The following is a 57671-nucleotide window of genomic DNA, read 5'->3' as shown; positions in this document are numbered from 1 at the left end:
TCTTATTAATGAAGGAAATTTCGGTCTTATTAAAGCTGCTCAGCGTTTTGATGAAACACGAGGCTTTAAGTTTATATCATACGCTGTTTGGTGGATACGTCAAAGCATTTTGCAGGCTTTGGCAGAACAATCACGTATTGTACGTTTGCCTTTAAATAAGGTTGGGCTTACCAACAGGATTAATAAAGCATTTCAGCAATTAGAGCAGGAATATGAAAGAGAGCCTTCGGCAGAAGAATTGGCAGAAATGCTTGAAATTGATACGGAAGAAATTGCAGCTACATTAGGTGTTGCTGCAAGACATGTGAGTATGGATACACCGTTGTCTGAAGGTGAAGATGGAACATTGGTTGATATAATGGCAAATCCCAATGCAGACAGTGTTGATGAAAGAATAGCGCATCATGAATCATTAAAAAAGGAAATAGAAAGATCACTACATACATTAACGGACCGCCAGCAGGATGTGCTCAGGTTTTTCTTTGGGATTGGTTTAGATAACCCGATGAGCCTTGAGGATATTGGGGAACGTTTTAACCTTACCCGCGAAAGAGTAAGGCAGATTAAAGACAAAGCAATAACCAAATTAAGAACAGCGTCAAGATCTAAGTTGCTTAAAACCTATTTAGGAACATAAACGCTGCGCTTCTTTTCCTTACATAATTTCCTGACGATTTTAAAAGTGAACAATTTACCTTTGTTCACTTTTTTATTTTAAATACGGATAAACAAACAAGTCTATGTTTGAATCATTGTCAGAGCGGTTAGATTCGGCCTTTAAGCAGATAAAAGGCGAAGGCAGGATCAATGAACTGAATATTGCGAATACGGTAAAGGATATCAGGCGTGCCCTGGTAGATGCGGACGTAAACTACAAAATAGCCAAAGATTTTACAGATACGGTTAAGTCCAAAGCTTTGGGCGAAAAGGTGCTGACCGCTGTAAGCCCTGGTCAGTTAATGGTTAAGATAGTGAAGGATGAACTGGCGGAACTGATGGGTGGTACGGAGAGCGAATTTAATATAACAGGCAATCCTGCGGTGATGCTTATTGCAGGACTGCAGGGTAGTGGTAAAACTACCTTCAGCGGCAAGCTGGCTAATTACCTCAAAAACAAGAAAGGAAAATCGCCGCTGCTGGTTGCGGCTGATATTTATCGTCCTGCGGCGATTGATCAGCTAAAAGTTTTGGGCGGGCAGATCAATGTTGATGTATATAGCGAGCCTGACAATAAAAATGCTGTTGAAATAGCACAGAATGCGATTAAAGAAGCAAGGAGCAAAAACAAAAACATTGTTATCATCGATACTGCGGGAAGGTTGGCTATAGATGAGGTGATGATGACAGAAGTAGCTGATATTAAGGCCGCGGTTAAGCCACAGGAAATTCTTTTTGTGGTGGATTCAATGACAGGGCAGGACGCTGTGAATACGGCAAAAGCGTTTAATGAAAGACTGGATTTTAGCGGTGTTGTACTTACCAAGTTAGATGGTGATACGCGTGGCGGGGCAGCATTATCTATTAAATACACGGTTCAAAAGCCTATTAAGTTTATCAGTAGCGGCGAAAAATTAGATACGCTGGATGTGTTTTATCCCGAAAGGATGGCGCAGCGTATTCTGGGTATGGGTGATATTACAACCCTTGTAGAAAAAGCCCAGGCGCAGTTTGATGAGGCGCAGGCTGCCAGGTTGCAGAAGAAAATGCGCAAAAACCAGTTTGATTTCCAGGATTTTCTGGACCAGTTGCAGCAGATAAAGAAAATGGGCAACCTGAAAGACCTGATGGGTATGATACCGGGTATGGGAAAGGCTATAAAGGACGTTGATGTAAGCGATGACTCTTTTAAAGGAATAGAAGCGATGATCAATTCTATGACGCCTTATGAAAGGGCAAACCCGGATGTGATAAACCCAAGCCGCAGAAACAGGATAGCAAAAGGATCGGGCAAAGATTTGACAGATGTTAACCAGTTTATGAAGCAATTCGAGCAGATGAAACAAATGATGAAAATGATGAATAAGATGCCGATGGGAAGAATGGGTTTTGGAAAACGTTGATTTTTTGTACTTTTACTTTGATTTATAGTTTGCAAGGCATATCTTCGCAAACCTTTAGAAAGAATAAAAATTTATCAATCACCCATTTAAAATGTTTATTTTTTATGGCTGTTAAAATCAGACTGCAACGTCACGGGAGTAAGAAGAGACCCTTCTACTTTATAGTGGTAGCCGATGCCCGTGCGCCAAGGGATGGAAAATTCATCCAGAAGATCGGAACCTATAATCCATTAGGCCAACCAACTGCTGTACAGTTAGACAGACAAAAAGCATTGGATTGGTTGCAAAAAGGAGCCCAGCCAACTGATACTGTACGTAAGATTTTATCTTACAAAGGAGTATTATACCTTAAGCATTTATTGCGCGGTGTAAGCCTCGGTTTGTTTGATGAAGCTACTGCAATGTCTAAATTCCAGAAATGGCATGAAGAACATGAAGGCAGCATCAGGAAAAAACAGGAAGAAGCGGCAAGAGCAAGAAGACCGCGTAAGCCTATGGCTCCAAGAAGGACTGAACAAAAAGAAGAAGGTAACTAAACATAGTATTTCTTCAACTGATTTGCCTTGTGAAAGTATTTTCACAAGGCATTTTTGTTGAGCAATCATTCAAGCAGTGGGATCTGAATATTTCAAAATAGGAAAATTTGTTTCTGTTTTCAGCCTTAGCGGAGAACTTATTTTGCAGCACAGCCTTGGTAAAAAAACATCGTTAAAAGGCATAGAAGCGCTTTTTATAGAAGACGCCGGCGATTCCTTCCTTCCTTATTTTGTTTCATCTGCCCGTATAAAAAGCGATGCTGAAACCTATATTCAGCTTGAACAGATTAATACACGTGAATCTGCACGAAAATTTGTTCAAAAGGAAGTATGGTTGAGCAGCGAAGATTTTAAAAAATTCGCAGCAAAATCTGCCCCCATTTCTTTTTTGGGATACCAGATTATTGATGGCGGTAAAAATATTGGAACGATAATAGAGGTAATAGAAATGCCGCACCAGGTATTATGCAAAATAAATATGCAAGGAGAAGAAAAGCTGATACCGCTGCACGAACAAACTTTAGAGCGTATTGATAATAAAACAAAAAAAATTTACGTTACCCTACCGGATGGACTTCTGGAACTTTGATGATTTATTGAAAATACGCCTGGATTGACTTTTTGTTTTAAAGAATAAGATTGTTAAAATAAATTTTATATAAATATCGGGATTGGTATTGCAACAAGTCCGATATTTGCTTTCAGGAACTCACAATCTATACAGGCATGAAGCGTATTTTGACAAAAAATGTGATAACCTTATTGTTGGTAATTTCTGCTATTGCCATACTGCATACTCTGCAAAGTTTTCAAAAAAAGAATAGTGCAAAACCTCCTGTTGAAGCGGCAGTAATTAAGAAAACCTTAGCCAGCTAATTGTTTGCAGATCTGTTTTACAATTCCCGGTCCTTCATAAATAAATCCCGTCCATACCTGTATTAACGAGGCTCCGGCCTGCAGCTTTTCTTCAGCATCTGTCCCGTTAAATATGCCGCCACTTCCTATAACAGGTATTTTATTTCCTGTTTTTTGCACAATGTATTGCACAATTGCTGTAGACATTGCTTTAACAGGCTTTCCACTCAATCCGCCATTTCCTGTTTCCGTAATAATACTTTGAGGTGTTTTTAAATTATCACGGCTAATGGTGGTGTTTGTTGCTACCAGACCATCTAATTGAATTTCTATGGCAAGATCAACTACATCATCAATCTGTTCTGTGGTTAAATCAGGCGCTATCTTTAATAAAATAGGTTTGGGTGTATTTTTCGTTTTGTTGATTGATTGCAGGTTTACAAGAATCTTTTTTAATGAATCTTTTTCCTGTAGCTCACGCAATCCGGGTGTGTTGGGAGAGCTCACATTAACCACAAAATAATCTACATAATCAAACAGGGCATAAAAACAGGTTTCATAATCTTTCCATGCATCCTCATTAGGAGTAACTTTATTTTTACCGATATTACCTCCTATAATAAGCGTAGATGAAGATTGTTTTCTTCTCCACTCCGAAAGTCTTTCTGCAATAGCTTCAGCACCATCATTATTAAATCCCATACGATTAATTAAAGCCTTATCCTTGGGCAGCCTGAATAACCGGGGTTTATCATTTCCGGCTTGTGGCTTAGGCGTAACCGTTCCTATCTCCACAAATCCGAAACCAAGCGTTTCCAGCTCTCTTAAATATTTCGCATTTTTGTCAAAGCCTGCTCCCAGCCCAACCGGGTTTAAAAAAGTGATCGTGCTGTTGGCAGAAGAAAAAAACAACTTCTTTTCTAAATTGCCTGCAGGTTTGAAATAACTTTTGATAATTTTTTTGAATATCCCCACGCTGCATACAGCTTTTAATACGTTCATTGAAAAGTAATGCGCACGCTCAGGAGAAAATAAAAAGAGGATTTGTCGTAGTAATTGATACATATGCGGCGCGAAGGTAATAATAGCGCGAATGTTTACCAGATTTTGCTTTGCAAAATGGGATAGTTAACTTTGGGATATAAAGTTGCATAAACAACTAAATTTTTACACATGCAGGAAGCATATATTATTGCCGGTTACAGAACCGCGGTTGGAAAATCCAAGAAAGGTAATTTCAGGTTTACCCGCCCGGATGATCTTGCTATAGAAGTAATCCAGGGATTGTTAGCCTCTGTGCCTCAATTAGAGGCTAAAAGAATAGATGATGTAATAGTGGGGAACGCTGTGCCTGAGGCAGAGCAGGGCTTACAGGTAGGTAGGATTATTGCTGCAAGGGCTCTGGGTTTTGAAGTGCCGGGTATGACAGTAAACAGGTATTGTGCGTCAGGATTAGAGACCATTGCTATTGCCACCGCCAAAATACGAACTGGCCAGGCAGATTGTATAGTTGCAGGAGGTACAGAAAGCATGAGCCTTGTGCCTACAGCAGGGTGGAAAACAGTACCGGCTTATTCTATTGCAAAAGATGACCCTGATTATTATTTGAGCATGGGACTTACCGCCGAGGCGGTAGCCAAAGAATATAATGTGAGTCGAGAAGACCAGGATGTGTTTTCGTATCATTCGCATCAGAAAGCGATTAATGCTATAAAGAATGGATATTTTAAATCCGGTATCTTACCCGTAACCGTAGACGAAGTTTATGTAGATAATAAAGGGAAGAAGCAAACCAAAAGTTTTGTGGTTGATACCGATGAAGGGCCACGTGCTGACACCTCCATTGAAGTATTGGCAAAATTGAAACCTGTATTTGCTGCCGGTGGCAGCGTTACCGCGGGTAATTCTTCCCAAACCAGTGATGGCGCCGCTTTTGTAATTGTGATGGGTGAAAAAATGATGAATGAACTGGGGTTAAAACCTATTGCAAGATTAATCGCCTGTGCATCTGCAGGAGTGCCTCCGCGTGTTATGGGTATAGGTCCTATAGAAGCGGTGCCAAAAGTTTTGAAACAGGCAGGCATGAACCTGGGGCAGATTGATTTGATCGAATTGAATGAAGCTTTCGCATCGCAGTCAATTGCTGTAATAAGAAAGCTTGATTTAGACCCTGGGATAGTAAACATTAATGGCGGAGCTATCGCATTAGGACATCCGCTTGGATGCACCGGCTGCAAGCTCACTATTCAGATAGTAAACGATATGAAAAGGCTCAATAAAAAATATGGCATTGTAACCGCCTGCGTAGGTGGTGGACAGGGGATCGCGGGAATCATCGAAAACATAGGTTAGAAAATACTAAATAAACATATATCAAGTTGTATAACCGGGCCCGCCCGGTTTTTTTTATTGCAGATAACTAATATCAAAATATGATAGTATACAGTTGACAAATGTCAACGATCTGTATTTTATAGAACTACTGGCAGCGTTTTTGTGATTTTGAAACCGGTTAACGCTAAAACTTAAATTCAATACTTATCCTATGGACAGGCGTTCATTTTTAAAGGCGCGTCGTGCAAAAAAAAATATTGTTTCAACTTATACAGTTAGTGGCAGAACTTCAACCGGGCTAAACCAGTATAGCGGGTCATGGACAAAAAACGAAGTTGCGCATCTGCTTAAAAGAACAATGTTTGGCGCCACCTTACCTGATATTGAATATTTCTCTCAAAAAACAATGGAGCAATGTGTTGATGAGTTACTTACCATTACTTCTCCTATGCCTGATCCACCGCTTAAAGATTATGATACGGGTGACGCGCAAAATCCTGATTCGGATGTAGATGCCGGAACAACCTGGATTTATAGTAATAACGAGGATAGCGATGTTGGAGAAAAAAGAAAACAATCACTAAAAAAATGGTGGATAGGGATACTGCTGAATCAACCAAGGAATATAAGGGAGAAAATGACCTTGTTCTGGCACAATCATTTTGCTACGGAGATGGCATCTTCCCAGAATGCGCGTTTTGCATACAAACATCATACTTTGCTCAGGCAAAACTGTCTTGGTAATTTTAAAGCCCTTGCCAGGTCTATAGCTATTGATCCGTTAATGCTGGTATATCAAAATGGAGAACATAACAGTAAGTATGCACCGGATGAAAATTTTGCCAGGGAACTACAGGAATTGTTTACACTCGGAAAAGAAAATAATCCTAACTATACAGAAGATGATGTTAAAGCAGCTGCAAGAGTTTTAACCGGGTGGAGAAATGACGAGCTTTCCAATACTTCATACTTTGACGGAAGCAGCCATGATACAGGTAATAAAACCTTTTCTTCTTTCTATAATAATAAAACGATACAGGGCAAAAGCGGCAGTACAGCGGGAGAGGAAGAGCTGGATGAATTAATCAACATGATCTTCAGTAAAGGTGCTGAAGCATCCGTATACATTGTGAAGGAACTGTATAAATGGTTTGTATATTATGAAATAGACCAGGCTGCTGAAGAAAATGTGATCGCTCCGCTTGCACAAATGCTTCAAAATTATAACTGGGATATTGCACCGGTACTGTCTGCATTACTGAAGAGTGAACATTTTTTTGATGTAATGAACCAGGGGTGTTTTATAAAAAGCCCTGTAGATTTTGTTGTTGGCACCTGCAGGGAAATGAAGGTAGCGCTACCTCCCGGCAGTGACTATACTACTGCCTATGCAGCATGTGGCGAACTTCTCTGGCTTAGCAGTCTTATGCAGCAGGAGTTGGGTGACCCGCCAAGCGTTTCAGGATGGCCGGCATATTACCAGATACCCACATTTCATGAAATGTGGATCAACAATGACACTTATCCCAAGCGAAACCAGTTTACTGATACGCTGATAAATACGGGTTATACTTTAAATAATTTTCTTCTGCAGGTTGACTCAGTTGCCTTCGCCAGGTCTTTAAATAACCCGGGCGATCCAAAAATGCTGGTTGAAGATTCACTGGCAGTGCTTTACAGGATACAATTGTCTGATACTATCAAAGAGCAATTAAAGAAAGAAATTCTTTTAACCGGTCAAACAAATGATTATTACTGGACCAATGCATGGAATACCTATATTGCTAATCCAACAGATATGATGGCGTATCAAACGGTGCATACCCGTTTAAGTGAGCTCTATAAATATTTATTGGCGCTGCCTGAATATCAACTTTCATAAAATCATTGATCTTTCCGATACAAAATCCAATACTATGAAACGCAGAGATTTTTTACGCAATACAATACCAGCAACCATTTTACCTTCGTTCGTAAATGGCCATACGGTTACAGCACTTTCACCAAGCCCGTGGCTTACCTCTTTAACTAATTTTGCTACAGAAACAGATCATGTATTGGTGATTATACAAATGAATGGAGGTAATGACGGGTTGAACATGATTATACCCAGGGACAATTATTCGAATTACTACAAAGCCAGAACCAACATTGCAATCCCGGAAAATAAAATACTTACACTCCAGGGCAATGCAGCTACAGGGTTGCATCCGGCAATGACAGGCATCCAGGAATTATTTAACAATGGTAAGGCTACTATAGTGCAGGCAGCGGGCTATCCTGAGCCCAATTTATCTCACTTCAGATCAACTGATATATGGATGAGTGCTTCAGATAGTGATGAGGTTATTGATAGCGGTTGGGTAGGACGATATCTCAACTATGAATTTCCCAACTTTCCCAGTGGCTATCCTAATGCCACCATGCCTGATCCTTTAGCAATACAAATTGGTTCTGTATCATCGCTTACTTTCCAGGGACCTGGCATGGGTATGGCAATGAGTATTTCTAACCCGACATCATTTTATAATATAGTAGATGATATTAAAGACCCGGCGCCGGCTACAAGAGCAGGTAAGGAATTAACCTATATAAGAGAAATAGCGAGACAAACAGAATTGTTTGCAGGCGCTATAAAAAATGCGGCATCAAAATCTTCGCAGCAATTGCCTTATCCCGACGGAAATATCCTGGCTGCACAACTTAAAATTGTTGCAAGGCTTATAAAAGGGGGATTGAAAACAAGAGTATATATGGTTAGCTATACCGGTTTTGATACACATTCCATGCAGGCAGAAGAAATGGATACCACCACCGGGAAGCATGCATTGTTGCTTAAACAATTATCCGATGCTGTAAAAGCGTTCCAGGATGACCTGGCATTTTTAGGTATTGAAGACCGCGTGATTTCATTTACGTTTTCTGAATTCGGCAGGCGTATTAAATCTAATTACAGCATGGGAACAGACCACGGTGTTGCAGCGCCAATGCTTGTTTTTGGCAGTAAAGTACAGCCCGGAGTGTTAGGCAGTAACCCTTCCATATCAGCTAATGTTTCTGTTAATGATAATATTCCTCATCAATATGATTACAGAAGTATTTATGCCTCTGTTTTAGAAAAATGGTTCTGTGCTGATTCATCGGCATTACAATCAATCCTGCTGAAAAATTTTCAATCACTGCCAATCATACAGGACGGCTCATGTAATGGAATAAATGAACTTAATAAAAAAGCCGGTGTAAATTTAATATCAAACTATCCTAATCCATTTACTTCACAAACATCGGTTAAGTATATTACACAGGGAGGGCATACATTGGTGCAGGTTATAGATTGTATGGGAAGGGTAGTAACTGTGCTGGTAGATAAGGATCAAATCGGGAACACTTATACTTTGCCATTTAACAGTACAGGATTGGCTCCGGGAGTATACTACCTCAGATTGCAAAATGGACCATTGCAGCAGGTGAAGCCAATATTGAAAGTAAAATAAATATACCTGTATCGATCTTATATTTTGTTGCCTTGCATTAAGGTTAATATCGTCATTTCTTTATCTTTATGCAATATGTACACAAATGTTACCGGCATAACAGCAGGCCTGGTTTAAAACTTTCTTATGAAAAGTTCATTTACAGGCTTATTGTTTTTAATATTCTTATGCTCATTTTCCAGGAGTTTTTCCCAGGAAGATACTGCTCATCTTAAAGCTTTGTATGACAGGGTGCTGGATTTTGATGAAGCAAAATCCGATTCCGTATTATTTTATGCCAGGTATATCCAGCAAAGCTCGGGTGAACTGAATTTTAACAAAGGGGCAGTTTTGTCGCTACGCCTTAATGGCATATATAATGAGTTGAAAAATGAATATGATTCTGCCATCAGTTATTATTACAAGTCATTGGAAGAAGCGAGAAAACTTAAAATGCCGGAATATGAAATTTCTGCTTTAGGCGATCTTGCTATAGCATACTATAACATTAATCAATTTGAAAAGACAAAGGAGTTGTATGAATTAGCCCTTGAGCTTGCCATAAACAGGAAAGAGGCTTCCTCTATTTTTACCAACAGTTCAAATCTCGGTTCCATTTATAATAAACTGGGCTATCCTGACAGCGCATTAAAATATTTGCAACAGGCACAGGAAATAGCAGAGCAATTTAAACCCATGTTTGATGTAAGCTCTGTTAACAACAATATTGGTAATGCATGGTTTCATAAAAAACAGTGGAATAAAGCGTTGCAATATTTTACGATCAACTACAAAAAGAATCTTGCCAATAAAGATAAAGAGATGCAATGGTATGATTGTTTGAATATTGCTGATGTTTATATTGAAAAGAAGAATTTTGACTCAGCAGCTATATATCTCCATGCTGCTGAACAGCTGGCAAATGCAATCGATTCAAAACGGAAGAAGGCAGATGTTTATGCTTTATACGCAAAATATTTTTCACACAGGGGAGAATATAAACCTGCATATGAATCCTTTACAAAATGGTATACGCTTGATACCGCACTGGTTTCTCAAAAAAAGATAGATGCCGTGGCGGAATTGCAGGAACGGTTTAATGTAAAGCAGAAGAGCCAGGAAAACAAGTTATTGACATTGGAGTTAGACAGGCAGAAATTTCAGAAACGGAATATGCTACTTATTGCGCTTGCTGTAACATCGCTTGCTGTATTTGCTATAACTATTTTATGGCTGGTGAAGCGAAAAAATGAGCAGTTGCAAAAGCGGAATGCATTGATACAAAAGCAAAATGAAAAACTTTCTCAGTTCAATAGTGAAAAAAATTCGCTGATCAGTGTTGTGTCGCATGATTTGAGTGGGCCTTTCACCAGCATCAAAATGTGGACCCAGATATTGCAATCAAATATTTCTAATTTTACCGAACTGCAAAAAAAAGCGCTTTATCGTATCCAGTCTTCTGCAGATAATGGAGAACTTCTTATCCATAATATCCTGCATATAGAAAAACAGGAAATAAACCGCCCGATGAATCTTGAATTTCTGAATTTAAGTGCGTTCCTGGAAGATATGGTTAGTGCGTATGAGCCACAAGCCCGGCAAAAGGAAATTGAGATCATTTATGAAAATGAAACGGGTGGAACACAGTTTATGTGTGATCGCTATATGCTGCGCAGGATTTGCGAGAACCTGCTTTCTAATGCAATAAAGTTCTCTCCAAGAGGTAAAAAGGTCAGGTTAAATCTTAAAGAAACAGATAATCATGTTATCATCAGCGTTAGTGATGAAGGCGTTGGAATATCTGCAGAGGATATTCCGTACCTGTTTAGCAAATATGGGAAAATTTCTTCCATGCCTACAGAAGGGGAATATTCAACCGGGCTGGGCTTATCAATAGTAAAGCGACTGGTGGACGAATTAAACGGCAAAATTTTCTGTGAAAGCAAGTTGGACACAGGAAGCACATTTACCGTTTCATTGCCTAAATAAGAGTAAGTAAGGCATATCTCAATTACAACAACATTTCGGATGATCGTTCTTGTAGTATAACAACCTTTAAAATAAGGATTGCAGGAGTATGAATATTCTCTTTATATTTAATACTCAATCTCAAATTATTCTTCATGCGCAGAAAAGACTTTATTAAAACCACTTTATTAAGTGCCGCGGCATTTACGATTGTGCCCCGGCATGTATTAGGAGGTAAAGGATATATTGCTCCTAATGATCATATTAATCTCGGATTTATCGGAGTTGGCAAGCAGGCCAGGGGCTTGTTGAAAGGTATGTCGAAACTTGCTGAAACAATAACGGTTGCCGCATGTGATGTAGACAAAAAGAAACTCGAGCTTTTTACCGGACTTGCAAAAACAGAAAATGCTGCAAAGAAGTCTGCTGAAGTAACAGCGTTTGCAGATTACCGTGAGTTGCTGAAGCGAAAAGATATTGATGCGGTTGTAGTGGCTACTCCGGATCATTGGCATGCACAGGTAGCTGTTGACGCTGCCAAAGCAGGGAAAGATATTTATTGCGAAAAGCCGCTTGCTTTAACTATAGCAGAAGGCAGGGCCATGGTAAATGCTACAAGAAAGTATAAGAGAATTCTGCAAACCGGCAGTATGCAGCGTTCGCAATATAATTTCAGGCAGGCAAGCGAATTGGTTCGTAACGGGTATATAGGGGATGTAAGAGAAATTAATGTATCAGTAGGGGAGCCTGTGAAACAATGCGATCTGCCCGCTATGCCTGTTCCGGATTATCTTGATTGGAACATGTGGATTGGCCCATCGATGTACAGGGGATATCATCCAAAATTATCTCCACCAATAGAAGATGAGTCATGGGCTATGTGGCGTAGCTACAGCGGTTTTGGTGGTGGGTATATTACAGATTGGGGAGCACATATGTTTGATATAGTACAATGGGCGCTTGATATGGATGCTTCAGGTCCAGTGGCCTTTATACCGCCACCATTTAGCCCGGGTGCTACAAACGGGCTTTCCTATAAGTATGCTAATGGTGTTATTGTAAATCATAAATCCTGGGGAGAGAATAATGCCATACAATTTATAGGTAGTAAAGGAACGATTGAAGTCTCAAGATCTTTCATCCGATCCACACCTGGTAATATCGCAACAATACAAATAAAACCTACGGAGAAGAAAGTATATTTTAGTGATAACCATCACCAGGATTGGATTAATTGTATTAAAAAAAGAATATTACCTGTTGCTGATGTAGAAATTGGTCATCGTACAGCCACAGTTTGTAATGCGGTAAATATCGCCTATGAATTACAACGACCCCTGAAATGGGATCCCGCAAAAGAGAAGTTCGATGATGAGTTCGCAAATATTATGATCTCGCGGCCCTTCCGGGCTCCCTGGAATTTCAATGATTTTTAAGATATTTTCATTTTGTTGCAGAACTTATCTGCTGAATTCCTTCGTTTTATGGTGCAAGGCAATTACAAAATGCTTTGCACTTTTTGCTTTGTAAAGGCTCCGAACCACCTTATTTGTCAATATTGAATACAAGAAGAAACACTTACTTGCTAAACTTTATTTTCATTAAGTGATTTTTGATAAGCTGTAGTAAAAAAAGTACGAGATTATCGAATGATGGTTTATATCATTAAATGCCGTTTCTGCGTATTATTAATGACAAATTTAATTTCCGTACCCCTGATCTGAAGTATCCAAATCCGTTGAAGACCGATGCGCTTTTAACCTTTATGTAAATAAACGCATTGTGACCAGGCAGCAAATATTATTGCTGCCTGGTATTTTAAGCGTTACTGCATGCTGCCCGGCAACCTGTGATTACCCTGATTAATTTTTTTTCGTAAAGCCGTTGCAATCTGTAAACTCTACTTTTATATCCATCTTGTACATGTATTAAACCAGGATACATAAGTTGATGGATTAAAAAGCAAGGCTGCCATTAAAATACCATAACCAGGAGAGTGCTTTAACAGGCCTTCTCCTGTTTTTTTTAGCAATTTTCCGGCTTTTACAATATCATATATCAACCAATATATAAGAATAACATGAAATAACCGCCATGGCATTGATCTACATCAAAGTATTTCTAGTTGTGAAAAAAAATTGCTGAAACAGGTTACATAAACATCTCCGTGCATTACTAATAATAAACCACCTGTGAAAAACGCGATACTATGAAAAGCCGAAAGTTCTTATGTAAATTCTGTAAAACCGATCAGAGCATATCCTTTGAATAACACCAATAACCTGTGAAGTATAATCCATTAGCATCCTTGAAAACCTGTTTCAATATCTATGAAAACCAGATCAGTCTATATCCTTTCCTTATCCTTTAAATGTATTATGATTAATCCGGTATGCTAAAGAAAAACAATTCAATTCCTTGTGGAGAACCAGTCGATCCTGTGAAAGCCAAACGATGAAAAACACCGTAAAATGTAATGAAGACCACCTGTGAAAAACGCGAGACTGTCCTCTAAAAAAAATTTCGGGAAGCAGAATGCTTCCCGTTTTTTATGTTATTATATGCAGTGCAATATGGTAAAAATATCCCTATACCCTTGCAGCTTTTCTGTAGTCATTTTTTTGCAGCCATTGCAACACTTTATCCCGCTGATCCCCCTGAATGATAATTTCTTCATCCTTTACGGAACCACCGGTGCCACAATAGCCTTTTAGTTTTTTTCCCAGTGCTTCAAGGTCATCATCATTACCTTTAAATCCATATACAATAGTAACAGCCTTGCCTGCACGATGTTTGGTATCAAGTATTACACGCAATGGTTGCTGAGCAGGAGGTAATGTGGCTGTATCTTTTTCTTCCTGTTCAAAAGAGAAAGAAGGATCTGTGCTGTATATATACCCTTGTTTATCTGGCTTATTTTTTTTAGACATAGTGGATGGTTTTGTTGGGCGTTTTAGGTTACAGGGTACAAGTTTCAGGTTGCAAGTTGCGGGTTCTACTGACGGCTGACGGCTGATAGCTGACAGCTAATAGCTAACCGTCCATACGCCTATACAATCATCGCTTTAAGACTAAGATCCGCGCTCACCGCATGATGGATAACCGCGCCTATACTCACATAGTCTACCCCGGTTTCAGCATAAGCTTTTACATTATCAAGATTAATGCCTCCGCTGGCTTCCGTTTCAAACTTACCATCAATAATCTTTAATGCTTCTGTTATTTGCTCCGGTTTAAAATTATCAAGCATAATCCTGTCTGCTTTTCCTGATGCAACCACTTTCTTAACATCTTCAAGCGTTCTTGTTTCTACTTCTATTTTTAACTCAGGTTTTTTTTGCTGCACATAATTGTAAGCTTTATCCAATGCTTTTTCAATACCACCGCTGTAATCAATATGATTATCCTTGAGCATGATCATATCATATAAACCCATGCGGTGATTTAAGCCTCCGCCAATGCGAACAGCTTCTTTTTCAAGCAAACGAAAATTAGGTGTGGTTTTCCGGGTATCCAGTACCCTGGTACGGCAGCCTTTTATCTTATCAACGTATTTCCGGGTAAGAGATGCAATGCCGCTCATACGCTGCATACAATTCAGCACAAGTCTTTCGCATTGCAATATGGTGTATACTTTTGCTTCCACTTCAAAAGCAATCTCGCCAAACTTCATTGTATCACCATCTTTTTTATAAGCTGTGAATGTCACTTCCGGCTCCATGAACCGGAATATTTTTTCCGCTACCTCTACACCTGCAAGAATACCGTCTTCCTTAATTTTCAGAACAGCTTTTCCCTTTGTATCTGGTGATATACAGCTTAGCGTTGAATGATCTCCATCGCCTATATCTTCCTCCAATGCATTTTTGATCAGCTTATGTAATGCCTGTTCGTATGTAGTTATCATTTGGTAAAGCTAATGCATTTACAGGAAGGAGGAATAGCTATGGGCTATCAGCTATCGGCTGTCAGCTGATCGAAAAATTTCATCCAAAAATCTAAGAAAAACTGTAACGTGCCGAATATAGTTTTAAGGGACTGAAATATTGAACATCTTTGTATTGTCAACGTTGATAACACAATCCAGATCCTGAAAAACGAAGCACCTATGAACCCGAAAATCCAAACCTGGGAAAACAAATCACAACCTTGAGAAAGCTGGTCCGCTTTTAATCCGTACCCGATAACTATGAAAACTGAAAATCCTTAATCCCTGAACTACCCTTTTAGTAAAATCCATATCCATGAGAAGAACATCACAACCTTTATTCCAATATTTATGAGAACTCAGTCCAGAACAGGCCAAGCAGTATAGCAATAACAACCCCACTGACCAGAAATGATGCATAGTAAAATAATTAAACCGGTATACCAGTACCGGTTTTTTGTTATTTAACTTCCTGCATTTCTACCAGTTTCCGGTAAATGCCATTCAGCGCAATCAGTGCATCATGTGTACCTCTTTCCGCAATTTCACCCTTCTGCAAAACAATTATTTCGTCTGCATGTCTTACGGTTGAAAGCCGGTGCGCAATCACAATAGAAGTTCTGTCTTCCATCAGATTATTGATAGCATCCTGTACCAAACGTTCGCTTTCGGTATCCAAAGATGAAGTTGCTTCATCTAAAATGAGAATCGGAGGGTTTTTTAAAACAGCTCTTGCTATAGTTAATCGTTGTCTTTCTCCTCCACTCAGTTTTGTTCCACGATCACCGATATTATATTGAAATGCGTCTTCCTTCTTGCTGATGAAATCGTACGCATTAGCAATTTTAGCTGCATGCTCAATATCAGCCATAGCTGCGCCAGGTGCACCTAATGCAATATTGGCTGCGATAGTGTCATTAAACAGGATAGGTTCCTGTGTTACAATGCTTATATGCTGACGCACTGAGGAAAGTGCATAATCTTTAATATTCACACCATCGATCAGTACTTCTCCGGAAGTGGCATCGTGAAATCTTGGAATAAGATCTGCAAGGGTAGATTTGCCAGAGCCGGAAGAGCCAACCAATGCCAGTGTTTTTCCTTTTTCAATAATAAGATTAATGTTTTTAAGAATGGAAATATCATCATAGCTGAAGCTTACATTGCGCAGTTCTATTTTACTGTTAAATGTATCAAGTTGTTTGCCTGAAGGTTTATCTAATACAGTGATCTTTGCATTTAGCACATCTTCCACGCGCTCCAATGCGGCGGCACCCCTTTGTATATTAAAAAACGACGTGGAAATATTTTTAGCCGGGTTAATGATCAATGCAAAAGAGGCGATATATGCCAATAGTTCGCTTGCAGCCAAACCTTTGCCGCCGCTTTCCAATACCAGTCGTCCGCCAAAATATAATATCACGCACAATACAATCACTCCCAGTACCTCAGTTAAAGGACTGGCTAAATCACGCCGCGCAGCCATATTCTTCCTGAGCCTGAAAAGCTCATCGTTTATGGTAAAGAATTTGTTGCGCAATAATTTTTCAGCCATAAAGGCTTTAATCACTCTAAGGCCTCCAAGTGTTTCGTCTAAAATAGATAAGCTTTCTCCCAGCTTTATAGCGGCATCCTGCGACTGACGTTTCAGCTTCCTGCTTATTCTGCCGATTAAGAAACCTGTAACAGGCAATAGAATAAGTAAAAAAAGCGATAACGCCGGAGAGATGATGACCAGGAATATAAGATATCCCAATACCGTAATGGGGTCTTTTATAAGTCCCTCTAATGTGCCTACGATAGAGCCTTCTATTTCACTGATGTCGTTTGTCATTCTCGACATGATATCTCCCTTTCTCTTTTCGGTAAAATAGCCAACCGGCAGCAGGAGTATCTTATCGTACAGATCGGCCCTAAGTTCTGTTATTACAGCGCTGCGGATAGGCGCCGACAGCAGGTTGGATAAATACAGAAATAGATTTTTTAAAACTATGGCAACAATTAAAAAGCCACATATGGCGGTTAATGCTGCCATTCGCCCTGCTATTCCTCCTCTTGTTTCAATAATATGTAAGAGAATTTTGTTGATATAAGCTATTACCTTGTTATCACTCAAAATCTGGTTGCCGGTAGCTTCAGGTCTGAATATCAAATCAAAAAAAGGGGTGAGCATTGCAATGGAAACCACACCAAATACGGTAGCCAGCAGGGTGAAAATAAAATATAGCAACAACTTGTCTGAATACCTGCCTATGTATTTAAAAATCCTCGAAAACTTCTTCATTCGTGTTTAATCGTAAATTAAACGGCAAAGTAACTAAATTTACGGCCACAAAACCTGAATGATATGATGGAAGGAAAACGGCAAAAGCAGGTAGCCGGGCTTTTGTATGAAGAATTTAACGAAATATTTCAACGATTGGGGCTTGGAATGATGGATGGAGGAATGGTATCCATTTCATCCGTAAAAGTAACACCCGACCTGCTGGAAGCAAGAATTTATCTTAGCTTTTTCCAGATCAAAGATGTGGAAGCTGCGCTGAAAAAGATTGAAGACAGGCAGTGGGAAATTAAAAAAGCTTTAACAGAAAGGGTGAAGCACCAACTGCGCCGTATACCCGAACTGAAGTTTTTTGCAGATGATACGCTTGAACATGTTTTTAAAATGGAAGCATTATTTAAAAAGATAAAGGAAGAAGACGAAAAGAAAGAAAGCGGGGAATAAGGTAAATGGCGTAAGGTATAAGGCTTAGGGTAAGAATACCTTCCACCTTCCACCCTACACCACAAACCCCAAACTACAAACCACAAACCTTCCACATAAAATATACACACTTGTATCTCAACTTTGCCTGGCGTTATTTTAAAGCTAAAAAATCAACCAATGCTATAAATATTATTGCATGGGTGAGTGTAGTGGCTATTGCATTTGCCACAACGGCTTTGCTGGTATTATGGAGCGCATTTAATGGCTTTGAAGATCTTGTAAAATCGTTATACACTACTTTTTATACAGATGTAAAAATATCCGCAGCATCAGGAAAAACAATTGAGCTCACTCCCGCACAAATACATTCTCTTAAAAATGTAGAAGGTGTGAAAACAATTTCGCTGACAGCGGAAGAAAAAGCATGGTTACAAAATGAAGATTACAGCACTATTGTAGATCTTAAAGGAGTTGATACCAGCTATACACATGTTACAAGTATTGAGCAGGGAATGGTGAGGGGAAAATATTTTTTGGGAGATACTGAAAATCCCGGCGCGGTGCTTGGCGTGGGTATTGAAAATGCTGTTGCAGTACTAAGCGACAGAAGTGTTGGCAAGCTTGTTATTTACCTGCCGGTTAAAGGCGCAACCATTACCAGCGATCCTTTGTCAGCTTTTAGTGAAGGGCATATCATGCCTTTTGGTGCATTTGCAGTTCAGCAGGAGTTTGACAATAAATATGTGTTGACCAACATCGATTTTGTAAAACAATCTATGCAGTTTAAGCCTGATGAATATTCTTCTGCAGAAATTGCGATTACTAAAGGAGGCGAGGAAAATATTGTGAAGAAAAGGATACAGCAATTGCTGGGCAAGGCATACCAGGTGCAAACAAGGCATGAGCAGAACAGTAGCCTCTATACTGTAATGCGCGTAGAAAAATATGTGATCTACGGCATATTTATCCTGGTGCTTATTATAGCTTCGTTCAATATGGTAGGCGCACTGAGTATGCTTGTTTTGGAAAAGCAGAAGGATATACAGATTCTTCAATCAATGGGTGCAGATAAAAGCTGGATACAGAGCGTTTTTTTGAGTGAGGGCGTATTGCTGGCTTTTATTGGTGCATTTGCGGGAATGTTGCTCGCATTATTGCTAATCTTCTTACAGTTAAATTTTAAAATGATACCATTGGAAGGGGCGTCGTTTATTATTGATTATTATCCTGTTAAGCTGGTTTTCATGGATTTTGTGATTGTAGCTGCAACTGTTTTCCTGATCGCTGCAATTGCTTCGTGGTTTCCTGCCAGGCGTGCCGCCCAACAGCCATTTGAGTTAAGGAACTAAGCAGCCATACTGTCATAAAACCGGAATTTGTACGTAATTTGATTGATGGATTTGTTCCTCTGAAACTTGATCTCTCGTTTATGAAAATATTATTCAGGTATTTAAACCCATTCAAATGGCTGGTGGCGCTTGTGCTGCTGCTATCAGCTATGAACACAGGATTTTCTCTTTTTGATCCTATCATTTTTGGCAAGCTTATCAATCTTGCTAATGCGCAACAGGTATTACCTGCACCGGATAAGCATTATGATTGGCATGACTACCTGTTTCTTAAAGAGAATTTCATTAATAAAAATGGAAAGGCAGACAGCATGTATGGTGTGGTATGGCTTTTACTGGCTTCTATTACAATAGCCATGATCAGCCGTATTGCCAAGAACTTCCAGGATTATTTTTTGAATGTTATCATACAAAAATTTGGCGCTAAGGTTTTTACAGACGGATTGCAGCATGCCATGAAATTGCCTTATCACCAGTTTGAAGATCAGCGTAGCGGTGAAACACTTTCTGTGCTTACCAAAGTGAGGGCAGATGTAGAAAGGTTTATGATAAACTTCATCAACATTCTGTTTGGCGTTATAGTAGGTATTGTGTTTGTATTTTTTTATGCCGCGTTGTATATACACTGGAGTATTCCGATAACCTATGTGGTCGGTATTTTATTATTAACGGTTATCACTAATTTCCTGAGTAAAAAAATAAAACTCATTCAAAAAAATATTGTTGGGCAAACAACAGCGCTTGCCGGCTCTACAACCGAATCACTGCGCAATATTGAGCTGGTAAAAAGCCTTGGGCTTACAACACAGGAAGTAGAACGTTTAAACAAGAATACCTACAAAATACTCGGGCTTGAATTAACCAAAGTAAAGCGAATAAGAAGCATAAGCTTTATACAGGGCACTTTTGTGAACACACTCCGCCAGGTTATATTGTTTATTTTGATGTGGTTGATATACGGACGCCAGATGGATGCAGGACAACTGGTTACCATGCAGATCTTTTCTTTCTTTGTTTTCGGCCCATTGCAGGAAATCGGGAATATCATTCTTTCTTACCGTGAAGCAGAAGCATCATTGAATAATTTTGATGATCTGATGAAGAAAACGCCGGAGCTCGATCCATCAAATCCACAACACCTGGGCGATATTGAAACATTGTCTTTTCAACAGGTTGCCTTTAAACATAAAACCGCCGCGCAAAAAGCCATTAATAATATCAGCTTTAATGTTAAGATAGGGGAAACCATAGCATTTGTTGGGCCAAGCGGAAGCGGTAAATCTACTTTAATGAAATTACTTGTGGGTTTATACCGGCCGGAGCAGGGCAAAATATTATACAACGGGCTTGATGAAACAAAGATCCGTTTTGATGATTTAAGAAAACAAATAGGTTTTGTAACGCAGGATACCAATCTCTTTAGCGGGACTATCAAAGAAAACCTGCTATTCGTAAATCCTTCTGCAACTGTAGAAGATGTGATGGACGCGCTGCAAAAAGCATCCTGCCAGAATTTACTGGCAAGGGCTGAAAAAGGGTTGGATACCATGATTGGAGAAGGCGGATTAAAGCTCTCCGGAGGAGAAAAGCAACGTTTATCTATTGCAAGAGCCTTGCTGCGTAAGCCCAAATTATTATTGTTTGATGAAGCAACCTCAGCGCTGGATTCTTTAACGGAGGAAGAAATTACAGATACCATCCGTGATATTTCCTCAACGGGTTCACAAATAACGATACTCATTGCGCACAGGCTGTCAACCATTATGCACGCGGATAGAATATACGTGCTTGAAAAAGGTGATGTTGTTGAAACCGGCACACATGAAAATCTGCTCAGCGAAAAAGGATTGTATTACGCGATGTGGCGTCAGCAGATAGGAGAAAGAAAAAAGGTGATACAATACGGATTGCGATAAGTAATAATTGATTTTACATTCTTTACGAAGCCAGGATATGCCTGCATACAAAAATGTAACTTGTATGGTGTTAGTTTGTTGCTTTATAAAAGGCGATCAGTTGGACAATAAAGTCAAACACCTAAGTGACAGAAATAAAAATCCCCCGCATAGCGGGGGATAGTCAAGACAGATAGCAGTGGCTACAACATAGTAAAACTTTCAAGGAACTTCGTGGTAAAGTTGCCTTTTATAAAATCTTCATTACGCATAAGTTGCTGGTGAAAAGGAATAGTGGTTTTTACACCTTCAATCACATATTCACTGAGGGCGCGGCTCATGGTATTTATAGCTTCTTCCCTTGTGCGGGCAACAGCGATAATTTTAGCGATCATGGAATCATAGTATGGCGGAATAATATAGCCGGCATAAGTATGCGAGTCAATTCTCACGCCATGCCCACCCGGTTGGTGCAATACCGTTATTTTTCCGGGTGATGGTCTGAAGTCATTATAAGGATCTTCAGCATTAATACGGCATTCAATAGCATGCATTTCAGGGTAATAATTTCTGCCTGAAATAGATTCGCCTGATGCTATTTTTATCTGTTCTTTAATAAGATCAAAATTGGTCACTTCTTCTGTTACACAATGTTCTACCTGGATACGCGTATTCATCTCCATAAAATAAAAATTCCTGTGCTTGTCAACCAGGAATTCTATTGTGCCAACGCTTTCATAATTAATAGCAGATGCTGCTTTAACTGCTGCTTCTCCCATTTTCTCACGAAGATCATTGGTCATAAATGGAGAAGGAGATTCTTCGACCAGCTTTTGATGGCGGCGTTGAATGGAACAATCTCTTTCGCTCATGTGGCAAACCTTACCGTAACGGTCACCCGCAATTTGTATTTCTATATGGCGAGGTTCTTCCACAAACTTTTCCATATACACCCCGTCATTTTTAAACGATGCACCAGCCTCTGCCTTAGCGGTGCTGTACGCTTTTTCCATCTCACTTTCTTCCCAAACCACACGCATACCCTTACCGCCGCCGCCGGCTGTTGCTTTCAATATAACGGGGTAACCAATTTCTTTTGCAAGGCCTTTAGCTTCATCCACACTTCCCAGTAAGCCTTCACCACCAGGTACTACAGGCACGCCGGCTTTGATCATTGTTTCTTTCGCGGTGATCTTATCGCCCATCGCGTTGATCATATCAGGAGTAGGTCCAATAAATTTTATACCATGCTCACCGCATATCCTGGCAAATCTTGCATTCTCGGCCAAAAAACCATACCCGGGATGTATAGCATCTGCATTGGTAATTTCAGCGGCAGACATCAGGTGCGGTATGTTCAAATAAGAATCTGCACTTTGAGGGCGACCAATACAAACCGCCTCGTCAGCAAACTTTACATGCAGGCTGTCTTTGTCGGCGGTGGAATAAACGGCAACGGTTTTGATGCCCATTTCCCTGCAGGTGCGTATAATACGCAATGCAATTTCGCCACGATTTGCAATCAGTATTTTTTTGAACATGTAGTCAATTTGAAAATTCAGGAATTTGAAAACTTAAAAAAATATGTAAAAATTTAAATGAGGTTTACTCATTTTCAAATTAACACATTTTCACATTTTCAAATTAATTAGGTTCTACGAGGAATAACGGCTGGTCGTACTCAACAGGGCTGGCATCATCTACCAGTATCTTAACTATTTTGCCGCTCACCTCACTTTCTATTTCATTAAATAATTTCATTGCCTCAATAATGCAAACTATTTTACCGGGCGTTACATCATCGCCAACTTCCGCAAAAATCGGCTTGTCGGGCGATGGGCGCCTGTAAAAAGTACCAATCATCGGGCTTTTAATAGCTATGAGATTTTCAGCTTTGGGTTCAGCAGCAGGTTTGGCTTTTTCCGCTGTGGGCTCCTGCGCTCCTGCCGGTCTGGCTGCCGCTTCATATGTTGGTAATGCTGCAGAAGGAGCAGATACGACCTGGGTAATATGGTCTTCTTTCTGCTTGATGGTAATTTTAAAATCTTTTTCCTCAAGGGTTATTTCGCCAATATTGGATTTGTTGATAATTTTTATCAACTCCTGAATTTGTTTAAAATCCATGTGGTTTTGTTTAAGTTTTGCCCGAATTTAATCGGAAACTGACGGCTAAGATAGTAATTCAGGGTAATTCTATCCAAATCAGTTTTTTACTCTTTCAACGTATTCGCCTGTTTTTGTATTGATGCGTATCAATTCGCCTTCATTTACAAACAAAGGAACCATTACGGTAGCACCGGTTTCAACGGTGGCGGCTTTTAAGGTACGGGTAGCTGTATCGCCTTTAACGCCTGGTTCGCTGTAGGTAACCAATACTACAATTTTGTCAGGTAATTCAACATTCATGGGCAGTTCAGTTTCGGTGTTGATCAAAACACCCACTTCCTGGCCTTCTTTTAAAAATTGGGGAGCATCTACAAGCTGTTCAGCAATGGCAATCTGCTCAAAGGTTTCATTATCCATGAAATTATATCCTGAATCATCTTTATATAAAAACTGGAAAGACTTTTTTTCAACACGCACAGGATAAATGGTATCGCCTGAGTTCCAGGTCTTTTCTATGCTACGGTTATTATCAACACCCTTTAGTTTAGCCCACACTTTAGCAGCGGCCCTGGCAGTTTTATTTTCACCAAATTCTACTACACTGTAAAGGCTTCCATCTAATTTCAGGATCATTCCCCTGCTGATATCTGCTGTATTTGCCATATTTGCAATTTTTAAAGTGGCGCAAATATAAGCTGAAATTGTATTTCCCACCTAATTAAACAACATGTGCACATATTTCAGTTCCTGCTATATTAACAAAGGCCATTTAAATATTTTTCGGGTATTTTTGTGAATATGGAGCAAACCATTTCCCACGATACCATATCTGAAGAAAAACTTTCCTTCGAACGTTTTCGGCAGGAAGTTATGGATGATTATAAACAGGCTTGCGAAAGCAGGGAAGCCAGTTTGCTCGGTCGTAAGGAAGTACTTACCGGCAAAGCTAAATTTGGCATTTTTGGAGATGGAAAGGAAGTGCCGCAGGTCGCATTATCCAAATTCTTTAAACCCGGCGATTTTTACGCCGGATATTACCGTGATCAAACTATAGCATTCGCCACTGGCGTTGCCACAATTGAAGAATTTTTTTCGCAGTTGTATGCCAACCCTGATGAAACGGACGAACCTCATAGCGCCGGCAGGCAAATGAACGCGCATTTTTCTTCAGCGTTTATGGATAAAAATGGCGAGATACGCGACCTCGTTAATCTTAAAAACTTTACCAATGGCATTGCGCCCACAGCAGGACAAATGCCGCGGGCCGTTGGTTTAGCTTTTGCATCTAAAGTTTTCAGGGATATTGAATTGCTGCACCAGTTTAAAACATTATCTAACAACGGTAATGAAATTTGTTTTTGTACCATTGGTGACGCGTCAACGGCAGAAGGTCATTTCTGGGAAGCTATTAACGCTGCGGGAGTAATGCAGATTCCCTTAGCAATTTTTATCTGGGATGATGCTTACGGTATTTCGGTTCCCTCAGGAGAACAGATCGTAAAAGGTTCGATATCTGATGCTTTAAAAGGTTTCCAGAAAAAAAATAATACCGATGGCATTGATATATATAAAGTAAAGTGCTGGGATTATGCAGGAATGTGTGAAGTGTTTGAACAGGGTATTCAAAAAATAAGGGAAACACATACTGCTGCTGTTTTTCATGTAGAAGATGTGACGCAGCCGCAGGGGCATTCTACTTCGGGTAGCCATGAGCGGTATAAATCGCAGGAAAGACTGGAGTGGGAGCGGGAATGGGATTGCAATAAAAAAATGAGAGAATGGATTTTGGCGAATGCCCTGGCTGATGAAGAAGAATTGAATGCAATAGAAATAGGAGCGAAGGCATTTGTAAAACAAAGCAGGGAAATTGCCTGGAATAAATATATAACTCCGTTGCGGGCTATAGTAAATCAAACAGTTTCGGTGCTGCAATCCATTACCGAAAATGAAACAACACAGCTGCCGCGTATACAAAAAGCCATAAAAGTTTTACAGCAAAACCGTGAGCCGCTGCGTAAAGATATCCTGAAAGCACTGGCAACCGGTGTTAATTTCAGCAGCTCCGAAGAAGTAAAAAAATACTATAACGAATTATACGCTGAACAAAGTCATTTATACAGATCGCATCTGTACAATGAGGGCACTAAAAGTCTTGCTAATGTTCACGCGGTACCTGCAGTTTATGATGATAATGCACCAGCTATAAATGGTTACCTGGTATTGAATAAATATTTTGATGAGTTATTTAAGCATAACCCCAGGGTACTGGCGTTTGGTGAAGATCTTGGGTCTATTGGTGATGTAAACCAGGGATTTGCTGGTTTGCAGCAAAAACATGGTTCACAAAGAATTTTTGATACAGGTATAAGAGAACTTACTATTGTTGGGCAGGCGATAGGATTGGCAATGCGTGGCTTACGCCCAATTGCTGAAATTCAGTATGTAGATTATATGCTGTATGGATTGGAACCATTGAGCGATGATGTAGCCTGTTTACACTATCGGACAAAAGGAAAACAGGGATGCCCGTTAATTATTCGCACACGCGGACACAGGCTCGAAGGTATCTGGCATAGTGGCTCTCCGATGGCAGTGCTTATAAATGCGCTGAGAGGCTTTCATATATGTGTGCCAAGAAATATGGTGCAGGCGGCGGGTATGTATAATACGTTGCTGGAGGTAAATGACCCGGCAGTAATGGTAGAATGTTTGAATGCTTACCGGCTGAAAGAAAGGCTGCCTTCTAATTTATTAGATTTTCGTGTTGCGTTAGGGATACCTGAAATAATAAAAGAGGGCGATGATATTACTATTGTATCTTATGGCGCTACGTTGCGCGTAGCGCAGGAAGCCGCGGCAGTACTTGAAGATATGAATATTCATTGCGAGATTATAGATGTACAAACATTATTGCCCTTTGATATCAATCATGTCATTATTGAATCATTAAAGAAAACAAACAGGATAATTTTTACTGATGAAGATATGCCTGGCGGTACTGCCGCATATATGTTCAATAAGGTGATGGAAGAACAAAGTGGTTATCGCTGGCTTGATGTAGCCCCGAGAACAATAACTGCCCAGGCAAGCCGTCCTGCCTATGGGTCAGATGGCGACTATTTCACCAAGCCTAATGCAGAAGATATTATTAAAGCGGTAAGAGAAATGATGAGCGAATAAAAAGCTTCTGTTAAATATTTCAACCAATTTCCCGGATATTTCAAAAAGATAAAAGTGAGCAAGCTGGTTACAAAAGACGATCTAAGATTTGTTGACTTCTGGAAAGAGCAACGCCAGGGATCTAAAACTAAATACTACCTCATATATACGTTGGCCTGGAGTTTTGTAGTATGCCTGTCGTCTTTCTTTATCATCATTTTTATGGGTGGCATCAGTATTATTCCCATAGCGCAGGATAATTATAAAATAGCGCTTATAGTGGGAGTAGGTATGGTTTTAGGCTTCATTATTGCCCTGATATCCCGTAGCTTAAATGAAAAGCGCTACCAGAAAATATTAGAAAAAGTGAGAAATAATTAATGCAGGAACCTTGCATTTAACTCCGGCGTAGGCATCATACAACTATCAGATTTGCCAAACCATTTATACCTGTTTTTCGCTACCCAATCGTATATGGCATTTCGTATAAAAGAAGGAACGATGATGAATATATACAATAAAGGCCATGTCCCGCTCAACCTTTTTACTACACGCAAAGCCGCTGTGCTTCTTGTATAGGCCTTGTTGTTTTCAATCAAAACAAAAGAATCAAATTTATCAGGAGATAAGTGATGTTGTTTCAGGAGTTGTTGCCCTGCATTACTTTGCAATGCTGTAAAATAGAAGTGTTTCTTCCTATCTTTTTTAATAACAAACTGTACGCTATTATTGCAAAGGTTGCATACACCGTCAAAGAGAATTACAGGGTAATGTTGTTTCACCCGGCAAAGTTACAACAGAAGGATTATAAGATTAAGTTTATAACTTTAAGATGCAGACAGGTTAACTGAGCACATTATATGAAACTGCCTTTTAAACCAATATTACTTACCTGGATTATTGCAGGTACGGCTGATGCGCTTGCTGCTATTATGGTATATGCATGGATATTAAATAAAACAACAGTATTACAAATATTTCAGGGCATAGCCAGCGGAATAGCCGGCAAAGATGCTTTTAATGGGGGCGCTGAAACGGCAGTATTGGGGCTATTGTTGCACTATTTTATAGCTCTCTGCTGGGTAATGCTTTATTTCTTATTGTATCCACGCTTTAAATTTCTCCAAAAAAATATTATTGCAAGTGCAGTAATCTATGGCTTATTTGTATGGTTGTTTATGAATATTATTGTGCTGCCGGTTACTTTCGGAAGACCCCCTGTTCTTACAATGAATAATATTTTTACGGGCAGTATAATGCTTATGTTCGCGATTGGATTACCTGTTTCGATTATTGCTGACCATTATTTCAGGAAATGAATGCAACCGTAGTATACCTTTTAGACCTGTGATTATTAATAATTTCGGTTTCGAACACATATAGCTTATTATCTTCGCAACTCAAATGCTCTGTATAAGAGCGTTTACTGATAAATATGAAAATATTACAAACAGCAGAAAGAGTATCTCAGAATGATCATTCGGATAATTATGTATACCAGCGGTCGTTGCTTGCTTATCTTGAAGCCGCAAAACTGATTTCAGGCAAAGTGCTGGAAATAGGTACGGGCAGCGGTTATGGTGTTGAAATAATAGCACCTCATACGGATGAGTTTGTAACAATAGATAAGTTTGAAACGGATATTATTCATTCCGATGCCTTCAAAAATAATAATGTACGGTTTATACAAATGAATATTCCACCGTTAACAGATGTACCTTCTGATACTTTTGATTTTGTGATCACTTTCCAGGTGATTGAGCATATTCCAAAAGACAATGAATTTTTGAAAGAGATTAACCGGGTGCTGAAAAAGGGTGGAAAGCTTATCGTAACTACGCCAAATAAGAAAATGTCTATTACAAGAAATCCCTGGCATGTGCGTGAATATACTGTAGAAGAGCTGAAGCAGTTATTGAGCCGCCATTTCAGCAGTGTTAAAGCACTTGGCGTTTTTGGTAATCAAACCATCATGGATTATTATCAAAAAAATAAAGAATCTGTAAGAAGAATTACACGCTTTGATATTTTTAATCTTCAGTACAGGCTACCGCGTCAATTGCTGCAAATTCCTTATGATATTTTAAACAGGATGAACAGGAAGAAATTACTGAAGCAGAATGAAAACCTTACAACAGGTATTACCCATGAAGATTATTTTATAAAAGAAGCGGGCGATAGTTGTTTTGACCTTTTTTATGTAGCGGAAAAATAACAAGCAGCACCTGCATTTCTAAAATGCGTCAATTCCCAAACAATTTTTTACAAATAAAAAGGCTGCCTCAAGGCAGCCCCGTAAAAATTAATCAAGGTCAGGTTTCATTATATATTTACCGTCCAAAATACTTATTTACTGCTTCCACACGATTGGTTACATGCAACTTCTCGTAAATGTGGTAAACGTGTTTTCTAACTGTTTCCTGCGCGATGCCCAGCTTAGTGGAAATTTCTTTATACAACATGCCTTTGGCCAGTAATTCCAGTATCTCATGCTCACGGTTGGAGAGCGCATCCAATACTCCTGTTGAGTGCGTATTTTTTTCCTGGAAAGCAGCAACCACTTTACGCGCTATCTGGCTGCTCATAGGTGCTCCGCCTTCTGCTAATTCACGAATGGCTTCGAGTAATTTACCCGGTGCCGTTTTTTTGAGGATGTAACCATTTGCTCCAGCGGCCAATGCTTCAAAAATTTTTTCATCCTCCTCATATACTGTACACATCATAAATAATATATCAGGATATCTTGGCTTCAACTCTCTTACACAATCAATACCACTCATTCCACCAAGATTAATATCCATTAATACAACATCAGGCATTACTTTGGGTATACCCACAATAGCGGCTTCAGCGCTTATAAAGGAGCCACAAAAGCGATACCCGTCAGCCATCATGATGATCTGTTCTAACGCCTGGCGGATATCATTGTTATCTTCTACTATACAAACTGAAATATTCTCCATCACCATGTACAAAATGCAAATCTAAAGTATATAAGGTAGAATTCTCTTACCCTAAACCGGGTACGTGTTTAAAGGGATAATAAGTTCAATATTTGTACCCCCGTTGCTCGAAATACTACATGAACCCCCGATAGAGGTGAGGCGCTCTTTCATGTTTCTCAATCCATTAGTGTGGTCGGTAATTTTATCATGTAGAAAACCCACACCATTGTCTTTTATAGAAATAATAAAAACTTTGTCAAAAGAAAAATTAACACTTACTAACGATGCCTGTGAATGTTTTACTATATTATGAAGCGCTTCTTTAACAGAAAGAATAATATTCCTTCTTACATTTCCACTTAAAGGAGCATCGTGAACGTTTTCGGGCAAATTTATTTCGAGTATAATATTTGACGGCTCAAAAAATTCCACAATCTGGTGCCGCAGATATGTAATAAGATTTAGTAATGTATCATTTCTTGAATTTAAAGTCCAGATGATCTCGTTCATCTTATCCATCAAAACATTTGAAGTAGCAGAAATTTTTTCCAGCTCTTTTTTATCACTCTCACTATTTTTTACTTTGGCAATTTCACTCAGTAACCTTATTGAAGTAAGTCCGGAGCCAATATCATCATGAATTTCCTGCGAAATGCGTGTCCGTTCACTATCCCTTGCATCAATAATAGCCTTGTATTTTTCTAATTCCTTACGATCATTTTCCAATTGTAATTGCTCAACTGCCCGTATCCTGTTGGCTTCCTGCATTCTAAGCCTGTAGCTTAATGCCAGCAGGAATAATGTCATCTGCGACATTACGCCTGCCATAAATATCAGCACAGAGATGCCGGAATACCTGAGTAATAGCTCATCAAAATTTCCCCAACGGTCAACATATAAGGCCAGGCATGCCATAAAAATAGAGAGCAACGAACCTGCACCAAGGTAACGGGCTTCTTTTTTCTTGTTTTTTGCAATCAGGTAAATGGAAACATATATGGAATACAATAACCCCAAAACCCGCATAATATCGAAAGCAATGTTTGCAGCATAATTATAGGTATTGGTATAAGTTAATGGCAGGTTGACCACCAAAAAAATAAGCTGCAGATAAATAAGCGCTTTTACCTGTTTGTGAAATGCAGGCATTTTTTCTTTTGTTTTTAAAAACGAAAGAATAAACAGCAGGATAAGCATATGCCCCAATAGTTGCAAACCCTGGTAACGCAGGTCATAAAATAAGAAGTATAATGATCCAAAGTGAAATATGTTCAACAGCCGCAAACCAAAATATACCATGAAAATAAAAATGGCAACTGAATAATGTAAATATTCCCATAGGGGATTCCGGATGAACAGTGCAAAAGTGTAAGCGAACATGCAGAACATTATCCCCATAAAAAATATGGTAATAGCCATATATATACGGCTTGGCTGCAGCAGGTGTAAGAAGGAAAAATATGCATGATCTGCTGTTCGGAGAATTACCGGGTCAAAAAGATACCAATTGTAAAAATTGATTTCCAAAGCGATGTAAAATACCTTTTGTTCCCCTTTTTTTAATGCTATTTGAGCATAAGGAATATTAGTGAATAAACCCGGAGAGAACTTAGTTACCTGGTTCTTCAATAATATTTTTTTCCCTGTGCTGTCGCACATATACATTTTGTAACGCTGCGCTTTTCCGGTATAAAGAAGAAAACTGTCCTGCTGTCCGGTATTGGCAAGTGTTAGTTTAATGAAATAATTTGCATCAAGTTTTTTTTGGTTGAAAGGAGATGTATTGGCAGTATAAGAAAAAAGGGTATCGTTTATATCATCGATAGTATACTTTTTGGAATAATCAATAAAATAAAGAAGCTTTTTTAATATAGTATCATAGTGTTGAATGCGGGTAACATCAATTATATCGTTGTTTTTTGCTGATGCACAAAAGCACATCATGCCGTACAGAAACACTATTGGCAGCCTCCTAAGCAATCAATTTGTATTTTCAACAAACTTAACTATCCTGCTAAATATAAAAAAATAGTTATCTGTGTCTTAAACCGGAACATATAAGAGGTATTTTTCTGTAAAAAAATCCTGGTCAAATACATCTCTTAGTTGCCAGGTGTGGGGCTTTAATCCACTTTGTTCAATTTCCACCGTCAGATCGCCTCCTTTTAAACAAATTAACCCATTCTTAAACTCCTCCATTTTTCTTTCTTTTTTTAAGAGCGGCTTACTCCATCGCCACAGATCTGCCAGGGGGGCAACGGCACGGCTTACTACAAAATCAAATTTCTTATCAGTAATTTCTTCCACTCTTGTATGACGGGTTTTAATATTAGTAAGCTGCAGCGCGGCGGCAACTTCATTTACAACTTTTAATTTTTTACCTATGGAATCGACCAGTAAAAAATTAACCCCGGGAAACATAATGGCTAATGGGATACCCGGAAATCCGCCGCCGGTTCCAAGGTCAACAATGTCAAGCCCGGGAGGAAAATCAAATAAGGCGGCTATGGAAAGTGAATGCAATACATGCTTTTCGTACAATGAATCAATGTCTTTGCGGGAGATAACATTGATCTTTTCATTCCATTCTTTGTAGAGCGGTTCAAGCAATGCCAGTTGCTCAAGCTGTTTTTCAGAAAAATCTGTAAAAAACCTTGTGATTATTTCCAGTTTGCCTGCGGTTTCTTCCATAATGCGGGGGTGAAGATGAAGTAATACACAAACATTAAAATATCAAATGCCCAAAACCATTTCCAAAGATCAGCTTCATTCAGTTTTTCCATGGCTTTATACAGGATTATACCCTGTACGATTAAACGTAGTGCAAAAACACCTAAGGCCAATGGCCAACTATAGAAAATGGCTGCAGCTATGCATAACGGGTAGAACATGAAATGCGAGAACGCATATAATCCCAGCAGAAACTTATGTTTACCTTTATAATATTTAGAAGTGGTAAAATGCCTTTTTTTCTGCTTCATCCATTCGCTCCAGGTAGTTTTAGGCTCAGAAAGCGTAAATGCATCCTTATCAATTACAACTTCCGTATTGGTTGCCGTTGCGGCTGCATTAATAAAAAGGTCATCATCTCCACCGGGTAAATGATTATGTGCTGAAAATCCTTTATTTCTAAGAAATACAGCTTTTTTATAAGCAAGGTTTCTGCCCGTGCCCATATATGGAATACCGGCCAGCGCGTAAGAGAAATATTGCAGCCCGCTATGAAAAGTCTCGAACCGGATGATTTTATTGAGTAACCCCTTTCTTTTATGATAAGCGCCGTAACCGAGTACAATTTCGGCGCCATGCTGAAAACGGGACATCATCTTTTGCATCCAGAATTCTGAAACAGGAATGCAGTCAGCGTCGGTCAGCAGTACCGTATCATACTTAGCCGATTTTATGCCCATTGATAAAGGGAATTTTTTGCCGGTAATAAATTTTGCTTCCTGCTTTAACTCAAGGGTAGTAAGCTGCGGAAAATCTTTTTGCAGGGCTTCAACCAGGTATTTTGTTTCATCTACAGAATTGTCATTCACCAAAACAAGCTCCTGTTTATCTGAATATTCCTGCACTAATACACCGGGAAGATTTTTAGCTAAATTTGCGGCTTCATCGCGGGCGCATATTATTACTGAAACAGGTTGCTGGTGATATAATCCCTCAGGACCAAGGTTGTAAAAAGCAACCCTTCTGAAAAAATACAGGTAATAAATGATCTGGATAAGGGCAAAAAGACAGAAAGCTCCGAAGATAATTACACGCCAGTCCAAATTTTCAATCATGGCGGCGAAGGTAAGAAATACAAGGATTTGATAATATGGATTTAATTGTAATGTGAAAAATTGTTGAAAAAATGGCGGCACTTCAGTTTGAGCTAAAAACCACAGATAGTCAGTCGAAAGCAAGAGCAGGTATTATTACTACAGACCATGGCAGTATACCTACGCCGATATTTATGCCTGTGGGCACGGCAGGCAGCGTAAAGGCAGTTACCCAGCAGCAGTTGAAGGATGAAGTGAACGCAAAGATAATCCTGGGGAATACCTATCACCTGTACCTGCGCCCCGGTACGGGCATACTGGAAAGCGCCGGTGGATTGCACCAATTTATGAACTGGAACAGGCCGATCCTTACGGATAGTGGCGGCTACCAGGTTTTTTCTTTGTCGGGCACACGGAAAATACAGGAAGAAGGGGTTGTGTTTCAAAGCCATATTGACGGAAGCCGGCACCTGTTCAGCCCGGAAACGGTGATGGATATACAAAGAAGCATTGGGGCAGACATTATTATGGCATTTGATGAATGCCCCCCTTATCCAAGTGATTATAAATATGCTGAAAGATCCATGCATTTAACCCACCGCTGGCTCGACAGGAGCTTTAACCGTATTGAAATAACTTCCTCAAAATACGAACATACCCAAAATCTTTTTCCTATAGTACAAGGCGGAACATACCACGATCTCAGGAAAATGTCGTGTGAATATATCAGCAGTAAAAATGCTACTGGCAATGCTATTGGCGGGTTGAGCGTAGGTGAGCCTGAAGAAATGATGTATGACTTGTGCGGGCTGTGTTGCGATAATCTCCCAGTGCAAAAGCCGCGCTACCTGATGGGTGTTGGCACGCCCTGGAATATACTGGAATGTATAGCGCTGGGTATTGATATGTTTGACTGTGTGATGCCTACCCGGAATGGAAGAAATGCTATGCTGTTTACATCGAACGGCGTAATTAATATTGATAATAAAAAGTGGGAGAAAGATTATTCGCCGATAGATGATGGCATAGCCTGCGAAACCAGTAATTATTATAGTAAAGCCTATCTCAGGCATCTAATGAAGTCGAAGGAGATATTGGGATTAACGATTGCCAGTATTCAAAACCTTGCATTTTACCTGCATGTGGTTACCGAAGCTCGTAAGCATATTGAAGCAGGTGATTTTACCAGTTGGATGAAGGAGAGTGTAGTGAGGTTTAAGCAAAGGCTGTAGAATTTTTGATTTGAAATTTGAGATTTGAAATTGTTTGTTCAAAATGTCATCATTGAATAATATACTGCGGATAAAACAACAGCCGTATAACTTACTTTTAATTACGGGATTATTATTTGCGTTGTTTTCTTTGTTTTCTGATAAAAGAAATACCCTTGATTTTCACCTGCACGATACCTATTTTGTAATAGCTTTTTCTCATTTCCTGGGATTATTAGCGGTGATACCCTTTTTTATCTGGGCAATCTATTTCTTTTGTAAAAAAATTATTTACTCACTAAAACTTACTTGGCTTCATACGTTACTTACAATAATTATGTTGCTGATTTTTGCTTTCTCATCGCTTATTGATAATAATTATCCCATAGATCCAACCCCCAAAAGGTATTATGATTATAGTGAATGGAATTCATTTAAAGCATTTTCGAGCTATACTAAAATTATAGCGCTGATATTTCTGGTATTTTTAGCTGCACAAGTAATCCTTGTCATAAATTTAGCAGCAGGAACAATTAAGCTGCCCAGGAAAAGAGATTAGCTTATATCTAAAGCAATAAAATATCAAACATTTACAATTAAAAGTATAATTCCGCCTGTTACAGCTATCCCAGTCAATGCATTTATTTCCCAATCTGAATTCTCCAGCACCTTTTTATACGAACCCTTAAAACTTTTAAACATCCAACAAATAAATGCACCAGGAAAAACAAAAAAGAACCGGATAAAAAACTCAAACAAAAATTCCATTACCGCATTTATCATCTAAGCTGTTTTATAACTAATACCATTCCCCCATTCTCACATTCCCCATTTCCACACTTCCCCATTCTCACACTTCCATATTTTCAAATTTTCAAATCTCCACATTCCCACATTATCTCTTCTGCCCAAACAGCCATGGCAAAAACTCCGGTTCTGCAAAAGCATTCTTCCAGCTATCATGTTTTACGCCGGGGTATTCCGTGTATTTTACTTTTGCTTTAGCCGCTTTCAAAGCCTCAACCATAATGCGTGAATTATTAACCGGTACTGCATCGTCATCAGTTCCATGAAATACCCATATCGGAAAATTTCTTCCGTATATTTTTGCGCCGGCAGGGTTACCGCCCCCGCATATAGGAAATGCCGCGGCAAATAAATGAGGTTTACGCCATAATATTTCGAAAGTGCCAAAGCCTCCCATTGATAAGCCGCCAATATAAATTCGTTTAGGATCAACGGTGCCGCCTTTTGCAAGCGTATCAATAAAGTTCATTACCATGCGCAATGGTTTTGTAGGAGCAACATCCATCGGGAACCTGATACCGGCGGAATCAGGATTTTTAGGTCGTACTCTTACACTCCATGATGAATCTGCCGGGCATTGCGGAAATACCACGATAGCCGGAAATTTTTCCCGGTTGGCAGAATCAAGAAAAAGATCGCTTCCCCATTTTAGTTGCGCATCATTATCGTTTCCCCGTTCCCCGGAGCCGTGTAATACTACAATTAAGGGATATTTCTTTTCAGGAGAAAAATGCAAAGGAGAAAGTATGCGGCAAAAAAGAGTGTCATCTCCCTCAATAAAAAATTGCCGTTCATACAGGTCGTGGTTATTATCCTGTGCTTTAATAAAAACAGGTGCTGTGGTTACAGGCAGGAGAAATATTAGGGTTAAGAGTCTGAAACTATTGTGAATATTTTTCATTTCAGAAAGTTACGAAAGTTCTTGTTAGAGTTTTAAGTTACTTTTGTCGCCAATGGCGCTTAATATCAGGCATGAAAAAAATAGACTGGTATATATTTAAGGATTTCATTTTAACATTTGTTTTCTGCATACTGCTGTTTACGGTTATTTCTGTAGTGGTTGATATCAGCGAAAAAACGGATGATTTTGCCAGGTCAAATCTTTCTGCAGGGTTCGTGCTGAAAAATTATTATGTCGGTTTTGTTCCCTTTATTGTTTCCTTTTTATTCCCGCTTTTTACTTTTATAGCAGTTATTTTTTTTACATCAAAACTGGCAAACCGTTCAGAAATTATTGCCATACTTGCCAGTGGCACCAGCTTTAACCGTTTGCTTAAACCGTATATAATCGGGGGCATTCTTTTATCATTATTGCTCTGGATAGGCAACAGGAAGCTGGTTCCCCGCGCCAATGAAATACGAACTGCATTTGAGCTTAAATATGTAAAAGCCCCGGGCATGTCATCTGCCAATAATAATATTTACATGCGGATAGATTCCAATTCGTATTGCGGCATACGGTATTATGATACTACTGCAAAGAGTGGCAATGGCTTTTTTATGGACAGGCTTAAGGGCAACCAGGTAATATATAATTTAAGAGCTGATAAAATTGAGTGGGAGCCAAAAGATAAGAAATGGAAACTGTCAGGTGTAATTGAAAGGCATATCAACGGGCTTCACGAAGATGTTAAACAAGATACGGTGCGGCGTATAGATTTAAAGTTTGCACCGGTAGATCTGAGACGCGATGAATATGTAAAATCCAGGTTGAGCACACGTGAGCTTAATCAAATGGTTAATATGGAAAAATTACGGGGCTCTGAAGGCATTAACGACCTTGAGGTGGAATTATACAGGAGAGATGCTACGCCTGTAACTGTTTTGATACTTACACTTATAGGCGCTATACTGGCTTCCAGAAAAATTCGTGGAGGCAGTGGTATACATCTTGCTGCCGGCTTTGCCATTGCCGCCCTGTTCATTCTTTTAGACCGCTTTTCAACTATCTTCAGTGTAAAGGGAAATCTTCCGCCAATTCTTGCAGCCTGGATACCCAATGTACTTTTTGGTATACTCACCTACTATCTTTACCGCAAAGCTCCAAAGTAAACCTTTGTTGGCAAATATCATTTTAATGTAAATTAACCTGAAACTTCCTGTTTTTTTAGGGCTTGTAACAATGTTTTTGGCTAACTTTAGCGCCATCAGCTACCCTTGAGGATTAAAAGGATAAAAATGTAAATTTTTCAATATGGCCACATTAAAAGAACGGTTTAAAGCTAGAGCCGATGAGCAATCCGCGGAAATAAAAGACATTTTAAAGAAACACGGAAATAAGAAAATAGGCGAGGTGGTGCTTAGCCAGATATACCAGGGAATGAGGGGCATAACAGGGTTGGTTACAGAAACTTCATTACTGGATGCAAAAGAGGGGATACGTTTCAGGGGGTATTCCATTCCTGAATTACAGAAAAAATTGCCTAAAGCACCTGGGGGAACAGAACCCTTGCCCGAAGGTTTGTTTTACCTGATGCTGATAGGGGAGTTACCAACAGAACAGGATGTGCTGGATGTAACCAATTCCTGGCAGCGTCGTTCTCATGTACCCAATTATGTGTTTGATGCTATTGAAGCGGTGCCCAAGTCATCTCACCCCATGACGCAATTTGTAGTAGCTATTATGGCACTTCAAAATGAAAGCATTTTTGCGAAAAAGTATGCCGAAGGGATGAATAAAAAGGACTATTGGGATGCGACATTTGATGATGCCATGACGCTGATAGCACGGTTACCCCGTGTGGCCGCCTATATATATCGTCGTAAGTATAAAGATGAAAAACATATTCAGCCGGATGGCTTGCTGGATTGGTCTGGAAATTTTGCCCATATGCTGGGCTTTGAAGATGAAAGTTTTAAAGAGCTGATGCGCCTGTACATGACAATACACGCAGACCATGAAGGAGGAAATGTATCAGCACATACTACACACCTGGTAGGTTCAGCGCTCAGTGATCCTTATTTAAGCTTGGCGGCGGGTATGAACGGGCTTGCAGGGCCTTTACATGGTTTGGCAAACCAGGAAGTGATCAAATGGATTTTTGAGATGCGGGAAGAGCTTGCTGTAAAACTGCCAACCAAAGAGCAAATAAAAAAGTACGTAAAGAAAACTTTGGGAGAAGGTAAAGTGGTTCCCGGCTACGGGCATGCCGTGCTGCGCAAAACAGACCCACGGTTTACTGCACAAATGGAGTTCAGTAAAAAGCACATGGCAGATGATCCGCTTGTAAATACAGTATGGAGAATATACGAGGTAGTGCCTGATATACTTAAGGAGTTAGGAAAAGTAAAAAACCCCTGGCCGAATGTAGATGCACATAGTGGCGCTTTACTGGTGCATTACGGAATGGTGGAGTATGAGTTTTATACGGTGTTGTTTGGCGTAAGCCGTGCTTTAGGTGTGCTTGCCAGCTTATGTTGGGACAGGGCGCTGGGACTTGCGCTTGAACGTCCGAAGTCTGTTACCACAGCATCTGTTAAAGAATGGCTTGAAGACAAAGGGGAAATCTGGGGAGATTAATCAATTGTTTCAGATATTATATTTTAAACCAGGTAAAAACCTGGTTTTTTCTTTTTGGTGAAAGTATGTCAGGGCTCTATATTTGCACTCCTGATTTGGGGAACTAGCTCAGTTGGCTAGAGCGCTTGCATGGCATGCAAGAGGTCAGGGGTTCGACTCCCCTGTTCTCCACCAAGGTAAGGTTATCAAATTATTTGGTAACCTTTTTTAATTTCAGCTAATATATAAACTATGCCTTAGAAGCTGTTTAAAATTAGTTTTTTAATAATCCTTGATATATTTCCTGCCACGAATTCCGGTGTTCGCAGTAGCGGAACAGGATTTGCTACACAAAGAGCCACAAAGCATGCACAAAGTTACATAGAGCGTTTTATTATGCTTTGTGGCCCTTTGTGTAGCGTTCGCGCTCCTCTGTGAAATAACCAGGTTGTTACACAGGAATTATTCGTGATAATGAGTGTGATTCGTGGCTAAAAGTGTGCGCAATCATAACAGAGAAATGCAGATCAAAAAAATGAAGAGCTGGAAATATATTGAAGATTTGGCTAATGCTGTTAGATAGGATGCTATGAATCAGCAATTCATCTCCTTTACCCAACACGCCGCCTTAATAAACCGGTCATAATAGTATTTGCAAAGCACTTCTTTGTAGTGATATTTAAGAAAGAAGAAGTCGATATCAATAAGCTTATCGGCCTCTACATTGCCTGCCCGTTTAAAAAAATAATACATCAGATTCAGCAACATCCGCTGGTAAAAACTACTTCGCGGAGTAATATAAAAATCAGTAAATAACCATTTGCCTTTATTGCTGAGCAAAGCATTGAGCTTATCAAAATTTTCAGTTGCGGTTTTTTTAGTAAAGTTGTCAAACAAAAATGCGGTAATGATTATATCAAAAGCAGAAGCGGTATGATATTCTTCTATATAACAATTCAAAAATTCAACTTTGTTTTCAGCTATATTTTTTTCTTTGGCTAGCTTCAGCATCTTTGCTGACACTTCTATATACACAATGTGTAAGCCCGAAGTATAAAGCTTTGAAATTTCTTCCAGTATCCATCCTGAACCGCCACCCACAATCAGTATCCTGTTTCCCGGAGAAATAAAAGGCAAAAGACAAATTTGCGATTGCCTGATGCTGCTTCCAAAAACCAACCTGCTTAACCGGTCGTAACAAAAAGCAATTTTATCGTAATTATTTTTTCCCGGCATCTTCTATTATTGAAATATAATTCCACAAATACCGCACACGGCTTTTATCAAGAGCAACCCATCAATAACAATGAGGTAGTATAATATGGATTTTCTTTGCTGCAGGGAAAGCGATACATATAATAAGCATGCAAAAGGAATTAAATTGAATATGATCCTGGGCAAGCTGAAGTGATTTTGTACTGCAAATATCAAAAACGATATTACCCCGATAGAAAGCAATGGTATAAGTATAACAAATATGGTTTTCCGGAGACCAAATCTTACCACGAATGTTTTTAATTGTTTGTTTGAATCATCGGCATAATCTTTAATATCGAACATAATAGCGTTTACCGTACAAAACATCCAGTTTTTAATGAACAGCCAAAGCATAAGTGTGGAGTTTAGCTGAACGCTTCCTTCCATTTTAGCCATCATAGCGGGCAAAAAACATATCCACCCTGCCCATACATAACCTATTACAAATGGTTTGATCCATCCTGTATCACGCAGGTTCCTGTTTAGAATTGATCTTGGTAATAATCCATAATATAATATGCCTGTTAAAGGAATGCTTACCAGGATGATCCAGTCATAAATATTAAAAAAATGCAGCCGGTTAAAATTTTCAACACCTAAAACACAGAGCGAAATAGCAATAATTACAATAAACAGGATTTGAGTGCTGACAACATAGCGTGCATGTGTTTTATACCATGCTGTTCTTGGGTTGGTGGCACTGGCTGCCGGGGGCAGGATATATGCCCAGGTATAATACAATACAGTAGCAAAAAAAAGGAAAGTATAAAAAGCTGGTGAACTTAAAGGTAATTGTAATTGCACACATGTTTCAATTGCAAGCATTACAGCAAGCAACCCCACAAAATAGTTGGCAAAAAATACAAACTGTACCGCTTTATTGATCACCCTTTTTTACAATAATTTGCCTGCAAACATAACAGGTTATTTTCTTTTTTGGGGAAGAAGGCATTACGTGCCTTACAATTAAATTCATATAGCGACGGTGTTCAGAAGATGTGTTGCAAGCGGTAATAAGGGATTAAAATGGCCGTCGGCAGGCACACAGGCAAAAAGGATTTTTGTTACGGGTTTATTTAATTCGCTCTTTTGTAAAAGAGTGCTTAAAGTGTTCGTGCTTATTGTATGTGTTGTATTCATTGCTATGCTGTTTAAAAATGATGCTGCAAATTTGAAACATGTATAAGCAGTGAACTATAACCAGACTGTGTAAGAACTATACCCAAACCAGGTGATTGCTATCTTTTAACCCCTTTTGTATTAATGTCAACGGACATATGCATGCGGAGAATTTTGTGCATTATCTTTACTCATTATTTATAAAAGCATTCAGGAACCAAATAAGAGGCTGTGAAGAAGATACCTACTCATAAGAATAAATCGCTGAAGGATCTGAAAGGAGAGCAGTGGCGGGAGATTCCGTATACAGAAGGCTACTATGTTGTTTCAAACCTGGGGCGTGTAAAAGCCCTGGAAAGGATTGTATATTACCGGACAGCGCCCAATGGGCGCAGGCTGAAAGAAAGAATAGTCTCGCAAGCTGTTTCAAAAATTAAAAATCGTTATGTAGGAGATTACACTTACGGGCCTGCAGTTAAACTTTTTGTGGACGGGGTGATACTAAATGTCAGGGTAGGGCGGCTTGTATACGAGATGTTTGTGCTTCCAAAAACAGGTAAAAGAATGGATGGTTTGCTTGTATTTCCCCTGGATGGCAACGGACTTAACTGCCGAGCGGATAACCTGGGACTTTGCACCCGGTCTGAACTGCGGATCCGGGGATTGAAAAATAACCGTTACCTGCCACCGGTTGAGTTATTACCCAAAGCGTTCTTTGTAAAAAATGCCATTGCAGCAGGGCGCGGCAGAAGGAAAAAGGTAAACAAATATACACCTGATGGCAGATTGGTCGCTTCCTATCTCAGTATCACGACCGCCGCCAAAAAAAACAAGATCAGCATTGGATGTGTGGCGCTTTGCGCACAAAAAAAAATTAAATCACTGAAAGGTTTTATATATCGCTACGCGGACGAAGGTTATGCAGGAGAACTGGCAAGCCAGATAGGAAAGGAGAAGAAAATTATTCAATACAGCCCCGGAGGTAAAAAGCTGGCAGAATATAAAAGCATTAATGAAGCTGCCAGGCTGCTAAATATTTTTGCAACTGAGATCTCCGGAACGGCAAAAAAGAGAACCATGCAGGCAGGCGGTTTTGTATGGAGATTTGCCGGCGACAGGTACAGGGGAGAATATAAGGATCAGCTCAGGAAAAGGAAGTTCGCTCAATATTCCACCGATGGAAGAAAGCTTGGGGTTTACGATAGTATTTCTTTTGCCGCAAGTCAAACTGACGGCACTTACGAAAATATACGGAGGGCTTTACAGAAACAGACCAAATCAAGCAACGGGTATATTTGGAAATGGCTGTCTTAGAAATGAACAGGAAAAGCAGGCTTTGGCAACTTCCTGTCTGGCTACAAATATCTCTCCCAAATAAAAATACATAGCATATTCTTTATCCTACCGTGCATTCCATATTTCCCAGCTTGCTTCAGCCTGGTTAACAAGCATATCAAAGCCATTTTGAATAGCTGCACCTCTTTCTTCTCCTTTTTGCAGGAAAATGGTCCTGGGAGGATTGTATACAAGGTCAAAAAGAAAATGCCTTTCTGTTATAGCTTCATATGGAATTTGAGGATAGGCATCATCTTTTGGAAAAGTGCCAACAGGGGAAGCATTTACAATGAGATAGGTTTTGCTTACCAGTTCATTGGTTAATGACCCATAGGTAATAACATTATCTCCGGTGCTTCTGCTTACTAACGAACAGGTGATGCCCAATTTTTTCAAAACGTATTCAACCGCCTTTGCTGCGCCACCGGTTCCCAGGATAAGGGCGCTGCTGTGGTGCGGTTGTAGCTTTTGCCTCAACGATTGCTCAAAACCAATAGCGTCTGTGTTATTGCCGTAAAGTTTTCCGTCTTTTATTTTAACAGAGTTACAGGCATTGATCGCTTTTACTTCCGGCGACATTTCGCTAAGGTACAGAAGCACTTTTTCTTTATAAGGGATGGTTACACATAAGCCTTCAAGCGAAGGATGCCGCTCAATAATAGCAGGCAGCAGGGATATATTTTCTATGGCGAAATTTTCAAACCTGCAATCCAGCGATTGCCGCTCAAATTTTTCCGTGAAATATTTTTTGGAGAAAGAATGCCCCAGCGGATAACCGATCAGCCCATATAACTTCATTCTACGTCGTCTTTATTTAAAAACAAATGAAAGGTGTCTCCCCTTAAGCCAATACGCATTGCTTCAAGCGCTATCATTTCAGTTGGAGCAATATTGCCGAGATTCGCGTTACAGCCAAGCAATTCAATAAAATATAACTGTTGTGCTTTTTGCGGCGCCTCCCATATTATTTTTTCTTCCGGTATCTGTGTCAGAATTTCCTGCACCAGGCCTTCGCGTACCTCTCCTGTACCCCTGTATATGCCCACGTTACCCGCCTCCCTTGCTTCAGCTATTACATATTCTGAACCGGCATTAAGTTCAGATTTCATAAGCTCTATCCACTTATAAGGCGGAATAATATGCTCGGCATCTTTACTGCCTACTTCACTTAATACAACTCCGTGCTTTGTGAGTTTTTCAATATACCCGCATTTTTCAGCATGAGGAATAGTAATGGAGCCATCACTCACCTCCATATAGCTAATATTATAATCTTTGCAAACGTTTATATAATCCTGGAATTGATTTCTTATCAGGAATGCTTCAAACAAAGTGCCGCCAAAATATACAGGCAAATCGTAAGATTGGTAAAGCTCTATTTTTTCTCTAAGCCGGGGAGTAACAAATGAAGTACCAAAACCTAGTTTTACAATGTCAACATACGGATAGGAGATACTTAAAAAATTTTTTGCCTCTTCAATGCTTAAGCCCTTATCCATCACCATTGTTATACCTGAGTTTCTTGGTTTGGTTTTTCGTTCAGGTATCTGACTGAGATTGAAATTCATCAATATCCAATGTTTTAAGAATCAGCAAAAATAAGGAAGATTAGGTTTAGGTGAGTAATCCCCGGGCGCATTCCGGATTTTCACATCATTATTTTCTTTGCTCCCAACCCGTGGAGAGGGCGCAAAGGAGCAGGGGTATAGCCGTAATTTCCTCTGCCAGTGATTATTTTTTCATGTCAGATTGATCTTCTTTTCTTGTAATAGGCTATTATATCAACAACCTGTTGATTTTGAAGGATGGTTGGATTTAGCTCAATGAACTTTTTTAAGGTTTTGGGAGAAGCTTCCATTGCCTGCTGAAGCAAAAGCAAAGCTTCTTTACTTTTAGCCATTCCAAAAAGCACGGCACTTTTATAAAATAGAAATATAGGCTTATCTCCCGCAATATTCTGAGCAGCAGCAATTTGTTCCATTGCCTCATCAAAATAATCTTCTTTATACAAGCATCTTATTAATGCCTCCCACCCGCTGATGCTGCGTGGGCGCACCTTTACCACGTTTGAAAAATATGTTATGGCATCCCTTATATTTCCAAGTTCCAGCAGGCACTCACCCATGGCGAGATTATACTCCGGCTGCATACGATGTATACGCATTGCAGATTCAAGGTATTGAACCGCTTTGTTCAGCGACATTTCATTGATATAAGTACAGGCTATTTTATAATACAGTTTACTGTCATCGCTGTTCAGGTGCGATGCTTTTTTATAATAAAATCTTGCCTGCGCATAATTTTTTAACCGGTCGTAACAATGCCCTATAGCTTCGTAAATCACATCTTCCGGTCTCGCTAATTCAATCACCTTTTCCAATGATTCTATGGCATCCCTGTATTTTCTCAGCCGGATATACGCATCTGCAATATTGCGGTATGCATAATCAAATTTTTCATTGATCACCAGTGCGTATTTGTAAGCATCAATCGCTTTCTCAAATAATTTTAAACCCTGGTATGCAGCGCCCAGGTTAAACCAGGCCAGCTCATTGTATGGAAAATCATCTAATATTTTCTGATGCAGCTTTATACTTTCCTCGCTGCGCCCGGTAAAATCAGTCCAGAAGCATATCTTATACAATGCTTCCTCATTGTTGGGCTCATTGTGAAGTATATGAACAAGACAATCAAATACTTTATCAAATTCCTCATAATCATCATATACATCCGCCAACTCAAAAAGGAGATTAATCCTCTCTTCCCCTTCAAACATATCAATGGCGGTTTCCAGCAGTTCTACAGCTTTTTCCTGCTCATCAAGCGCCAGGAAAATATCGGTTTTGAGTATATAAATATCTATATCAGAATTGTCAAAAATTTCGGCCTTTTCAAGCATTTCCAATGCCTCGGTATATCTCCTGGTTGCAATAAGCAGATCTGCCTTTTTAACCATTAAAGAGGAGGAATATGGAAATTGTTCTATGCCCAGTTCTACCGCTTCAATGGCACTGGCAACATCATCTTTGTCGTCAAAATGGTCAATTATCTTTTCAAAAGCTTCTTCTTCCAGGAATGAGTGATTTTTGCCTGAGCGGAGATTTTCAAATTGCTTTAATAAATCTCTCATCTCATTTTTGTCGTTTCGATAAGGATTTTCTTGCATATGAACGTAAGTTAATGAAATTTAAGCCTTTATTTTATAAAAACAAACTTTTGCATGTTTTTTGATTCAATTGTTAAGGTGCTGCAAAAATTATGATGAATGGTATTGCAAATAGTTAAAATAAATTGCTATTTTTGTTAAGTAAATGAAAATTGGAAATTTTATAAAAACATTGTCTGTTAAACATGCGCTGATAGCGATTACAGTCTTCGCTGTTGGTCAGTATGTATTTGCTGTTACCGGTAAGCGTTCCAGCGCTGGTGATGATAAAACCAAGAGTACAGAAAATGTTAGTTTTTCCAACTTAAAATCAAAGGTTACTTTTTCTTTAAAAGATAGCTATACTATTCCTTCCAGGAACAATACCCCGGTAGGTTATAAATCAACCCAACAGTTAAAATCTCAAAGTAATATTGTTTCTTTTAAGAAAGGAAATGTTACCTACGTGTTGCCTTATAAAACACAATCCGGTGTTAAGCTTCCCGGTTTTATTAAGACTGCTCCAACTCAAGCAAATCCCCGGTAATATTTTTTGATTATTGTGCTCCTTTCAACGTTTTGCTTTCAGCATAAGTAAGTTGCCTGTATCCAGATGTAGGAACCGCGAACTTCTGCATAGGGATGGGGTCGAAGGCGATTTTGGATGCTGTGTATTTTACTTTAAGATTGCCTAAAGATGACTCATATTCAAGCGGCAGGCCTGGCAGGTTCTTAAATTGAAAATCGTAATCTTTATTTTCAGTCACCAGCTCCTTTGTAAAAAAAACGGTGAAAGTAGTTCCATCCTTAAGTTTTGCACTGGCTTTTTGACACTTATACCCGGCAATCTCCTTTGTTTCATTCTCCATAGTAAAAACAATACCTGAATATTTGCTGTTAATATCTGTCCAGTCTTCTTTAGACATTTTGATCAGCAGTTTCTGGTTCCCATACTCTTTAAGCACAGCGCCTGAATTATTTCTTGCATCAAGTATAGTGATGGTAGAACCAAGCGGGCTAACCATTTCTGTACGGCTCTGGCCACCTTTTAAATAGATGGTAGTTTTAGCGCCGTCAAACATATCTGCCAGTTGAGGCTCTTTGCTTCCGGTTTGAATAGTGATATCATAAACAATTGTGCCTTCAGAAAGTATTTTTTGCGCTTTAAGAGGATTAACAAACGATAAAACGAAGGCAATAACTGCTATGTATCTACAATGCATTGATCAAGCTTTAGGTTTAAAGATAGTAAAATGCGGTGTGTAGTTGTATGACCCTTGTTAAAAAAGCTGTTGCCGGGTAAACAATAGTTTGATTTTGATAAAAGTAAAACGACAGAGATCACTATATCTTATCTCTGTCGTTTCATTTATAATAATCGCTTTAATGATTATTTACCCTGTTGTTTATTTTTTGTTTGCTGCAATTTTTTTTGCGTTTCCTGCATTTGCTCTAACCGTTCCTGCCATTTACTTTTTGTCTTCGGCTTCTTTTTATTGAGCTCTAATTGTGCAAGAATTTTATCGTGGTTGATGATGAAATTCTGTATAACATATTGCAGCGCCAGTGTAATAAGGTTAGAAACCGTATAATACCAGGTTAAAGCTGATGGTAAACTATTAAAAATACCTAACAACATGATGGGGAATATATATGGCATATATTTCATCATGGGGTTATCCTGGGTTGGTGTTTGCGACATTCCATAAATAGAAATAAGTAAGCTGGTACCTGTAGCCAGTAAAGTAAATAAGCTTATATGATTACCGTAAAAGGGAATATTGAAACCAAAGGTCAATATTGAATCATATGAAGAAAGATCCGTTGCCCACCAAAAACTTTCACCTCTTAATGCTATTGCAGAATTAAAGAAGCTGTACAGCGAGAAGAATATAGGTATCTGCAATAATGCAGGCATACATCCTCCCAAAGGATTTACTCCCGCGCTCCTGAACACCTTCATTTGCTCCATTGCGTATCCCTGCTGATCATCCTTGAACTTTGCTTTTAAAATATCAAGTTCGGGACGTAACGCCTTCATTTTGGCGCCGCTTAAATAGCTCTTATATAACAGGGGAGAAGTGAGCACACGAATGAAAATGGTAAGTAAAGCAATTACCAATCCATAGCTGCCCGCAAACTTTTTAATAAAGTCAAACACAGGCATTACCAGCCATTTGTTGATGTACTTTACAAAAGCATAAGGACCCTGTCCAAGATTGATCACCTCCTGCATTCCGAGATCGTAGCTCTTTAATATTTTATAATCATTAGGACCATAATATATCTGCAAAGGAATAGTAGCGGTATTGCCTGCCGGAACAACAATTTTTAAATTAGAAGTAGCGGCCGTGATTATTCCTGTGGTGTCATGATTTTCCGTGCAGGTTATAGAGCCTGAATTGAAATTATTTTTAGCGATGATGGTAGTATTAAAAAATTTCTGTTTAACACTCAGCCATTTCAATGGAGCTTCAAATTGATGATCATAACTTCTGCCAAGTGTAAAATAATCGTAGTCATCTTTAATCCAAAAGCCAATCTGCGTTTCTCTTTTTTCGGTTACAATGTCTTTTTCGTGTTGTATAACCTCGTTTTGCCAAAGCAGGTTCAGGTTATTCTGGGTAAGTAATGCGCCGGGTTCAGTAAACTCAATATTCCAGTCAACCATATAGTTGCCCGGATGTAAAGTAAACTGGTGGGTTATTCCTTTTCCTGTGGAATCTTTTAAGATATAAGCAATTGACTGTCCGCCGTCTGCTGTTTTTAAAATTTCGCCCTGGGCAAAATACAAGTCGCCGGTTTGAATGGAGCGATTGGCTTCTGTATTAATAGGGTAAGATATTTTATCAAAGCCGGGTTCAACAAGCTTAACATCCTGGCTGTCTACCGATTTGTATTTTTTTAATTCAACGATCTTTGGTTGAGCTCCCTTATTGGTAAAAGTTATTTTAACAAGATCGTTTTCTAAAATGGTTTCTTTCTCACTGCCCGATACAGCAGTTTGAAACTGACCCGCGGCATTTAATTTATCCTGGTTCTGCCTGTTTATTGAATCTGTACGGACAAGATTACTATCTACCTTAGGTTGAAGTGCAGCCAGGGAATCCTGGATATGCTTTCTTTCCTTTTCAGCCTCCAGTTGACCGGTACGGGTAAAATAGAAAAAGCCTAAGAACATCAATGCCAGCAAAACAAAGCCAATGATCGCGTTTTTATCAAACTGCATATTACCTTAAAATTTGAGTGGGCAAAGGTAATGTGTTTGGCTAAACTTTGGGGCGATAAGTGCAATTGTTTCAGGAAACGGGGAAATAGCTATCAGTTGTCAGCTATCAGCCGTCAGTAATCAGCCTTGAGTTATGAATGTTTGCTGCCGATAGCTAAAAGCTGATAGCTGACGGCTGATAGCTTTCTATATCATTTCACCCTGCAATAATGGCTTCTTTTTCGCATTTTTTGTTTCATTAAATTCCTTTGAAGCCTTAATAAAGCTTACAAACAGCGGATGCGGGTTTTCGACCGTGCTCTTTAATTCAGGGTGATATTGAACGCCAATAAAGTAAGGGTGGTTCTTTAGCTCTACTATCTCAACAAGCCCGCTTTCAGGATTTTTACCGCTTGCTATCATACCATGTTCTTCAAAAGCTTCCAGGTAAGCATTATTAAATTCCCAGCGGTGGCGGTGCCGCTCGCTGATATCCGGCTTTTGGTAAATCTGGTAAGCCAGGGTGTCTTCTTTTAACTCACAGGGGTAAGCGCCCAAACGCATGGTACCACCTTTAGCTGTAATTTTCTTTTGCTCCTCCATCAGGTCAATTACAGGATTCGGGGTATTTACATCCATTTCAGTAGAGTGTGCATTTTTTAAATTAAGCACATTCCGGGCAAACTCAATAACTGACATCTGCATGCCAAGACAAATACCAAAGAAAGGCAGGTTATTCTCACGGGCATATTTAACCGCTAAAATTTTTCCCTCAATGCCTCTTAAACCAAAACCCGGTGCTACCAGTAAACCATCCAGTGTACTGAGCTTTTCTTCCACATTTTCAGCGCTGATAAATTCGCTGTGAATATTAACCACATTTACGCTGCATTCATTTACGGCACCTGCATGCACAAACGCTTCGAGTATGGATTTATAAGCATCCTGCAATTCTATATACTTGCCTATCAATCCTATATTGATCTTATTTTTTGGGTATTTGAGTTTATCAAGAAACTCCTTCCACTTACTTAATTCAGGTTCATTAAACTGTTGTATGTCCAGTTTTTTAAGGCATATTTTGTCCAGTTTTTCCCGCATCATCATCAGCGGAACTTCATAGATAGTGGAAGCATCAGCGGATTCGATTACAGCATCGGGTTTTACATTACAGAACAATGCGATTTTCCTGCGGATCTCAGGTGAAAGCGGTCGTTCTGTTCTGCATACAATGATGTCAGGATTAACACCCTCCTGGCTTAGTAATTTAACACTGTGCTGGGTTGGCTTTGTTTTAAGCTCTTTTGCCGCTTTTAAATAAGGAATAAGAGTGAGATGAACAACCAGGCAATCTTCATCAGGTAGTTCCCATTGAAGCTGGCGAACCGCTTCAATAAAAGGAAGGCTTTCTATATCGCCCACAGTTCCTCCTAATTCAGTAATAACAATATCATAACCTTCATTGCCAAGAAGCAACATTCTTCTTTTTATTTCATCGGTAATATGCGGAATAACCTGTACGGTTTTACCTAAATAGGCTCCTTCTCTTTCCTTATTAATTACGGTTTGATAAATACGCCCAGTGGTAACATTATTGGCCTGCGATGTGAAAATGTTTAAGAAACGCTCATAATGACCAAGGTCAAGATCTGTTTCAGCGCCATCTTCTGTTACATAACACTCTCCATGTTCATATGGGTTAAGGGTACCAGGGTCAACATTGATATAGGGGTCAAATTTTTGAATGGTTACTTTTAAGCCACGGGCCTGCAGCAGCTTAGCAAGCGAAGCAGAGATAATACCTTTACCTAAAGAAGATGTTACGCCACCGGTAACAAAAATGTACTTGGCCATGACTTAAATATTAATGTTATACCTAAAAAAAATAATATCCCAACTATTGAGATATGCTGTTGAAACCTGACCTGTTACATTGGAAGATACATCCAGAGAGGTCGTGCAAACTTACGGTTTTTTATTCCGGCACAAAAAACTATCCGCAGCTAATGTGGAAAAATAAATAAATGGTATTACCTGATAAAAGAAAACGCAATGATTATCAGCGGGAAATCAGTTATTCTTTGGTGAATTTTATTGTCGGCAGGGCATTGATATAAGTTACGTGGCAGGTGTACTGCCCGGGTCTTAGCCGGGATAGGTCATTGTCTGAAGAAACAAAAGGATCCTGCAAACCGCGGACATAAATTTTACATTGGGGAGTGACAATTTCAGGACTACCGGCAGTTCTGTAACCGGTTGTAAAACCTGCAGGTAATGATTCAAAGGTTATTTCTGCATCCGCACCGCCTGAAATATGTATCTGCTCAATTTGTAGAGGAGTGGCATTTTGCACTCTTATTTGTATAGTATCAGCGGCTTCTTTTTTACAGGAAAACAGAAGACAGCAGCATGCAAACAGCGTGAGGCAGATCCTTTTCATAAAACGGATATTAGGTACTTTGAGGGAATTACCAGATACAAACGGAGCGGCTTACAGGAATATTGCTGTTTTTTATCATTTTGTAACTGCAATAAAAAAGGTTCCGAACCTTTGGGGGTTCGGAACCTGAATATGATGGAGTATGTTACTTATTAAATATCCTAAACGATCTTTTCTACCTGCATATAGTTCAGTTCAACAGGCGTAGCGCGTCCAAATATTTTTACGTTTACTTTTAATTTCTTCTTCTCATCATTCACTTCTTCAATAACGCCGTTAAAGTCGTTAAAAGGTCCGTCAATAATTTTGATGGTTTCACCCACTATAAAAGGTTCGCTCATGGTTACGCCGGCATCGCTCATTTCATCTACCTTACCCAGCATTTTGTTTACCTCAGCTTTGCGGAGCGCAATAGGATTATCTTTTCCAAGGAAATGAATAACACTATTGGTGTTTTTTATAGTGGTAATGATATCGTCGTTCAGTTTGCCCGGCTCAACTTCAATCATAACATAACCAGGATAGAAGTTACGCTCACGCATTACTTTTTTCCCGTTCTGTACCTTGTATACTTTTTCAACCGGCAGAAAAACCTGTTTTACCACTTTGCCCCAATCACTGCGGGATACCTCTTTATCAAGGTATTCTTTCACTTTTCTTTCTTTGCCGCTCACTACACGCAGCACATACCATTTGGTTTCTTCGGCATTTACTACTTCTTCCATTATGATTTAAATAAAGAGTAAATAAATTTTAACAGTGAATTGCTGGCAAAGTCCATCACCCAAATCAAGCCGGTTATAAGCAATGTAGCTACCAGCACAATCATGGTAGATTGCTGGAGCTCACGCCAACTTGGCCAACTCACTTTTTCTAAAAGCTCGCGGTATGAATCTTTAATATACGCGCTTATTTTATTCATAACTCAATTTTTCAAAGCACGGGCACAAGGATTCGAACCCTGATCAAAGGTTTTGGAGACCCGTATGCTACCGTTGCACCATGCCCGTGTAAAAAGAGTGCCTTTATACCTCCCGCAAGGAGAAGTTTAGGGACTCTGATATTGTTAAAGAACTTATTCTAAAAACAAAGTACCCAAGCTAACCGCCTAAGGTACTTTGCAAAAGTATTAAAGCTTTTCCAAAGTCCTCCCTTCGGGAGGATTAGGTGGGCTTTTTATTTGATAATTTCAGTAACCTGACCAGCACCTACTGTACGACCGCCTTCGCGAATCGCGAATTTCAAACCTTTTTCCATTGCGATAGGCTGGATAAGGGTTACAGAAAGTGATGTATTATCGCCAGGCATAACCATTTCAGTTCCAGCAGGTAAAGTTACTTCACCTGTTACGTCAGTTGTACGGAAATAGAACTGAGGACGGTATTTGTTGAAGAATGGCGTGTGACGTCCACCTTCATCTTTGCTTAGTACGTAAACTTCACCTTTAAATTCAGTGTGCGGAGTAATAGAACCTGGTTTACAGATTACCATACCACGACGGATCTGTGTTTTTTCAATACCGCGCAATAATAAACCAGCGTTATCACCAGCTTCACCTTCGTCCAGCAATTTGCGGAACATTTCCACACCTGTTACAGTAGAAGGAAGCGGTTTTTCCATCAAACCTACGATTTCAACACCTTCACCTACTTTAACACGACCTCTTTCAATACGGCCGGTAGCAACTGTACCACGACCAGTGATAGAGAATACGTCTTCCACACTCATCAGGAATGGTAAATCAACCGGACGGGGAGGAAGAGGAATATAATCATCAACTGCGTTCATTAATTCAGTGATTGCACCAACCCATTTAGCATCGCCTGCAAGAGCACCTGTAGCAGAACCTTTAATAATAGGCGTATTATCACCATCAAATCCGTTCTTGGTTAACAATTCGCGGATTTCCATTTCAACCAGTTCCAGTAACTCAGGATCATCAACAAGGTCAACCTTGTTCATGAATACCACCATACGAGGTACACCTACCTGGCGGGCAAGAAGGATGTGCTCTCTTGTTTGAGGCATAGGACCGTCAGTAGCGGCAACCACCAGGATTGCGCCGTCCATCTGAGCAGCACCTGTAATCATATTTTTTACATAGTCAGCGTGACCAGGGCAATCTACGTGAGCATAGTGCCTGTTAGCTGTCTGATATTCTACGTGAGCTGTGTTAATAGTGATACCCCTTTCTTTTTCTTCAGGAGCACCATCAATTTCGTCATACTTTTTAGCCTGCGCCAATCCCTGTTTAGAAAGGATTTCGGTAATAGCTGCGGTAAGAGTAGTTTTACCATGGTCAACGTGACCGATAGTACCAACATTTACGTGGGGTTTATCCCTCTTGAAGGTCTCTTTTGACATCGTTTATCTGTTTTATTGAGGTTTAAAATTTAGTTGCTCCCCGAACGCATTTTATTACAGGTTGCAGACTGTTTATTAAAAAAAATATTTAATCATTCATTTCCTGAGCCGTTAGTGAGAATCGAACTCACGACCTCTTCCCTACCAAGGAAGTGCTCTACCACTGAGCTACAACGGCATTCTCAGTTTAAGAGTTCAGAGTTTGTAGTTTCCAGTTGGCTAACTTTTAAACTGCAAACTGTAAACGCCAAACTTTAAAGAGCGGGAGACGAGGCTCGAACTCGCCACCTATAGCTTGGAAGGCTATCGCTCTACCAAATGAGCTACTCCCGCTTGTTAATTTGAAATTTTAAATTTCAAATTTGAGATTAATCCGTGGGCAAGGATGGATTCGAACCACCGAACTCCGAAGAGGACAGATTTACAGTCTGTTGCCGTTGGCCACTTGGCTACTTGCCCCTAAAAAATCAAATTGTCAAAAATTATATCCAATATTTAAGCCTGAGCCACTTGTCGGAATCGAACCAACGACCTACTGATTACAAATCAGTTGCTCTACCAGCTGAGCTAAAGTGGCATTTTTTGACTGAAACTCAATGCTGTAAAGAACTTTCAAATAAAAATATTTGACCCCTTATTTTTTGGGAAGGCAAAGGTAATGGAATTATTGAAATGCAAAAATTTATAAAAAAGAAATTTTTACAAATGATAGAGAAGGAATGGAGCGAAAATGGGGTAAAAAACAAAAAGACCCCGTTTGGGGTCTCTTTGTTATGCGGCCTGCATCTGTTTATTTTTTTTTCTTTTTATCTGTTCTATGATAGAATCTAAAGCGTTGTCAAATGATTCTTCAAAAGATTTTGAACATTCCTTGGAGAAAAATGCGTAGCGGGGAATGTTCACTTTTATCTCCGCTATTTTATCTTTAATCTGGTGCGCTACATTGTCAAGTTTCAGGTATACATCTATTGTTGTGATCCTGTCGTGAAAATTGTTTAGCTTCTCAATTTTTTTGTTTACATGCTCAATTAAAGTTGATGCTGCGTCAAAATGCACAGTTTGAATGTTTACATTCATGATAGACCTTTTTTAAATGCTGTGAACAATAAAAATAATATCTAAAGAACTTCTGAAACTACCTGTTTCATTAGCCTCAAATTAAGCTTTTATGCACAAGTTTTCAAATAAATTTTATTGTTTTAACATGCATTTTTTTCACCTATGCTTTGGGGTGAGCTTTCCTGTAAACATCCTTCAGGCGCTCAATTGTATTATGGGTATATACCTGTGTAGCCGCCAGGCTGGAGTGCCCTAAAAGCTCTTTTACGGCGTTTATGTCTGCGCCTTCGTTGGTTAGGTGGGTGGCAAAAGTATGGCGCAGCACATGGGGACTCTTTTTCTTTTGAGTGGTTACCAGCGAAAGATATTTTTTTACTACCAGGTAAACATACTTGGGATATAGTTTTTTTCCCTTAGCATTTATTAATAAAAAAATATGATCTGCTTCAGGTAATGAAGATTTAAGTTGCAGGTAATCCGCAAGTGCCTGTGATATATCATTCCCTATAGGAATAATGCGTTCCCTATTTCCTTTGCCCAGCACTTTTAAAGTCTTCTGCCCAAGGTCTACCTGGCTTTCTTTTAAATTTACCAGCTCACTAAGGCGCATGCCGGTAGCGTAAAGCAGGGCTAGTATCAGCCGCTGTGTTTGTCCTTCAAAGCCTTCGCTGAACTCAACATGTTTAAAAAGCGTATCCGTTTCCTTCTGTTCCACATAGCTTGGCAGGCGCTTGCTTATTTTAGGTGATACTATTGTACCCATCGGTGTAGATTCTAAACCGCCTGTTTTGAGCTGCTGTTTAAAAAAAGCTTTAAGGGTGGATATTTTCCTGTTTACGGTTTTGGCGCTCCTTTTATCCTTCATCATATTCGCAAGCCAGGATTTTATATAGGTTGACTGAATTTCAATGATTGGGGGAGAATCCCGTTCCTGTTCCAGGTAAGTGAAAAACTGTTCTAAATCCTTTTCATATGCAATAACCGTATGCTGCGAAAACCGTTTTTCGAATTTTATATAATCGATAAAAGACTGGAGATAAATATGATATATAGAATCTGGCGACATAAAAAAAGGTAGCTGTAAAGTTATGACACTTCACAGCTACCTTCAGGTTTATTTGCAAGTTTATTAACCGGGGTTACTTAACCTCGATCTTTCCACTATGGATGTTCTGCTTGTAGATTGCTTTCAGCACTTCACCACGGCGTTTAACCGAAGGTTTTGTAAAAGACTGGCGGCCTCTTAACTGCAATAAAATTTTCGCTTTCTCAAATTTTTTCTTGTATTTTTTGAGTGCCTTGTCTATATTTTCGCAATCTTTTGAATCAATAATCAACATAATTAATATACCCCCTTTACGGTTTTAAGGAGCGCAAAGATAGTAATCACGGCCGAAAAAGCAAATCTTCATACAAAAAAATCATTGCCTGTTAGTAATTTGCAGCATGTTCACAGGAATAATTGAGACAATCGGCACTATAATTTCCATTGAAAATAAGGGCACTAACAGGATTTTCCAGGTACAGTCTGCCATCAGCGCTGAGCTGAAACCGGACCAAAGCGTATCTCATAATGGCATATGCCTTACAGTAGAAAAGGTGCAGGGCGATATTCACCAGGTTACCGCCATTCATGAAACCCTGGTAAAAACCAACCTGGGCAACTGGAAAACCGGCGACCTGGTAAACCTGGAAAGATGCCTTACCCCAAACGGGCGGCTGGATGGGCATTTTGTGCAGGGGCATGTTGATACAACCGCTACCTGCATTGAAAAAACAGCACTTGAAGGCAGTTGGCAGTTCCGGTTTGAATTTGCAGGAAAATTTGCCAGACTGGTGGTTGAAAAAGGCTCAATAGCGGTGAATGGCATCAGCCTTACCATTTTTGATGTAACCCAACAGCAATTTTCGGTAGCGATTATTCCCTACACATTTGAACATACCAATATGCACCGGCTTAACACAGGCGACAGTGTGAACCTGGAATTTGATATGGTGGGAAAATATGTAGTGAGAGGAATGGAACTGTCTGCAAAGGGTTTTGAAAACAATTGAGTGCCTGTATTCCGGCAATATTATATGCTCAGTTCTTTTTTCTTCCTATATATTGCAGAAAGGTTTATACAGCACCTATAATATTAACCTGGTACTAACAGATGCTCATGCTATCTTGCAAAAAGTAGTTATACCTGTATAGTACATTCATAAAATGTTTGATAAGGCATGAAAAGAATAGCATTTTTTTTATCATTGGTAACACTGGTTCATTTTGCTGATGCACAGGATAAAGTGCAGGAAGCACTACAAACACTAAGCGAAAAATATCCGCAGGAAAAAATATATATACTCTACAGCAAGGATAAATATGTTGCCGGTGATAATATCTGGTTTAAAACATTTGTTTTTGACGGGTATAATCACTCCTCTATCTCCACCAGTATGTATGTGGAGCTGTATAGCAGCAAAAAAGCATTAATCAGCAGAAAACTGGTTCCGTTGTTTGGTGGAGAGGGACAAAGCAGTTTTTCTCTTGCTGATTCCCTGCCTGAAGGTTCTTATTATGTAAGAGCTTATACTAACTGGATGCTGAACTTTAGTGAAGATTTTTATTATAAACATACATTGCAGGTGTATAATCCTGCTTCACCCCAAAAACTTGTTGCAGATTCAACAGCGGAGTGGACTGCAGCAGCATTTCCGGAAGGAGGGAACTTTATTGCAGGAGCGGCTACCAGGGTTGCCGTTCGCATGCAGTCGGCAGGCGTAATGCCGGATGCGTGGAGCGGGTATTTAACAGAAGCTTCCAAGCCTGCTGAAAAATTGGTTTCTTTTAAAGCGATTGATAAGAATGTGGGTGTATTCAATATTATACCTGAGCCCGGGAAAAAATACCAGGTAACTGTAGAAGATAAAAAAGGAAAGAAGCAAACTATAGCATTGCCGCAGGTAGCTGAATCAGGCATTAACCTGCAGGTGAACAGCACGCCTGATGCAATCTTCTATTCCATCCAGTTTAAAAATCTCACATTCCACCCAAAGGGATATAAGATCATAGGCACAATGAACAATGCTTTTGTATACAAAGCAACCATTGTAAAAAATGTTCCTGAAATAAGCAGCTCCATTCCCACAGATAAATTAATTAACG

Annotated in this window: 52 protein-coding genes and 6 tRNA genes (2 of these 58 running past the window's edge); 25 read left to right on the top strand and 33 right to left on the bottom strand. The window is 39.5% G+C overall.

All coding sequences use genetic code 11. The features are described 5' to 3' along the window. The 4 genes from DC498_RS02130 to DC498_RS02115 form a co-directional block, all read left to right on the top strand. A protein-coding gene (locus tag DC498_RS02130; protein WP_240627819.1) for a sigma-70 family RNA polymerase sigma factor crosses the window boundary here: on the top strand, positions 1-637 show its 3' portion. 239 nt of this gene lie to the left of the window's left edge; the window shows 637 of its 876 coding nt (coding positions 240-876); the start codon falls outside the window, past its left edge; the stop codon is at positions 635-637. A 103-nt stretch (positions 638-740) separates the two neighbouring features. Continuing rightward, positions 741-2060, top strand: a complete 1320-nt coding sequence (ffh, locus tag DC498_RS02125) for a signal recognition particle protein (RefSeq protein ID WP_116872451.1) — start codon at positions 741-743, stop codon at positions 2058-2060. Positions 2061-2164: 104 nt separating this feature from the next. Further along, complete coding sequence (gene rpsP / locus DC498_RS26725) at positions 2165-2596, top strand: 30S ribosomal protein S16 (protein ID WP_116872582.1); 432 nt, start codon at positions 2165-2167, stop codon at positions 2594-2596. A gap of 76 nt (positions 2597-2672) precedes the next feature. Continuing rightward, positions 2673-3185: a ribosome maturation factor RimM gene (locus DC498_RS02115; RefSeq protein WP_116872450.1), complete on the top strand. Its 513-nt coding sequence runs from the start codon at positions 2673-2675 to the stop codon at positions 3183-3185. 275 nt (positions 3186-3460) lie between these two features. Here the strand turns inward: DC498_RS02115 and DC498_RS02110 are convergent, their stop codons facing one another. Continuing rightward, positions 3461-4516, bottom strand: a complete 1056-nt coding sequence (locus DC498_RS02110) for a quinone-dependent dihydroorotate dehydrogenase (protein WP_116872449.1) — start codon at positions 4514-4516, stop codon at positions 3461-3463. A 108-nt stretch (positions 4517-4624) separates the two neighbouring features. Here DC498_RS02110 and DC498_RS02105 point away from each other — a divergent pair, with 108 nt between their 5' ends. From DC498_RS02105 to DC498_RS02085, 5 genes are all read left to right on the top strand, one after another. Further along, on the top strand, positions 4625-5803 hold the full coding sequence (locus DC498_RS02105; RefSeq protein WP_116872448.1) for an acetyl-CoA C-acyltransferase: 1179 nt from the start codon (positions 4625-4627) through the stop codon (positions 5801-5803). 193 nt (positions 5804-5996) lie between these two features. Beyond that, positions 5997-7667, top strand: a complete 1671-nt coding sequence (locus DC498_RS02100) for a DUF1800 domain-containing protein (protein WP_116872447.1) — start codon at positions 5997-5999, stop codon at positions 7665-7667. A gap of 34 nt (positions 7668-7701) precedes the next feature. Then, positions 7702-9279, top strand: a complete 1578-nt coding sequence (locus tag DC498_RS02095; RefSeq protein WP_116872446.1) for a DUF1501 domain-containing protein — start codon at positions 7702-7704, stop codon at positions 9277-9279. A gap of 126 nt (positions 9280-9405) precedes the next feature. Further along, the gene (locus DC498_RS02090) at positions 9406-11247 is read left to right on the top strand and encodes a tetratricopeptide repeat-containing sensor histidine kinase (protein ID WP_116872445.1); all 1842 of its coding nucleotides are present in this window, start codon (positions 9406-9408) and stop codon (positions 11245-11247) included. Positions 11248-11381: 134 nt separating this feature from the next. Next, positions 11382-12662, top strand: a complete 1281-nt coding sequence (locus DC498_RS02085) for a Gfo/Idh/MocA family protein (protein WP_116872444.1) — start codon at positions 11382-11384, stop codon at positions 12660-12662. A 1152-nt stretch (positions 12663-13814) separates the two neighbouring features. On the opposite strand, the gene DC498_RS02075 is transcribed toward DC498_RS02085, so the two are convergent. The 3 genes from DC498_RS02075 to DC498_RS02065 form a co-directional block, all read right to left on the bottom strand. Next, positions 13815-14156, bottom strand: a complete 342-nt coding sequence (locus DC498_RS02075; RefSeq protein WP_116872442.1) for a translation initiation factor — start codon at positions 14154-14156, stop codon at positions 13815-13817. A gap of 119 nt (positions 14157-14275) precedes the next feature. Further along, the gene (gene nadC / locus DC498_RS02070) at positions 14276-15133 is read right to left on the bottom strand and encodes a carboxylating nicotinate-nucleotide diphosphorylase (protein ID WP_116872441.1); all 858 of its coding nucleotides are present in this window, start codon (positions 15131-15133) and stop codon (positions 14276-14278) included. A gap of 481 nt (positions 15134-15614) precedes the next feature. After that, positions 15615-17438 (bottom strand): ABC transporter ATP-binding protein, encoded by a 1824-nt coding sequence (locus tag DC498_RS02065; RefSeq protein WP_116872440.1) that lies wholly within the window; start codon positions 17436-17438, stop codon positions 15615-15617. Between the two features lie 63 nt (positions 17439-17501). Here DC498_RS02065 and rbfA point away from each other — a divergent pair, with 63 nt between their 5' ends. From rbfA to DC498_RS02050, 3 genes are all read left to right on the top strand, one after another. After that, positions 17502-17879 carry a 30S ribosome-binding factor RbfA gene (gene rbfA / locus DC498_RS02060; protein WP_116872439.1) on the top strand — a complete coding sequence of 126 codons (378 nt, stop codon included), beginning with the start codon at positions 17502-17504 and terminating at the stop codon, positions 17877-17879. Between the two features lie 110 nt (positions 17880-17989). After that, positions 17990-19210 carry an FtsX-like permease family protein gene (locus tag DC498_RS02055; RefSeq protein ID WP_116872438.1) on the top strand — a complete coding sequence of 407 codons (1221 nt, stop codon included), beginning with the start codon at positions 17990-17992 and terminating at the stop codon, positions 19208-19210. 80 nt (positions 19211-19290) lie between these two features. Further along, positions 19291-21126 carry an ABC transporter ATP-binding protein gene (locus DC498_RS02050; protein ID WP_116872581.1) on the top strand — a complete coding sequence of 612 codons (1836 nt, stop codon included), beginning with the start codon at positions 19291-19293 and terminating at the stop codon, positions 21124-21126. A gap of 182 nt (positions 21127-21308) precedes the next feature. Here DC498_RS02050 and accC read toward each other — a convergent pair whose 3' ends face one another. The 3 genes from accC to efp all read right to left on the bottom strand — a co-directional run bounded on the left by accC (position 21309) and on the right by efp (position 23874). Continuing rightward, positions 21309-22646 carry an acetyl-CoA carboxylase biotin carboxylase subunit gene (gene accC, locus DC498_RS02045; RefSeq protein WP_116872437.1) on the bottom strand — a complete coding sequence of 446 codons (1338 nt, stop codon included), beginning with the start codon at positions 22644-22646 and terminating at the stop codon, positions 21309-21311. A 103-nt stretch (positions 22647-22749) separates the two neighbouring features. Continuing rightward, a complete protein-coding gene (accB, locus tag DC498_RS02040) occupies positions 22750-23229 on the bottom strand; it encodes an acetyl-CoA carboxylase biotin carboxyl carrier protein (protein ID WP_116872436.1) in 480 nt (159 codons plus the stop codon). A 78-nt stretch (positions 23230-23307) separates the two neighbouring features. Beyond that, a complete protein-coding gene (gene efp / locus DC498_RS02035; protein WP_116872580.1) occupies positions 23308-23874 on the bottom strand; it encodes an elongation factor P in 567 nt (188 codons plus the stop codon). A gap of 135 nt (positions 23875-24009) precedes the next feature. On the opposite strand from efp, the gene DC498_RS02030 reads away from it, so the two are divergent. Together DC498_RS02030 and DC498_RS25960 are read left to right on the top strand one after the other, a co-directional pair. Further along, positions 24010-26391 carry an alpha-ketoacid dehydrogenase subunit alpha/beta gene (locus DC498_RS02030; RefSeq protein WP_116872435.1) on the top strand — a complete coding sequence of 794 codons (2382 nt, stop codon included), beginning with the start codon at positions 24010-24012 and terminating at the stop codon, positions 26389-26391. A 54-nt stretch (positions 26392-26445) separates the two neighbouring features. Beyond that, positions 26446-26751, top strand: a complete 306-nt coding sequence (locus tag DC498_RS25960; protein ID WP_133176735.1) for a hypothetical protein — start codon at positions 26446-26448, stop codon at positions 26749-26751. On the opposite strand, the gene DC498_RS02025 is transcribed toward DC498_RS25960, so the two are convergent. Then, positions 26748-27152 (bottom strand): thiol-disulfide oxidoreductase DCC family protein, encoded by a 405-nt coding sequence (locus DC498_RS02025; protein ID WP_116872434.1) that lies wholly within the window; start codon positions 27150-27152, stop codon positions 26748-26750. The two genes, DC498_RS25960 and DC498_RS02025, sit on opposite strands and share 4 nt — an antisense overlap. Positions 27153-27230: 78 nt before the next feature. Here DC498_RS02025 and DC498_RS02020 point away from each other — a divergent pair, with 78 nt between their 5' ends. Both DC498_RS02020 and DC498_RS02015 read left to right on the top strand, forming a co-directional pair. Continuing rightward, positions 27231-27689: a DUF1440 domain-containing protein gene (locus tag DC498_RS02020; protein WP_116872433.1), complete on the top strand. Its 459-nt coding sequence runs from the start codon at positions 27231-27233 to the stop codon at positions 27687-27689. A 116-nt stretch (positions 27690-27805) separates the two neighbouring features. After that, complete coding sequence (locus DC498_RS02015) at positions 27806-28585, top strand: class I SAM-dependent methyltransferase (RefSeq protein WP_116872432.1); 780 nt, start codon at positions 27806-27808, stop codon at positions 28583-28585. 115 nt (positions 28586-28700) lie between these two features. Here DC498_RS02015 and DC498_RS02010 read toward each other — a convergent pair whose 3' ends face one another. The 4 genes from DC498_RS02010 to DC498_RS01995 all read right to left on the bottom strand — a co-directional run bounded on the left by DC498_RS02010 (position 28701) and on the right by DC498_RS01995 (position 33100). Then, on the bottom strand, positions 28701-29333 hold the full coding sequence (locus DC498_RS02010; protein WP_116872579.1) for a response regulator: 633 nt from the start codon (positions 29331-29333) through the stop codon (positions 28701-28703). 51 nt (positions 29334-29384) lie between these two features. Then, entirely contained in the window at positions 29385-31259 is a 1875-nt protein-coding gene (locus DC498_RS02005) for a sensor histidine kinase (RefSeq protein ID WP_116872431.1), read from the bottom strand. A 99-nt stretch (positions 31260-31358) separates the two neighbouring features. Further along, complete coding sequence (gene rsmG, locus DC498_RS02000) at positions 31359-32006, bottom strand: 16S rRNA (guanine(527)-N(7))-methyltransferase RsmG (RefSeq protein WP_165813718.1); 648 nt, start codon at positions 32004-32006, stop codon at positions 31359-31361. Beyond that, the gene (locus DC498_RS01995; RefSeq protein WP_116872430.1) at positions 31976-33100 is read right to left on the bottom strand and encodes a glycosyltransferase; all 1125 of its coding nucleotides are present in this window, start codon (positions 33098-33100) and stop codon (positions 31976-31978) included. The genes rsmG and DC498_RS01995 overlap by 31 nt, the downstream gene beginning before the upstream one ends. Before the next feature lie 71 nt (positions 33101-33171). Between DC498_RS01995 and tgt the strand changes: the two genes are divergently transcribed. Further along, positions 33172-34311 carry a tRNA guanosine(34) transglycosylase Tgt gene (gene tgt, locus DC498_RS01990; RefSeq protein WP_116872429.1) on the top strand — a complete coding sequence of 380 codons (1140 nt, stop codon included), beginning with the start codon at positions 33172-33174 and terminating at the stop codon, positions 34309-34311. Positions 34312-34363: 52 nt separating this feature from the next. Beyond that, complete coding sequence (locus DC498_RS01985; protein WP_165813717.1) at positions 34364-34849, top strand: hypothetical protein; 486 nt, start codon at positions 34364-34366, stop codon at positions 34847-34849. Between the two features lie 336 nt (positions 34850-35185). Here DC498_RS01985 and DC498_RS01975 read toward each other — a convergent pair whose 3' ends face one another. Next, entirely contained in the window at positions 35186-35998 is an 813-nt protein-coding gene (locus tag DC498_RS01975; protein ID WP_116872426.1) for a prolyl oligopeptidase family serine peptidase, read from the bottom strand. Between the two features lie 71 nt (positions 35999-36069). Here DC498_RS01975 and DC498_RS01970 point away from each other — a divergent pair, with 71 nt between their 5' ends. From DC498_RS01970 to DC498_RS01960, 3 genes are all read left to right on the top strand, one after another. Beyond that, positions 36070-37149, top strand: coding sequence for an LptF/LptG family permease (locus DC498_RS01970; RefSeq protein WP_116872425.1), 1080 nt, complete (start codon positions 36070-36072; stop codon positions 37147-37149). A gap of 142 nt (positions 37150-37291) precedes the next feature. Then, entirely contained in the window at positions 37292-38617 is a 1326-nt protein-coding gene (locus DC498_RS01965) for a citrate (Si)-synthase, eukaryotic (protein WP_116872424.1), read from the top strand. Between the two features lie 97 nt (positions 38618-38714). Beyond that, positions 38715-38791 (top strand) — tRNA-Ala (locus tag DC498_RS01960). A 399-nt stretch (positions 38792-39190) separates the two neighbouring features. Here the strand turns inward: DC498_RS01960 and DC498_RS01955 are convergent. Continuing rightward, the gene (locus DC498_RS01955; protein WP_116872423.1) at positions 39191-39832 is read right to left on the bottom strand and encodes a class I SAM-dependent methyltransferase; all 642 of its coding nucleotides are present in this window, start codon (positions 39830-39832) and stop codon (positions 39191-39193) included. A 6-nt stretch (positions 39833-39838) separates the two neighbouring features. Next, entirely contained in the window at positions 39839-40741 is a 903-nt protein-coding gene (locus DC498_RS01950; RefSeq protein WP_116872422.1) for a UbiA family prenyltransferase, read from the bottom strand. A gap of 462 nt (positions 40742-41203) precedes the next feature. Here DC498_RS01950 and DC498_RS01945 point away from each other — a divergent pair, with 462 nt between their 5' ends. After that, on the top strand, positions 41204-42286 hold the full coding sequence (locus DC498_RS01945) for an NUMOD4 domain-containing protein (protein ID WP_116872421.1): 1083 nt from the start codon (positions 41204-41206) through the stop codon (positions 42284-42286). Between the two features lie 87 nt (positions 42287-42373). On the opposite strand, the gene DC498_RS01940 is transcribed toward DC498_RS01945, so the two are convergent. The 3 genes from DC498_RS01940 to DC498_RS01930 form a co-directional block, all read right to left on the bottom strand. Next, positions 42374-43105, bottom strand: coding sequence for a shikimate dehydrogenase family protein (locus DC498_RS01940; RefSeq protein ID WP_116872420.1), 732 nt, complete (start codon positions 43103-43105; stop codon positions 42374-42376). Continuing rightward, positions 43102-43875 (bottom strand): phosphosulfolactate synthase, encoded by a 774-nt coding sequence (locus tag DC498_RS01935; protein WP_116872419.1) that lies wholly within the window; start codon positions 43873-43875, stop codon positions 43102-43104. The genes DC498_RS01940 and DC498_RS01935 overlap by 4 nt, the downstream gene beginning before the upstream one ends. Positions 43876-44051: 176 nt before the next feature. Next, positions 44052-45473, bottom strand: coding sequence for a tetratricopeptide repeat protein (locus DC498_RS01930; RefSeq protein WP_116872418.1), 1422 nt, complete (start codon positions 45471-45473; stop codon positions 44052-44054). 145 nt (positions 45474-45618) lie between these two features. Here DC498_RS01930 and DC498_RS01925 point away from each other — a divergent pair, with 145 nt between their 5' ends. After that, positions 45619-45999 carry a hypothetical protein gene (locus DC498_RS01925; protein ID WP_116872417.1) on the top strand — a complete coding sequence of 127 codons (381 nt, stop codon included), beginning with the start codon at positions 45619-45621 and terminating at the stop codon, positions 45997-45999. A 10-nt stretch (positions 46000-46009) separates the two neighbouring features. On the opposite strand, the gene DC498_RS01920 is transcribed toward DC498_RS01925, so the two are convergent. The 15 genes from DC498_RS01920 to rpsU form a co-directional block, all read right to left on the bottom strand. After that, a complete protein-coding gene (locus DC498_RS01920; protein ID WP_116872416.1) occupies positions 46010-46675 on the bottom strand; it encodes a hypothetical protein in 666 nt (221 codons plus the stop codon). A gap of 167 nt (positions 46676-46842) precedes the next feature. Next, positions 46843-48681, bottom strand: a complete 1839-nt coding sequence (gene yidC, locus DC498_RS01915) for a membrane protein insertase YidC (protein WP_116872415.1) — start codon at positions 48679-48681, stop codon at positions 46843-46845. 186 nt (positions 48682-48867) lie between these two features. After that, a complete protein-coding gene (locus DC498_RS01910) occupies positions 48868-50514 on the bottom strand; it encodes a CTP synthase (protein WP_116872414.1) in 1647 nt (548 codons plus the stop codon). A 220-nt stretch (positions 50515-50734) separates the two neighbouring features. After that, positions 50735-51100: a hypothetical protein gene (locus DC498_RS01905; RefSeq protein WP_133176734.1), complete on the bottom strand. Its 366-nt coding sequence runs from the start codon at positions 51098-51100 to the stop codon at positions 50735-50737. A gap of 161 nt (positions 51101-51261) precedes the next feature. After that, entirely contained in the window at positions 51262-51825 is a 564-nt protein-coding gene (nusG, locus tag DC498_RS01895; protein ID WP_116872411.1) for a transcription termination/antitermination protein NusG, read from the bottom strand. Further along, positions 51825-52022 (bottom strand): preprotein translocase subunit SecE, encoded by a 198-nt coding sequence (gene secE, locus DC498_RS01890; protein WP_116872410.1) that lies wholly within the window; start codon positions 52020-52022, stop codon positions 51825-51827. The genes nusG and secE overlap by 1 nt, the downstream gene beginning before the upstream one ends. Before the next feature lie 17 nt (positions 52023-52039). Then, positions 52040-52110: transfer RNA gene (locus DC498_RS01885), tRNA-Trp, on the bottom strand. A gap of 166 nt (positions 52111-52276) precedes the next feature. Further along, positions 52277-53464, bottom strand: a complete 1188-nt coding sequence (gene tuf / locus DC498_RS01880) for an elongation factor Tu (RefSeq protein WP_116872409.1) — start codon at positions 53462-53464, stop codon at positions 52277-52279. A 106-nt stretch (positions 53465-53570) separates the two neighbouring features. After that, a tRNA-Thr gene (locus DC498_RS01875) sits at positions 53571-53642 on the bottom strand. A gap of 82 nt (positions 53643-53724) precedes the next feature. Further along, positions 53725-53797: transfer RNA gene (locus tag DC498_RS01870), tRNA-Gly, on the bottom strand. Between the two features lie 43 nt (positions 53798-53840). Beyond that, positions 53841-53923 (bottom strand) — tRNA-Tyr (locus DC498_RS01865). Between the two features lie 45 nt (positions 53924-53968). Continuing rightward, positions 53969-54041: transfer RNA gene (locus DC498_RS01860), tRNA-Thr, on the bottom strand. 194 nt (positions 54042-54235) lie between these two features. Continuing rightward, positions 54236-54541 carry a ribosome hibernation-promoting factor, HPF/YfiA family gene (hpf, locus tag DC498_RS01855; protein ID WP_116872408.1) on the bottom strand — a complete coding sequence of 102 codons (306 nt, stop codon included), beginning with the start codon at positions 54539-54541 and terminating at the stop codon, positions 54236-54238. A 142-nt stretch (positions 54542-54683) separates the two neighbouring features. Continuing rightward, the gene (locus tag DC498_RS01850; protein ID WP_116872407.1) at positions 54684-55589 is read right to left on the bottom strand and encodes a tyrosine-type recombinase/integrase; all 906 of its coding nucleotides are present in this window, start codon (positions 55587-55589) and stop codon (positions 54684-54686) included. Positions 55590-55662: 73 nt separating this feature from the next. Next, positions 55663-55863, bottom strand: coding sequence for a 30S ribosomal protein S21 (gene rpsU, locus DC498_RS01845; protein WP_116872406.1), 201 nt, complete (start codon positions 55861-55863; stop codon positions 55663-55665). A gap of 106 nt (positions 55864-55969) precedes the next feature. Here rpsU and DC498_RS01840 point away from each other — a divergent pair, with 106 nt between their 5' ends. Together DC498_RS01840 and DC498_RS01835 are read left to right on the top strand one after the other, a co-directional pair. Next, the gene (locus DC498_RS01840) at positions 55970-56578 is read left to right on the top strand and encodes a riboflavin synthase (protein WP_116872405.1); all 609 of its coding nucleotides are present in this window, start codon (positions 55970-55972) and stop codon (positions 56576-56578) included. Positions 56579-56746: 168 nt separating this feature from the next. After that, positions 56747-57671, top strand: partial view of a TonB-dependent receptor plug domain-containing protein gene (locus DC498_RS01835; protein WP_116872404.1) — the 5' portion only. 1481 nt of this gene lie beyond the right edge of the window; 925 of the gene's 2406 nt are visible here — the first part of the coding sequence; its start codon is at positions 56747-56749; its stop codon lies beyond the right edge, outside the window.

It is taken from the genome of Terrimonas sp., from assembly GCF_003075435.1.
In the GTDB taxonomy this organism is placed as follows: Bacteria; Bacteroidota; Bacteroidia; order Chitinophagales; family Chitinophagaceae; genus Agriterribacter.
The sequence above is the reverse complement of the archived record's forward strand: the minus strand, read 5'-3'. Positions and strand labels throughout refer to the sequence as shown.

Bases quoted from the DNA above. Each gene is read 5' to 3' on its own strand.
- ffh (WP_116872451.1), top strand. From the start codon at position 741: ATGTTTGAATCATTGTCAGAGCGGTTAGATTCGGCCTTTAAGCAGATA.
- rpsP (WP_116872582.1), top strand. From the start codon at position 2,165: ATGGCTGTTAAAATCAGACTGCAACGTCACGGGAGTAAGAAGAGACCC.
- DC498_RS02110 (WP_116872449.1), bottom strand. From the start codon at position 4,516: ATGTATCAATTACTACGACAAATCCTCTTTTTATTTTCTCCTGAGCGT.
- DC498_RS02105 (WP_116872448.1), top strand. From the start codon at position 4,625: ATGCAGGAAGCATATATTATTGCCGGTTACAGAACCGCGGTTGGAAAA.
- DC498_RS02100 (WP_116872447.1), top strand. From the start codon at position 5,997: ATGGACAGGCGTTCATTTTTAAAGGCGCGTCGTGCAAAAAAAAATATT.
- DC498_RS02095 (WP_116872446.1), top strand. From the start codon at position 7,702: ATGAAACGCAGAGATTTTTTACGCAATACAATACCAGCAACCATTTTA.
- DC498_RS02090 (WP_116872445.1), top strand. From the start codon at position 9,406: ATGAAAAGTTCATTTACAGGCTTATTGTTTTTAATATTCTTATGCTCA.
- DC498_RS02085 (WP_116872444.1), top strand. From the start codon at position 11,382: ATGCGCAGAAAAGACTTTATTAAAACCACTTTATTAAGTGCCGCGGCA.
- DC498_RS02075 (WP_116872442.1), bottom strand. From the start codon at position 14,156: ATGTCTAAAAAAAATAAGCCAGATAAACAAGGGTATATATACAGCACA.
- nadC (WP_116872441.1), bottom strand. From the start codon at position 15,133: ATGATAACTACATACGAACAGGCATTACATAAGCTGATCAAAAATGCA.
- DC498_RS02065 (WP_116872440.1), bottom strand. From the start codon at position 17,438: ATGAAGAAGTTTTCGAGGATTTTTAAATACATAGGCAGGTATTCAGAC.
- rbfA (WP_116872439.1), top strand. From the start codon at position 17,502: ATGATGGAAGGAAAACGGCAAAAGCAGGTAGCCGGGCTTTTGTATGAA.
- DC498_RS02050 (WP_116872581.1), top strand. From the start codon at position 19,291: ATGAAAATATTATTCAGGTATTTAAACCCATTCAAATGGCTGGTGGCG.
- accC (WP_116872437.1), bottom strand. From the start codon at position 22,646: ATGTTCAAAAAAATACTGATTGCAAATCGTGGCGAAATTGCATTGCGT.
- accB (WP_116872436.1), bottom strand. From the start codon at position 23,229: ATGGATTTTAAACAAATTCAGGAGTTGATAAAAATTATCAACAAATCC.
- efp (WP_116872580.1), bottom strand. From the start codon at position 23,874: ATGGCAAATACAGCAGATATCAGCAGGGGAATGATCCTGAAATTAGAT.
- DC498_RS02030 (WP_116872435.1), top strand. From the start codon at position 24,010: ATGGAGCAAACCATTTCCCACGATACCATATCTGAAGAAAAACTTTCC.
- DC498_RS02020 (WP_116872433.1), top strand. From the start codon at position 27,231: ATGAAACTGCCTTTTAAACCAATATTACTTACCTGGATTATTGCAGGT.
- DC498_RS02015 (WP_116872432.1), top strand. From the start codon at position 27,806: ATGAAAATATTACAAACAGCAGAAAGAGTATCTCAGAATGATCATTCG.
- DC498_RS02010 (WP_116872579.1), bottom strand. From the start codon at position 29,333: ATGGAGAATATTTCAGTTTGTATAGTAGAAGATAACAATGATATCCGC.
- DC498_RS02005 (WP_116872431.1), bottom strand. From the start codon at position 31,259: ATGATGTGCTTTTGTGCATCAGCAAAAAACAACGATATAATTGATGTT.
- rsmG (WP_165813718.1), bottom strand. From the start codon at position 32,006: ATGGAAGAAACCGCAGGCAAACTGGAAATAATCACAAGGTTTTTTACA.
- DC498_RS01995 (WP_116872430.1), bottom strand. From the start codon at position 33,100: ATGATTGAAAATTTGGACTGGCGTGTAATTATCTTCGGAGCTTTCTGT.
- tgt (WP_116872429.1), top strand. From the start codon at position 33,172: ATGGCGGCACTTCAGTTTGAGCTAAAAACCACAGATAGTCAGTCGAAA.
- DC498_RS01975 (WP_116872426.1), bottom strand. From the start codon at position 35,998: ATGAAAAATATTCACAATAGTTTCAGACTCTTAACCCTAATATTTCTC.
- DC498_RS01970 (WP_116872425.1), top strand. From the start codon at position 36,070: ATGAAAAAAATAGACTGGTATATATTTAAGGATTTCATTTTAACATTT.
- DC498_RS01965 (WP_116872424.1), top strand. From the start codon at position 37,292: ATGGCCACATTAAAAGAACGGTTTAAAGCTAGAGCCGATGAGCAATCC.
- DC498_RS01955 (WP_116872423.1), bottom strand. From the start codon at position 39,832: ATGCCGGGAAAAAATAATTACGATAAAATTGCTTTTTGTTACGACCGG.
- DC498_RS01940 (WP_116872420.1), bottom strand. From the start codon at position 43,105: ATGAAGTTATATGGGCTGATCGGTTATCCGCTGGGGCATTCTTTCTCC.
- DC498_RS01935 (WP_116872419.1), bottom strand. From the start codon at position 43,875: ATGAATTTCAATCTCAGTCAGATACCTGAACGAAAAACCAAACCAAGA.
- DC498_RS01930 (WP_116872418.1), bottom strand. From the start codon at position 45,473: ATGCAAGAAAATCCTTATCGAAACGACAAAAATGAGATGAGAGATTTA.
- DC498_RS01925 (WP_116872417.1), top strand. From the start codon at position 45,619: ATGAAAATTGGAAATTTTATAAAAACATTGTCTGTTAAACATGCGCTG.
- DC498_RS01920 (WP_116872416.1), bottom strand. From the start codon at position 46,675: ATGCATTGTAGATACATAGCAGTTATTGCCTTCGTTTTATCGTTTGTT.
- yidC (WP_116872415.1), bottom strand. From the start codon at position 48,681: ATGCAGTTTGATAAAAACGCGATCATTGGCTTTGTTTTGCTGGCATTG.
- DC498_RS01910 (WP_116872414.1), bottom strand. From the start codon at position 50,514: ATGGCCAAGTACATTTTTGTTACCGGTGGCGTAACATCTTCTTTAGGT.
- DC498_RS01905 (WP_133176734.1), bottom strand. From the start codon at position 51,100: ATGAAAAGGATCTGCCTCACGCTGTTTGCATGCTGCTGTCTTCTGTTT.
- nusG (WP_116872411.1), bottom strand. From the start codon at position 51,825: ATGGAAGAAGTAGTAAATGCCGAAGAAACCAAATGGTATGTGCTGCGT.
- secE (WP_116872410.1), bottom strand. From the start codon at position 52,022: ATGAATAAAATAAGCGCGTATATTAAAGATTCATACCGCGAGCTTTTA.
- tuf (WP_116872409.1), bottom strand. From the start codon at position 53,464: ATGTCAAAAGAGACCTTCAAGAGGGATAAACCCCACGTAAATGTTGGT.
- hpf (WP_116872408.1), bottom strand. From the start codon at position 54,541: ATGAATGTAAACATTCAAACTGTGCATTTTGACGCAGCATCAACTTTA.
- DC498_RS01850 (WP_116872407.1), bottom strand. From the start codon at position 55,589: ATGTCGCCAGATTCTATATATCATATTTATCTCCAGTCTTTTATCGAT.
- rpsU (WP_116872406.1), bottom strand. From the start codon at position 55,863: ATGTTGATTATTGATTCAAAAGATTGCGAAAATATAGACAAGGCACTC.
- DC498_RS01840 (WP_116872405.1), top strand. From the start codon at position 55,970: ATGTTCACAGGAATAATTGAGACAATCGGCACTATAATTTCCATTGAA.